57 protein-coding genes and 1 other RNA gene (2 of these 58 running past the window's edge) are annotated in these 57,671 nt (G+C 37.4%); 36 read left to right on the top strand and 22 right to left on the bottom strand.

Going from position 1 to position 57,671, the window contains the following annotated elements; translation table 11 throughout:
- The 8 genes in view from AC5YGD_RS08425 to AC5YGD_RS08390 are tightly spaced (at most 30 nt apart) and all read left to right on the top strand, a layout consistent with a single transcriptional unit that may run on beyond the window.
- Positions 1-627 carry the final stretch of a bifunctional 5-dehydro-2-deoxygluconokinase/5-dehydro-2-deoxyphosphogluconate aldolase gene (locus AC5YGD_RS08425; protein WP_496141423.1) on the top strand. 1,281 nt of this gene lie to the left of the window's left edge, so 627 of the gene's 1,908 nt are visible here — the last part of the coding sequence; the start codon falls outside the window, past its left edge; it ends in the stop codon at positions 625-627.
- Positions 628-632: 5 nt separating this feature from the next.
- Positions 633-2,489 carry a 3D-(3,5/4)-trihydroxycyclohexane-1,2-dione acylhydrolase (decyclizing) gene (gene iolD / locus AC5YGD_RS08420; protein WP_496141422.1) on the top strand — a complete coding sequence of 619 codons (1,857 nt, stop codon included), beginning with the start codon at positions 633-635 and terminating at the stop codon, positions 2,487-2,489.
- A 2-nt stretch (positions 2,490-2,491) separates the two neighbouring features.
- Positions 2,492-3,673 (top strand): phytanoyl-CoA dioxygenase family protein, encoded by a 1,182-nt coding sequence (locus tag AC5YGD_RS08415; RefSeq protein ID WP_496141421.1) that lies wholly within the window; start codon positions 2,492-2,494, stop codon positions 3,671-3,673.
- 30 nt (positions 3,674-3,703) lie between these two features.
- Positions 3,704-4,609, top strand: a complete 906-nt coding sequence (iolE, locus tag AC5YGD_RS08410; protein ID WP_496141420.1) for a myo-inosose-2 dehydratase — start codon at positions 3,704-3,706, stop codon at positions 4,607-4,609.
- Positions 4,606-5,730 carry a Gfo/Idh/MocA family protein gene (locus AC5YGD_RS08405; protein WP_416686756.1) on the top strand — a complete coding sequence of 375 codons (1,125 nt, stop codon included), beginning with the start codon at positions 4,606-4,608 and terminating at the stop codon, positions 5,728-5,730. The genes iolE and AC5YGD_RS08405 overlap by 4 nt, the downstream gene beginning before the upstream one ends.
- A 14-nt stretch (positions 5,731-5,744) precedes the next feature.
- Entirely contained in the window at positions 5,745-6,722 is a 978-nt protein-coding gene (locus AC5YGD_RS08400; protein ID WP_416686754.1) for a PfkB family carbohydrate kinase, read from the top strand.
- Between the two features lie 2 nt (positions 6,723-6,724).
- Positions 6,725-7,564 carry a 5-deoxy-glucuronate isomerase gene (locus AC5YGD_RS08395; RefSeq protein ID WP_416686752.1) on the top strand — a complete coding sequence of 280 codons (840 nt, stop codon included), beginning with the start codon at positions 6,725-6,727 and terminating at the stop codon, positions 7,562-7,564.
- A 3-nt stretch (positions 7,565-7,567) separates the two neighbouring features.
- Positions 7,568-8,398 carry a class II fructose-bisphosphate aldolase gene (locus AC5YGD_RS08390; protein WP_416686750.1) on the top strand — a complete coding sequence of 277 codons (831 nt, stop codon included), beginning with the start codon at positions 7,568-7,570 and terminating at the stop codon, positions 8,396-8,398.
- A gap of 37 nt (positions 8,399-8,435) precedes the next feature.
- Here AC5YGD_RS08390 and AC5YGD_RS08385 read toward each other — a convergent pair whose 3' ends face one another.
- The gene (locus AC5YGD_RS08385) at positions 8,436-9,479 is read right to left on the bottom strand and encodes a 3-deoxy-7-phosphoheptulonate synthase (protein WP_496141419.1); all 1,044 of its coding nucleotides are present in this window, start codon (positions 9,477-9,479) and stop codon (positions 8,436-8,438) included.
- 122 nt (positions 9,480-9,601) lie between these two features.
- Between AC5YGD_RS08385 and AC5YGD_RS08380 the strand changes: the two genes are divergently transcribed.
- Positions 9,602-10,432 (top strand): DUF6279 family lipoprotein, encoded by an 831-nt coding sequence (locus AC5YGD_RS08380; protein WP_496141418.1) that lies wholly within the window; start codon positions 9,602-9,604, stop codon positions 10,430-10,432.
- A 13-nt stretch (positions 10,433-10,445) separates the two neighbouring features.
- Here the strand turns inward: AC5YGD_RS08380 and AC5YGD_RS08375 are convergent, their stop codons facing one another.
- Together AC5YGD_RS08375 and AC5YGD_RS08370 are read right to left on the bottom strand one after the other, a co-directional pair.
- Positions 10,446-11,540: a YhgE/Pip domain-containing protein gene (locus AC5YGD_RS08375; protein WP_496141417.1), complete on the bottom strand. Its 1,095-nt coding sequence runs from the start codon at positions 11,538-11,540 to the stop codon at positions 10,446-10,448.
- Positions 11,541-11,581: 41 nt separating this feature from the next.
- Positions 11,582-13,201: a GMC family oxidoreductase N-terminal domain-containing protein gene (locus AC5YGD_RS08370; protein ID WP_496141416.1), complete on the bottom strand. Its 1,620-nt coding sequence runs from the start codon at positions 13,199-13,201 to the stop codon at positions 11,582-11,584.
- 275 nt (positions 13,202-13,476) lie between these two features.
- Between AC5YGD_RS08370 and AC5YGD_RS08365 the strand changes: the two genes are divergently transcribed.
- From AC5YGD_RS08365 to AC5YGD_RS08355, 3 genes are all read left to right on the top strand, one after another.
- Positions 13,477-14,565 (top strand): TRAP transporter substrate-binding protein, encoded by a 1,089-nt coding sequence (locus AC5YGD_RS08365; protein WP_416651715.1) that lies wholly within the window; start codon positions 13,477-13,479, stop codon positions 14,563-14,565.
- 206 nt (positions 14,566-14,771) lie between these two features.
- The gene (locus AC5YGD_RS08360) at positions 14,772-15,380 is read left to right on the top strand and encodes a TRAP transporter small permease subunit (RefSeq protein ID WP_271556712.1); all 609 of its coding nucleotides are present in this window, start codon (positions 14,772-14,774) and stop codon (positions 15,378-15,380) included.
- Positions 15,377-16,693: a TRAP transporter large permease gene (locus AC5YGD_RS08355; protein WP_271556711.1), complete on the top strand. Its 1,317-nt coding sequence runs from the start codon at positions 15,377-15,379 to the stop codon at positions 16,691-16,693. Before AC5YGD_RS08360 ends, AC5YGD_RS08355 begins: the two co-directional genes overlap by 4 nt.
- 86 nt (positions 16,694-16,779) lie before the next feature.
- Here the strand turns inward: AC5YGD_RS08355 and AC5YGD_RS08350 are convergent, their stop codons facing one another.
- The 6 genes from AC5YGD_RS08350 to AC5YGD_RS08325 are packed head-to-tail and all read right to left on the bottom strand — an operon-like array spanning position 16,780 to position 22,118.
- The gene (locus AC5YGD_RS08350) at positions 16,780-17,553 is read right to left on the bottom strand and encodes a UTRA domain-containing protein (protein ID WP_496141415.1); all 774 of its coding nucleotides are present in this window, start codon (positions 17,551-17,553) and stop codon (positions 16,780-16,782) included.
- A gap of 15 nt (positions 17,554-17,568) precedes the next feature.
- Positions 17,569-18,579, bottom strand: a complete 1,011-nt coding sequence (locus AC5YGD_RS08345) for an alcohol dehydrogenase catalytic domain-containing protein (protein WP_496141414.1) — start codon at positions 18,577-18,579, stop codon at positions 17,569-17,571.
- Positions 18,576-19,337: an SDR family oxidoreductase gene (locus AC5YGD_RS08340; RefSeq protein WP_496141413.1), complete on the bottom strand. Its 762-nt coding sequence runs from the start codon at positions 19,335-19,337 to the stop codon at positions 18,576-18,578. Before AC5YGD_RS08340 ends, AC5YGD_RS08345 begins: the two co-directional genes overlap by 4 nt.
- A gap of 4 nt (positions 19,338-19,341) precedes the next feature.
- Positions 19,342-20,646 carry a histidinol dehydrogenase gene (hisD, locus tag AC5YGD_RS08335; RefSeq protein ID WP_496141412.1) on the bottom strand — a complete coding sequence of 435 codons (1,305 nt, stop codon included), beginning with the start codon at positions 20,644-20,646 and terminating at the stop codon, positions 19,342-19,344.
- A 21-nt stretch (positions 20,647-20,667) separates the two neighbouring features.
- The gene (locus AC5YGD_RS08330) at positions 20,668-21,837 is read right to left on the bottom strand and encodes a UxaA family hydrolase (protein ID WP_271537544.1); all 1,170 of its coding nucleotides are present in this window, start codon (positions 21,835-21,837) and stop codon (positions 20,668-20,670) included.
- Complete coding sequence (locus AC5YGD_RS08325; protein ID WP_271537545.1) at positions 21,837-22,118, bottom strand: UxaA family hydrolase; 282 nt, start codon at positions 22,116-22,118, stop codon at positions 21,837-21,839. Before AC5YGD_RS08325 ends, AC5YGD_RS08330 begins: the two co-directional genes overlap by 1 nt.
- Before the next feature lie 205 nt (positions 22,119-22,323).
- Between AC5YGD_RS08325 and AC5YGD_RS08320 the strand changes: the two genes are divergently transcribed.
- From AC5YGD_RS08320 to AC5YGD_RS08305, 4 genes are all read left to right on the top strand, one after another.
- The gene (locus tag AC5YGD_RS08320; protein ID WP_496141411.1) at positions 22,324-22,713 is read left to right on the top strand and encodes a hypothetical protein; all 390 of its coding nucleotides are present in this window, start codon (positions 22,324-22,326) and stop codon (positions 22,711-22,713) included.
- Positions 22,714-22,734: 21 nt separating this feature from the next.
- Positions 22,735-23,214 carry a DUF4442 domain-containing protein gene (locus AC5YGD_RS08315; RefSeq protein WP_496141410.1) on the top strand — a complete coding sequence of 160 codons (480 nt, stop codon included), beginning with the start codon at positions 22,735-22,737 and terminating at the stop codon, positions 23,212-23,214.
- Between the two features lie 212 nt (positions 23,215-23,426).
- A complete protein-coding gene (locus AC5YGD_RS08310) occupies positions 23,427-24,968 on the top strand; it encodes a phosphoenolpyruvate carboxykinase (protein ID WP_496141409.1) in 1,542 nt (513 codons plus the stop codon).
- Positions 24,969-25,165: 197 nt separating this feature from the next.
- Positions 25,166-26,368 carry an aminotransferase class I/II-fold pyridoxal phosphate-dependent enzyme gene (locus tag AC5YGD_RS08305; RefSeq protein WP_496141408.1) on the top strand — a complete coding sequence of 401 codons (1,203 nt, stop codon included), beginning with the start codon at positions 25,166-25,168 and terminating at the stop codon, positions 26,366-26,368.
- Between the two features lie 18 nt (positions 26,369-26,386).
- Here the strand turns inward: AC5YGD_RS08305 and AC5YGD_RS08300 are convergent, their stop codons facing one another.
- A complete protein-coding gene (locus AC5YGD_RS08300; protein ID WP_496141407.1) occupies positions 26,387-27,652 on the bottom strand; it encodes an aminoacetone oxidase family FAD-binding enzyme in 1,266 nt (421 codons plus the stop codon).
- A gap of 188 nt (positions 27,653-27,840) precedes the next feature.
- Between AC5YGD_RS08300 and AC5YGD_RS08295 the strand changes: the two genes are divergently transcribed.
- Complete coding sequence (locus AC5YGD_RS08295) at positions 27,841-28,434, top strand: CIA30 family protein (protein WP_496141406.1); 594 nt, start codon at positions 27,841-27,843, stop codon at positions 28,432-28,434.
- A gap of 44 nt (positions 28,435-28,478) precedes the next feature.
- Here AC5YGD_RS08295 and AC5YGD_RS08290 read toward each other — a convergent pair whose 3' ends face one another.
- The gene (locus AC5YGD_RS08290; RefSeq protein WP_496141405.1) at positions 28,479-29,600 is read right to left on the bottom strand and encodes a hypothetical protein; all 1,122 of its coding nucleotides are present in this window, start codon (positions 29,598-29,600) and stop codon (positions 28,479-28,481) included.
- Between the two features lie 256 nt (positions 29,601-29,856).
- Here AC5YGD_RS08290 and AC5YGD_RS08285 point away from each other — a divergent pair, with 256 nt between their 5' ends.
- The 4 genes from AC5YGD_RS08285 (at position 29,857) to AC5YGD_RS08270 (ending at position 33,954) form a co-directional block, all read left to right on the top strand.
- Positions 29,857-30,843, top strand: a complete 987-nt coding sequence (locus AC5YGD_RS08285) for a phosphotransferase (RefSeq protein ID WP_496141404.1) — start codon at positions 29,857-29,859, stop codon at positions 30,841-30,843.
- Between the two features lie 3 nt (positions 30,844-30,846).
- Complete coding sequence (locus AC5YGD_RS08280) at positions 30,847-32,118, top strand: aminotransferase class III-fold pyridoxal phosphate-dependent enzyme (RefSeq protein ID WP_496141403.1); 1,272 nt, start codon at positions 30,847-30,849, stop codon at positions 32,116-32,118.
- Positions 32,119-32,126: 8 nt separating this feature from the next.
- Complete coding sequence (locus AC5YGD_RS08275) at positions 32,127-32,714, top strand: CIA30 family protein (RefSeq protein ID WP_496141402.1); 588 nt, start codon at positions 32,127-32,129, stop codon at positions 32,712-32,714.
- Between the two features lie 61 nt (positions 32,715-32,775).
- On the top strand, positions 32,776-33,954 hold the full coding sequence (locus AC5YGD_RS08270) for a hypothetical protein (RefSeq protein WP_496141401.1): 1,179 nt from the start codon (positions 32,776-32,778) through the stop codon (positions 33,952-33,954).
- A gap of 33 nt (positions 33,955-33,987) precedes the next feature.
- Here the strand turns inward: AC5YGD_RS08270 and ssrA are convergent.
- The 4 genes from ssrA to holA all read right to left on the bottom strand — a co-directional run bounded on the left by ssrA (position 33,988) and on the right by holA (position 37,833).
- Positions 33,988-34,337: a transfer-messenger RNA gene (gene ssrA / locus AC5YGD_RS08265) on the bottom strand.
- Positions 34,338-34,370: 33 nt separating this feature from the next.
- Positions 34,371-35,555, bottom strand: coding sequence for a tyrosine--tRNA ligase (gene tyrS, locus AC5YGD_RS08260; RefSeq protein ID WP_496141400.1), 1,185 nt, complete (start codon positions 35,553-35,555; stop codon positions 34,371-34,373).
- A gap of 12 nt (positions 35,556-35,567) precedes the next feature.
- Positions 35,568-36,827, bottom strand: coding sequence for a glutamate-5-semialdehyde dehydrogenase (locus AC5YGD_RS08255; protein WP_496141399.1), 1,260 nt, complete (start codon positions 36,825-36,827; stop codon positions 35,568-35,570).
- Positions 36,811-37,833 (bottom strand): DNA polymerase III subunit delta, encoded by a 1,023-nt coding sequence (gene holA, locus AC5YGD_RS08250; protein WP_496141398.1) that lies wholly within the window; start codon positions 37,831-37,833, stop codon positions 36,811-36,813. The genes AC5YGD_RS08255 and holA overlap by 17 nt, the downstream gene beginning before the upstream one ends.
- 177 nt (positions 37,834-38,010) lie before the next feature.
- On the opposite strand from holA, the gene ftsH reads away from it, so the two are divergent.
- The 4 genes from ftsH to AC5YGD_RS08230 are packed head-to-tail and all read left to right on the top strand — an operon-like array spanning position 38,011 to position 42,888.
- The gene (gene ftsH, locus AC5YGD_RS08245; protein WP_271537549.1) at positions 38,011-39,939 is read left to right on the top strand and encodes an ATP-dependent zinc metalloprotease FtsH; all 1,929 of its coding nucleotides are present in this window, start codon (positions 38,011-38,013) and stop codon (positions 39,937-39,939) included.
- Positions 39,940-39,951: 12 nt separating this feature from the next.
- Complete coding sequence (gene folP, locus AC5YGD_RS08240; RefSeq protein WP_416651680.1) at positions 39,952-40,761, top strand: dihydropteroate synthase; 810 nt, start codon at positions 39,952-39,954, stop codon at positions 40,759-40,761.
- A 2-nt stretch (positions 40,762-40,763) separates the two neighbouring features.
- The gene (glmM, locus tag AC5YGD_RS08235; RefSeq protein ID WP_496141397.1) at positions 40,764-42,101 is read left to right on the top strand and encodes a phosphoglucosamine mutase; all 1,338 of its coding nucleotides are present in this window, start codon (positions 40,764-40,766) and stop codon (positions 42,099-42,101) included.
- Positions 42,102-42,150: 49 nt separating this feature from the next.
- Entirely contained in the window at positions 42,151-42,888 is a 738-nt protein-coding gene (locus AC5YGD_RS08230; RefSeq protein ID WP_496141396.1) for a TSUP family transporter, read from the top strand.
- Positions 42,889-42,902: 14 nt separating this feature from the next.
- Here AC5YGD_RS08230 and AC5YGD_RS08225 read toward each other — a convergent pair whose 3' ends face one another.
- Positions 42,903-43,367: an Lrp/AsnC family transcriptional regulator gene (locus AC5YGD_RS08225; protein WP_271537553.1), complete on the bottom strand. Its 465-nt coding sequence runs from the start codon at positions 43,365-43,367 to the stop codon at positions 42,903-42,905.
- A 143-nt stretch (positions 43,368-43,510) separates the two neighbouring features.
- On the opposite strand from AC5YGD_RS08225, the gene AC5YGD_RS08220 reads away from it, so the two are divergent.
- From AC5YGD_RS08220 to queA, 5 genes are all read left to right on the top strand, one after another.
- On the top strand, positions 43,511-45,148 hold the full coding sequence (locus tag AC5YGD_RS08220) for a ferredoxin-like domain-containing protein (RefSeq protein WP_496141395.1): 1,638 nt from the start codon (positions 43,511-43,513) through the stop codon (positions 45,146-45,148).
- Positions 45,141-45,581 (top strand): DUF934 domain-containing protein, encoded by a 441-nt coding sequence (locus AC5YGD_RS08215; RefSeq protein WP_271537555.1) that lies wholly within the window; start codon positions 45,141-45,143, stop codon positions 45,579-45,581. Before AC5YGD_RS08220 ends, AC5YGD_RS08215 begins: the two co-directional genes overlap by 8 nt.
- Before the next feature lie 71 nt (positions 45,582-45,652).
- Positions 45,653-46,426, top strand: a complete 774-nt coding sequence (locus tag AC5YGD_RS08210) for a ferredoxin--NADP reductase (RefSeq protein ID WP_416651671.1) — start codon at positions 45,653-45,655, stop codon at positions 46,424-46,426.
- 181 nt (positions 46,427-46,607) lie between these two features.
- Entirely contained in the window at positions 46,608-47,342 is a 735-nt protein-coding gene (locus AC5YGD_RS08205; RefSeq protein WP_496141394.1) for an RnfABCDGE type electron transport complex subunit B, read from the top strand.
- Entirely contained in the window at positions 47,329-48,348 is a 1,020-nt protein-coding gene (gene queA / locus AC5YGD_RS08200) for a tRNA preQ1(34) S-adenosylmethionine ribosyltransferase-isomerase QueA (RefSeq protein WP_496141393.1), read from the top strand. The genes AC5YGD_RS08205 and queA overlap by 14 nt, the downstream gene beginning before the upstream one ends.
- Here queA and AC5YGD_RS08195 read toward each other — a convergent pair.
- Genes AC5YGD_RS08195 through sucC form a run of 3 tightly spaced genes read right to left on the bottom strand, consistent with a single transcriptional unit; the run spans position 48,340 to position 51,537 of the window.
- Positions 48,340-49,485, bottom strand: coding sequence for an MFS transporter (locus AC5YGD_RS08195; protein WP_496141392.1), 1,146 nt, complete (start codon positions 49,483-49,485; stop codon positions 48,340-48,342). The genes queA and AC5YGD_RS08195 overlap by 9 nt on opposite strands.
- A gap of 28 nt (positions 49,486-49,513) precedes the next feature.
- Positions 49,514-50,380, bottom strand: coding sequence for a succinate--CoA ligase subunit alpha (gene sucD / locus AC5YGD_RS08190; RefSeq protein ID WP_496141391.1), 867 nt, complete (start codon positions 50,378-50,380; stop codon positions 49,514-49,516).
- Positions 50,377-51,537 carry an ADP-forming succinate--CoA ligase subunit beta gene (gene sucC, locus AC5YGD_RS08185; protein ID WP_496141390.1) on the bottom strand — a complete coding sequence of 387 codons (1,161 nt, stop codon included), beginning with the start codon at positions 51,535-51,537 and terminating at the stop codon, positions 50,377-50,379. The genes sucD and sucC overlap by 4 nt, the downstream gene beginning before the upstream one ends.
- Positions 51,538-51,705: 168 nt before the next feature.
- Between sucC and efp the strand changes: the two genes are divergently transcribed.
- From efp to AC5YGD_RS08155, 6 genes are read left to right on the top strand one after another with little or no spacing between them, the layout of a single operon-like run.
- Positions 51,706-52,266: an elongation factor P gene (gene efp, locus AC5YGD_RS08180; RefSeq protein ID WP_271537562.1), complete on the top strand. Its 561-nt coding sequence runs from the start codon at positions 51,706-51,708 to the stop codon at positions 52,264-52,266.
- 11 nt (positions 52,267-52,277) lie between these two features.
- The gene (gene epmA, locus AC5YGD_RS08175) at positions 52,278-53,165 is read left to right on the top strand and encodes an EF-P lysine aminoacylase EpmA (protein ID WP_496141389.1); all 888 of its coding nucleotides are present in this window, start codon (positions 52,278-52,280) and stop codon (positions 53,163-53,165) included.
- A gap of 38 nt (positions 53,166-53,203) precedes the next feature.
- Positions 53,204-53,653, top strand: a complete 450-nt coding sequence (locus tag AC5YGD_RS08170) for a YcgN family cysteine cluster protein (RefSeq protein WP_271537564.1) — start codon at positions 53,204-53,206, stop codon at positions 53,651-53,653.
- Positions 53,654-54,046, top strand: a complete 393-nt coding sequence (locus tag AC5YGD_RS08165) for a DUF2914 domain-containing protein (protein ID WP_416651662.1) — start codon at positions 53,654-53,656, stop codon at positions 54,044-54,046.
- Positions 54,046-55,242: an argininosuccinate synthase gene (locus tag AC5YGD_RS08160; RefSeq protein WP_416695098.1), complete on the top strand. Its 1,197-nt coding sequence runs from the start codon at positions 54,046-54,048 to the stop codon at positions 55,240-55,242. The genes AC5YGD_RS08165 and AC5YGD_RS08160 overlap by 1 nt, the downstream gene beginning before the upstream one ends.
- A complete protein-coding gene (locus AC5YGD_RS08155) occupies positions 55,242-55,727 on the top strand; it encodes a metallophosphoesterase family protein (protein ID WP_271537955.1) in 486 nt (161 codons plus the stop codon). Before AC5YGD_RS08160 ends, AC5YGD_RS08155 begins: the two co-directional genes overlap by 1 nt.
- Before the next feature lie 13 nt (positions 55,728-55,740).
- Here the strand turns inward: AC5YGD_RS08155 and AC5YGD_RS08150 are convergent, their stop codons facing one another.
- The 3 genes from AC5YGD_RS08150 to aprA all read right to left on the bottom strand — a co-directional run.
- Positions 55,741-56,211 (bottom strand): FKBP-type peptidyl-prolyl cis-trans isomerase, encoded by a 471-nt coding sequence (locus AC5YGD_RS08150; protein ID WP_416695093.1) that lies wholly within the window; start codon positions 56,209-56,211, stop codon positions 55,741-55,743.
- 59 nt (positions 56,212-56,270) lie between these two features.
- Positions 56,271-56,621 carry a hypothetical protein gene (locus AC5YGD_RS08145; RefSeq protein ID WP_271537958.1) on the bottom strand — a complete coding sequence of 117 codons (351 nt, stop codon included), beginning with the start codon at positions 56,619-56,621 and terminating at the stop codon, positions 56,271-56,273.
- 103 nt (positions 56,622-56,724) lie between these two features.
- Positions 56,725-57,671, bottom strand: the 3' portion of a protein-coding gene (gene aprA, locus AC5YGD_RS08140; protein WP_416686661.1) for an adenylyl-sulfate reductase subunit alpha. It continues 889 nt past the right edge of the window; only the last 947 of its 1,836 coding nucleotides appear in the window; its start codon lies off the right edge, out of view; the stop codon is at positions 56,725-56,727.

Genomic DNA, 57,671 nt, shown 5'->3' with positions numbered 1-57,671 from the left:
AAGTCATGGTGGATTGGAAGGCCTGTGGAGCTTCCAGGCTCTTGTCCTTTAGAGTTTGAGGGAGGAGGATCGATTGGATCAAAACTCCAGTCTTGGCCACTTACGCATGTTGTAAAGTGCCTGATGTTTTATCATATCAATGATCCTATTGAATTGAGGTTAAAGCAAGAATCGAAAATTATAGAGCTCAATTCTGCTTGTATTCAAAGTGGACATCAATTGTTATTAGAGATTATTCTACCTGGAGACTTGGAAGAGGATGAATCAACTATTCCACAAATACTAAATAGGCTTTATGGTCTTGGTATCAAGCCGGATTGGTGGAAATTGCCAGCACTGAAAGACAAGTCATGGGAGCAAGTGAGCGATGTGATATTACAAAATGATGCGCATTGTGAAGGTGTGTTATTATTAGGTCAATCAGCATCTATGGATGCTGTAAAAAGTTCTTTTGAGGATGCCTCAAAACATAAAATTTGCAAAGGTTTTACTGTTGGTAGGACAATTTTTTATGAGCCAGCCAAACAGTGGATGGAAAAAAAGATAAGTGATCAAGAGTTGATTGATTTAGTGTCCAATAATTACATAGAACTAATTAAATCTTGGAAAAAATATAGAGAGGAGTAAAGACTATGAAAACAGTCAGACTAACAATGTCACAGGCTATCGTTAAATATTTATCAGCCCAATATATAGAGATTGACGATGAAATACATCCATTATTTGCTGGAGTTTTTGCTATTTTTGGACATGGCAATGTTGCTGGAATGGGTCAGGCATTGTCAGAGTGTGAAGAGTGGCTTCCTACATTTCGTGGCCATAGTGAACAAGGAATGGTTCATTCAGCAATTGCTTATGCAAAGGCTAATAATAGACAAAGAATGATGGCTTGTACAAGTTCAATTGGACCTGGCGCAACTAATATGATTACATCTGCAGCATTAGCCCATGTAAATAGACTGCCAGTGTTATTGTTGCCTGGTGATTATTTTGCAAGCCGCACTCCAGATCCTGTTCTTCAACAACTAGAAGATTTCTCAGACCCTACAGTCAGCGTTAATGATTGCTTCAGGCCAGTTAGCCGATATTTTGATCGAATTATGAGGCCTGAGCAAATAATTAATAGTTTACCTGTGGCAATTCAAACACTGCTAGACCCAGAAAATTGTGGCCCAGTAACTTTATCTTTACCTCAAGATGTGCAGGCTGAAGCATTCGATTATCCTGAAGAATTCTTTACTCAAAAAACTCACTCAATTCGCCAGATTAAACTTGATGATGCTGAATTAGACCATGCAATAGAGTTGTTAATTAAATCAAAAAAACCTTTAATAATTGCAGGTGGAGGAGTTCATTATGCTAAGGCCTGTGAGGACTTACAAAATTTTGCCAAACAACACCAAATACCAGTTGCAGAGACATCTGCTGGAAAAGGTGCCTTGGCTTGGGACCACTCTAGTTATGTTGGTGCTATTGGGGTTACCGGATCAAATGCAGCAAATAATATGGCTAAACAGGCAGATTTAGTTTTGGCAATTGGTACACGCTTAAATGATTTCAATTCTGGCTCCAGAGCGTTATTTTCAAGCACAACTATAGTGCAATTAAATGTAGCCCGTTTTGATGCAATAAAACACAATGCATTGCCATTATGGGGCGATGCAAAGCTTGGAATTCAACAATTAGATATGAAGCTATCTGATTGGAAAGTGAGTCAAGAATGGAAAGACTTAGCGAATAAAGAAAGCAGTAAATGGAATAACTATTACGATGAAATAACTTCAATAAAGAGCACATCTAAAACTATGGATTCACTGCCAACTGACGCCCAAGTTTTGGGAGAGTTAAAGCGAAATGGAAAGGCGACAGATATAGTTGTTTGTGCTGCAGGAAGTCTTCCTGGTGAACTTCACAAGCTTTGGAGGACTGAGCAAACGGGTGGCTATCATGCGGAGTATGGATTTTCTTGTATGGGCTATGAAATAGCTGGCGGTCTGGGTGTAAAAATGGCTGAGCCTGAGCGAGAAGTAATTGTTCTTGTAGGAGATGGGTCATATTTGATGCTTAATTCAGAATTAGCAACAAGCGTAATGTTAGGACAAAAAATAATTGTAGTTGTTTTAGATAATCGAGGTTTTTCTTGTATTAATCGACTGCAAAATGCAACTGGAAACCGATCATTTAATAATTTATTGAAGGATTGTGAAAGTATTGATGACGGCCATCCAAATGTCAATTTTGCGCTTCATGCGCAGTCTTTAGGAGCGAGCTCTGAACATATTGAAAATATTAATGAATTAGCTTCAGCTCTGGAACGTGCCCGTTTATCTTCAAAATCTTATCTTATTAGCTTAGTGACTGATTCTCATAAAATAAGTCCAGAAGGTGGATGCTGGTGGGAGGTTGCCGTTCCTGAGGTTTCGTCAAATAAAAATGGCGAAGAAGTCTATAACTCTTATAAGAAAGGGAAAAAACAACAGCCTTATTAAATATGAACAAAGAAGCATTAAAATCAACTAATAGCCAAGTTTTTTTCAGTGAGTCTGATATAAATTATGATGACCTAAAGAAAGTCTGCTCTCAAAAAACTTTAAAAAAGGACTACCCATTATCCGAATCAGTTATAAATAATGTGGTCGTTTATGATGCAAAAAACTTTACTTCATTTATTGGAAATAAAGAAAAAGAAAAAGAACTAAAAACTGAGTTATTTCATGCCTTAGAAAGTGGCCCAGGTGTTTTTGTTATTCGCAATCTTTATGAACATGAAGTTTTAGATCAGAGCAATAGGATTTTTGAGAAAATTACTCAAAAAGAGATTGGAACTAGCAATGATCATTTTGCTTCTGGAACAAATACAAGGATATGGAATAGTTTTCAAAAAGTTGCGTTGGAGGATCCTGATGCATTTATTAGTTACTATTCAAATGATATTTTAAAGTTAGTTGCCGAGTCCTGGTGTGGGCCAAATTCTCAAATGACTGCGCAAGTTAATATTGTAAGACCTGGCGGTGAAATGCAAAAACCACACCGTGATTATCATTTAGGGTTTCAAGAAAATAAAGTTGTTGAGCTGTTTCCTATTTCAGCTCACCGCCTTTCAAACTATTTAACTCTCCAAGGTGGGGTCGCGCACACCGACATGCCTTTAGAAACTGGGCCCACGATTGTTTTGCCCTATTCGCACCACTTCGACTTAGGTTACCTTGCATGGAGAGACGATGCATGTACTGAATTTTTTAATACGAATGCAGTTCAAAATCAAATGAATAAAGGCGATGGTATTTTTTTTAATCCTGCTTTATTGCATGGAGCTGGTTCCAACACTTCAAATGACTTTCATAGGATCGGCAACCTTTTACAAATTTCATCTCCTTTTGGTAAGACTATGGAGAGTATAAATTACATTAAAATTCTTAAGCGTATTTACCCATTCCTACTGGAGCATTCAATTAAAAAAACTCTTTCAGAAAAACTAATTGAGAATGTCCTTATTTGCGCGACAGATGGCTATGCATTTCCTACAAACCTTGACTATGATCAAAATTCAAACTCTAAGTTGCAGGGCATGAGCATGTTTGAACTTACTAAGCAATCGCTTCTAGATTTAGTTAGTCTAGAGGAATTTAATTTAAAGCTTTTGGAACTTCAGCAATTTAGACTTGCTGATTAAATAATATTAACAATAATTTGGAGAAGTAAGATGAGTGTAAAAATTGGTGTTAGTCCGATTTCATGGACTAACGATGATATGCCTGAACTGGGCAAAGATACTACAGTAGAGCATTGCTTAACAGAGGGAAAACAAGCCGGTTATCGTGGATTTGAATTAGGAGGTAAGTGGCCTAAGGATTCGGAAATACTACGACCATTATTTGATAAATATAGTATGGACGTAGTTTCTAGTTGGTTTTGTGGGGGCTTGTTAGCGGACAGTCTTGAAGATGAGATAGAAAGAATAACACCACACATGAATCTTCTTAAAGATATGGGGACGGAAGTAATTGTTTATTGTGAAATGGACTCTTGTGTTCATGGAGATATTAGTTCGCCACTCTCAAAACGCCCTATCCTTGATGATGGTCAATGGGAAGAGTGGACTGAAAAGTTGAGTCGGCTAGCTAAATATACTTTGTCGAATGGAATGAAGCTTGCTTATCATCATCACATGGGAACAGTTGTTCAAATTGAAGAAGAAATAGACAAGCTAATGTCTATGACAACTACTGATCTTGGTTTAGTATTTGATACTGGTCATTTAATTTATGCTGGTGCTGATCCTTTAGAAGTTTATAAAAAACACAACGATAGAGTTATGCATATTCACTGTAAAGATGTTCGAGGGGAAATATTAAACCACTCGCTAGATACTGATTCAAGTTTTTTAAACTCAGTTTTGAGTGGGGTTTATACAGTTCCTGGAGACGGTGATTTTAATTTTTCTGAGCTATTTAAAATGGTGGGCGAAGCCAACTTCAGTGGCTGGGTAGTTGTAGAGGCAGAGCAAGACCCGGCTAAGGCCCACCCATTAACTTATGTGACAATGGGGTATAAAAATATTAAAAGTTACTGTGAAAAATTTGGAATTCAAATAGAGGAAAGAGAATGAAAACTATTGGCGTAGGAGTTATTGGTACTGCTTTTATGGGCAAAGCCCATTCTATTGCTTATGCAGCAGCTGGGAGTGTTTTTGGTGATGGCTTACGGCCTAGTTTGGAGATGATTTGTGATTACAACTCTGAGAGAGCTGAAGTGATGCGAACTGAAATGGGATTCTCTCGTTGCACCTCTGATTGGATGGATGTGGTCAATGATCCAAAGGTCCAGTTGATTTCAGTATGTGTTCCCAATTCGCTTCATAAAGAAATTTCAGTAGCTGCCCTCAAACTTGGTAAGCATGTTTGGTGTGAAAAGCCTATGTCAACTAATTTAGCAGACTCTGAAGCTATGCTCGCAGCTGCTGAAGCTAGCAATGCACAAACTATCTTAGGCTACAACTATACTCAAAATCCTGCTGTTCAAAGTGCTAGAGAGCTCATTGAAGAAGGCGCTATAGGGCGAGTAATTGGATTTCATGGGATTTATGATGTTGATAATGAAGCTGATCCAGATAGACCTCATTCATGGCGTATGAATCGTGAAGCTTCTGGCTCTGGTGCAAATGCTGATGTTATGTGTCATTTGGTTAGTATGGCTCACTATATGACGGGTAGTTCAATAACTCGACTAGTGGGAGATTACGATACAGTCCATAAGGAGCGTTCGGATCCAGAGAATCCAGGACAAACATTGCCAGTTGATAACGATGATGTCTGTACCGCATTGGCTCACTTTGAGAGTGGAATCAAGGGAACATTGCGTGTTAGTCGAGTAGCATGGGGAAGAAAATGTGGATTAAGTTGGGAAATACATGGCTCTCAAGGCATGATTTGTCATGACCAAGAGCGTTTAAATGAAGTTAAGCTTTATACAAGAAGTGATGATCCAAGACAGGAGGGCTTTAAAACAATATTGAGTGGCCCAGCGCAACCACCATATGATGCGTTTTTACCCAATGCAGGCCACAGTCTTGGCTTTATTGATGTAAAGGTTTGTGAGCTTAAACATTTACTTGATTCAATTGAAACGGGTCAGCCAGTATGGCCAAACTTTGCCGACGGTTTAAAAATCGAAAAAGTCATGGATGCAATTGACCGTTCTGCAATGACTGGAAAGTGGCTGGATGTCTGAAATAAATCTATCACATGATGCAATATAAAGAAAATCGATTATATGATGCCTTGGTCGTGGGACGAGCCGGCCTTGATCTATATCCACAGCCTGTAGGCAGTAAAACTCGCGATGCAGAATTATTTGCTAGTGATGTGGGCGGTTCTGGGGCGAACATTGCAATAGCTATGAAGCGTGCAGGTGGTAAAGTAGGTCTTATCTCTGCCTTGTCTGACGATCCAGTTGGTGAATTTGTTCGGCTGCGTCTTGAAATTGAAGGTATTGATTTGCAGATGATGCAAACAACTTATGGTAATGAGAGGACTAGTTTAGCAATTGCTGAAGTGCGACAAGAGGACTGCGAAGTAGTAATATATCGTAATAATCCTGCTGATTTACAAATTGTCTGTAATGAAGATGTAAAACTTGCAATTACTCAAAGCCAAAATCTAATAATAACTGGCACCAGCTTAATTGAAGCTGATTCACGAAAACAAACTTTGAAAATGATGGTTCATGCTCAAAAAAATGACTGCAAAGTATGGCTAGATCTAGATTACAGGGCATGGAACTGGCCTGATCAGAAAACTACCCGTTTTGTTTATCAAGAGGCTGCAGAATTAACAAATGTATTAGTTGGCAACGAAGAAGAATTTAAAATCCTTCAAGAAGATATAAATATACAGGTTAAACAATGTGTTTCAAGCAATCAGGTAATGATTCTTAAGCGGGGCAAGAGTGGCTGTAGTCTTTTTTTTGGTAAAGATCGGCTTGATGCTGGAATTTATAATTTACCTGCGCTTAAACCATACGGTTCTGGTGATGCCTTTTTAGGTAATGTGATAATAAATTATATGTCTTTTGGAGACTGGCAACTAGCTATTGAATCTGGGAGCGCTGCTGCAGCTTTGGTAGTATCCAAACAAGGCTGTGCCAGCGCTATGCCAAAAATGGAAGAAATTGAGTTGTTACAAAAAAATACAACAATTAAACCAAAAACAATTTGGAGTTAAATATGCATATCCCTCAACATAACAACAAAAATAAGGCAATCGTAGATTGTAATAATGAAGTAGTCCCTCTATGCTATTTTAATATCATTAAGTTGAGTGCTGGAGAATCATATACTTATCAACTAACTGATTATGAGTCATGTATTGTTCCCGCTACTGGAAGCGTTGATGTGCAGGTTCAGGGCCAAGTGTTCCAAGAGGTTGGCAAGCGACATCATATTTGGGAAGGTGATCCTGAAGGTGTTTATGTCCCCGTTAACTGCGAAGCAACGTTAATTTGCATCAGTAATGAAGTGGAAGTGTTCATTTCTGGAGCAAAGCATAATCAAACCCATGAGGCTTTTGTTATAAGGCAAGAGGATATTGATAAAGTTCAGTATGGATCTGATGACACTAAGACACATCGCAAAATCAAACATATTCTAGGTAAAGAGCCGGCGGGTAAGGTCGGTAAATTGTTGGTTAGTGAGCTATTTACAGTAGGAGCAGGAGGCTGGTCAGGATTTCCACCCCATAAACATGAAGTAGACGTACTTCCTGATGAGAGTCGACACAATGAAGTTTATAATTTTCGTTTTAATCCATCTAATGGCTTTGGTGCACAGTTTTTGACCCCAGATGGGCAGGACTTTGGCCCCGTCTATCATATACGGGATGGCTCAACATTTATCTTTGATAAAGGCTACCACCCCTGCGTCGCAGCTCCTGGGTTTGAGATGTATTATTTCACAATTTTGGCTGGAGAAACTCAGCGCCCATTACATATGAATTATCAGAAAGATTATGCTTATCAGTTGGAAACTATTCCTGGTATGCAAGACATGCTTAATAAATTTAAATAAAATATGATTACTAATCTTAAAGATATTCTTTTACCAGCTCAAGATAAAAACTATGCTGTGGCCTGCTTCAATGTCTTTGGTTATGAAGATGCGCGTGCGGTTGTTGATTCTGCAGAAGCTCGTAATGCTTCTGTAATTTTATCCATTAATCTTGATATGCGTCAATTTATGACAATGGAAGAGATTGTTGGTATGTTGAGACCTATGGCTGAAAAATCCAAGGCACCTGTTTGTTTGCATCTTGATCATACCTATGAGGTTGATGCAGTTAAAGAAGCAATTGATGCTGGATTTACATCTGTAATGTTTGATGGATCTCAATTGCCAATCTCTGAAAACATCTCTTTAATACGAGATGTGGTTGACTATGCTCACCCAAAAGGAGTATCAGTAGAGGCTGAAGTAGGGTCGGTTCCTTATGCAAGTGGCCGTGATCATATTAAATCTGCATTAACTGAGGTTACTGATGCTCTTATGATGGAGCAACAGGGGCAGCCAGATGCACTTGCAATCTCAATAGGAAATGTTCACCGCTTAGAAAGTGGAACTGTAGAAATAGATTTAGAGCGCTTTAATGAGCTTGAGAAAGCGCTAAACTTGCCATTAGTAATTCATGGGACAAGTGGATTAGAAGATAAAGACATCCAAACGCTGTCTTTGCGCCAAGTTGCTAAGTTCAATGTGGGTACTGTTCTTCGAAAGAGTTTTGGCAATTCACTGCGATCCACACTTGAGTCAGATCCCGAGCTTTTTGACAGAATAGCTATTATGAAAAAAGTTATTCCAGATTTAAAGGCAACCGCTAGTAAAGTAATCAGTTTACTGGGCCAGTAATAAATTATTTTATTTTGTTGAACTTAGGATTAATTTTTTAAGATAGTTTTTTTGCTAGTTGTTTAATAATTTTATAAGTCTCTAGCCAGTCAATACATCCGTCAGTGACTGATACTCCATACTGCATTTGATCTTGGTTATCTAATATTTTTTGTTTTCCAGAGAATAAATTGCTCTCTAGCATTAAGCCAAAAATTGACTTATTTCCAGCAGATATTTGGTTAGTTATGTCTTCAATTACCTTGCCTTGATTTCTATAATCTTGATTTGAATTGTCATGTGAGCAGTCAATCATAATCCTTGCGGCAAGGCCACTTTCTTTAAGAAGATTTTCACATTCAATAACATCATCCTTATAGTAATTAGGCTTAATGCCACCCCTAAGAATAATATGAGATGATTTATTTCCTATTGCCTTAAAAGTTGAAATCTGACCTTCATCATTAATACCTAAAAAGCTTTGAGGAGATGAGCACGCTTTAATAGCATTGATTGCCATGTTAAGATTTCCATCAGTACCATTTTTAAAACCAACAGTCATAGAGAGTCCACTTGACATTTCACGATGAGTTTGAGATTCAGTTGTTCTTGCTCCAATTGCACACCAAGAAATAAGATCACCTAAATATTGAGGAGTGATTGGATTAAGCGCTTCAGTTGCAGAGGGTATGCCTTCATCAGCTAGCCATGCTAAAAATTCTCTTCCTTGACGGAGCCCTTTTTCAACGTCAAGTGAATTGTCCATATCTGGGTCACTAATTAATCCTTTCCAGCCAACCGTTGTTCTTGGTTTTTCAAAATATACCCTCATGACTAAGAAGACTGATTCTTTAACTTCCTCTTGAAGGGATTTGAGTTTAAGGGCGTACTCCTTGGCAGCTCCAATGTCATGAATCGAGCAAGGACCAACAATTACCATCAGTCTTTCATCTTTTCCTGAAAAAATGTTGTCCACAGTTTTTCTGCTAGTTAAAATGTTCTCTTTACCTTTGTCACTTACTGGAATAGTTTTCTTTAATTCAATAGGCGAGGTTATTACAGTTTCGCTTTCAATATTTTTATTGTGAATTTTATTGTTCATTTAAATTGGCGATTATTTATTGTCAAGCAGTGATTTAAGCATAGATCTATATTTTTTTTAAATAGATAGGGAAAATTAGGTTAATTATATTTTTTTGATAATTAGGAAAACTAGTTTAAATAATGAAACAGACACTTAAAAAAGCTGCATTAATTTTGGTACTCTTTTTAGGAGGGTGCAGTTCAATTACTTTTATTTATAATCAGTTCGATAATCTTTTTCCATGGTATCTACAAAGTTATGTTGATCTTGATCGTGATCAAAAAAAATACTTAGATGAGCTTTTAACGCCTTTTTTTCAGTGGCATAGAGTGGAAGAAATGCCAAAATATGCACAAATTATTGGTGACTTAGAGCTGGCTATAAATGATGAGGTAGATCTAGAGAGCATTGCCCTGATTACTCATAATGTTGAAGAGTCTTGGTTTCGTCTAGAGGATCAAATGATCATGTGGGCAACTCCTCTTGCTAGAGAGTTATCAGATGAGCAAATCACAAAATTTATTCAAGTTTTAAAAACTAAAACTACTCAGAGTGAAAAAAAATTGCTAGTTCGTAACGATCAGGTGTATCAAAGTGACAGTTACAAAAGCCTCCGTAAGAACTTAAGGCGCTTTATGGGTTCACTGACTAAAGAGCAGCTTGATTTAGTAAAAATTACAAGTAAAGAAATGAGGAGGGTTGATGCTGAGCGCATTCAGAGTCGAAAAGCATTCAATGAAAAGCTTAGCCTAATCCTTCAAAGAGAACAAGGCTGGGAAGAAAGGCTGAAAAAGATAACTCATAGCGATGACTTGGTTGCTGATAATTACCAATCGACATATGCCTTCAATACTGATTTAATTCAGCATCTATTAGTGGCAATATTAAATTCTAGAAACGATAAGCAAGACCAAAAGTTACGAACACAACTTGCAAGGTATAAGGCCGATATTAACAGTCTAACTAACTAACTGTATATAGCTATTACCAGCGCCTTCTCATTCGGCCTTTGAAGATGGCAGATCCCCAGCTGAGGACAATACCTATTAGAGCTGCACTTAATAGCCATATGAATGGCAAGCTTGCATCTGAGCCAAAAATGATAGCCCTATAGGCTGCGCCGATAGCATCAAAAGGTACCGCTGTTCCAATGCGTTCAAGCCAGTCAGGCGCTGCGCTTACGGGCGCAACTGATCCACTGAGTACAGATTGATACTGAACTAAAGGAAGAATAATTAGCAAGGCTGAAAGCCCAATAATTTCGAAGATCCCAAGAAATAGCCAAGTTAAGCAAACACCAACTAGCCATACACTTAACCATGCCATCAAGAACACTTCCCATTGAAGAGTTGTTAATGTAACAACTGTTGCTAGAGTAAAGCTGGCAAATCCCATAGTCATAACTGGAACAATAGTTCGTAAATAAGCCCTGTTAAGAAATGCCATTTGACGCGTTCCCAGAAATAAAAGAATTGCTCCGACCATTGAAGCCATCCAAGTTGTAAAGCTCATTACAAAGGGCGCTGGGAGTGAGGCTAAACTTTTTGCTTTAAACATTGTTTCTACATTTGTAGTTACTAGCATGCCTGAATTGGGTGATTGGTTATTTAGCTTTGTGGAACGCAGATTTGAAACAAAAGTTGAGAGCGCCATTTGGACCATTGATGGTAGCTGGCTGGCTATTTGCGTTTCAGCAATCGTTAAATGCTGGGAGTTTAATACTCCGATTGATAGGTTTTTATTGCTAAGAGCAAGCTGAGAAAAATTTTCAGGAAAAGTAAGCACTGAAGACACTTTACCTTTTAAAAGGGCATCTTTTGCGGCATCAAAATCTTTAAGGAGAGTCACTCTAAAAGGGAGGTTTTTAGAAAGTCCTTTAATGGCCTGTATTGAGATTAACGGGAGTGAGGGGCCAACATCTTCATTAACAATACCTAGTTCGAAGGATGATGAAATTCGAGCGGGATCTGAGGGCGCTGTCAGATTAAATATTGAAAAAACCAGCATGATTACAGTTGGAACAATAATTGCTGGTTTAAATAATTGGCTTCTTCGAAAATCGGAAAATGAGGAGGGCATTATATTGAATTTAAAATAGGGTTAACAATACACAAATACACCTACTTAGTCAAACTGACTTTGTTGTCACTAAGTATCATTTCAGCTGCTTTTTCTGCAATCATCATAGTGGGCGCGTTAGTGTTCCCTGATACAAGCTCTGGCATAATCGAAGCATCAACAACTCTTAAACCTTTAACGCCATATACTTTAAGCTGGTCATCGACTACGCTGTCTTTATCATTACCCATCTTGCATGTTCCAACTGGGTGATAAATACTCTGGCTATTGTTTTTTGCAGCCTCAAGTAAATCTTCATCAGAAACTAATGAGCCGCCAGGAACGAACTCATCAAGAATATGTTGCTTAAGTGGGCTGGCATTAGCAATTTTTCTGGCCACCTTTATTGAGTCAATTGCTATTTTTTGATCACTCTGTGTAGATAGATAATTTGGAATAATTTTAGGAAGATCTTCTGGATTCTTTGAGTTTATAGTGACCTCACCTCTGCTCTGAGGCCTAAGATTACAAATAGACATTGTAAATGCAGAAAAAGGATGAACCCCATCTCCTGGCTTATCTGCGCTTAGTGGCTGCATATGAAACTGTATATTTGGCCTTGACCCATCCAAGGATGTATTAGTAAAAATGTAAACTTGGCTCGCACTGAGCGTTAATGGCCCTGTCCTAAAAAGTGCATATTGCAGTCCGATTAAAGCTTTTTTCCACCAGGTGTTTAGTTCATCATTTAAGGTTCTAGTATTCGTTTTAAAAACCATCCTTACTTGCAAATGATCTTGAAGATTCTTACCTACTGCAGGGTTATTATGAACAACATTAACTCCAAGCTTAGTTAGGTGTTTTTCATCTCCAATTCCTGAGAGCTGTAATATTTGAGGCGAACTAATTGCCCCAGCAGATAAAATGACTTCATGGTTAGCATAAATAGTTTTATTTGGCTGACCTTTACTTTGAATACATTCGACACCTATTACTTTTTTATCAGAGAAGACCAGTTTGCTGATTTGAGTATTTGTGATGATTGTTAAATTTTCTCTAGATCTAATTTTTCTATTTAGAAAAGACCTATAGGAGCTTCTTCGAAAGCCCTTGAATGAGGTTTGCTGAAAATAGCCGACACCCTCCTGTTTCTCTCCATTGCAATCTGGATTGTAAGGTATGCCTATTTCTTCAGATGCCTTGATAAAGAGATCGGCGATTTTTCTTCTAAGTCTGAGGTTAGATACTTTTAATTCACCATCCACACCATGGTATTCATTTTCTCCATTTTCTTGGCATTCAAACTTTTTAAAGTATGAAAGCACATCATCATAGCCCCAACCTTTATTTCCTAAATCTTTCCAGTTATCGTAGTCATGCCTATCGCCACGTATGTATAGCAATCCATTTAGTGCACTAGAGCCCCCAAGCACTTTGCCTCTTGGCCAATCTATTCTTCTATTGTTTAATCCTTTGTCTTTTTCTAGTTTGTACATCCAATCAAACTTTGGATTATTCATGGTTTTAAAATAACCAACGGGCACATGAAGCCAAAGATTATCATCCTTGCGGCCAGCTTCAATCAATAAGACACTGTTATCAGGATTAGCTGAAAGCCTATTTGCTAATAGGCAGCCAGCCGAGCCAGCTCCTACAATAATGTAATCGTATTTCTCTTGCATATACTTCTAGTAGTAAATTATTTTATTAATCAAGAATAATATAGATTGAAATATTTAAATGATATACAGTGAAATTATTATTGTAAGTATATTTAGTGAATCTATTTCTTTATAGCTAAATTATATAGCTTAAAGAGTAATTTTATTTATGAAATAGATAATACATATATATCAATTGATGTATACTAAAATTTGATTAAGTGCTTTAAGTACTCTTTGAACTTATCGCTAATCAAAGTACTTTTTATATTTATTTAGATTAATTAGGAGATTTTATGTTTAGAAATAAAGTTGTTCTTTTGACATCTGTAGCATTGCTTACTGCTAGTTCAAGCGCTATGGCGGTCAATTTAAAAATTCAATCTGTATTAAACTCTACAGGTAGTGAAGTTGGTTACGTTAGAGACTTTGCAGAGGATGTTGCTGCATTAACTGATGGTAGAGTAACGATGGAAGTCCTCCCTGGAGGTTCTGTTGTACCTAACGCTGACCTTATCGATGCTGTAGACGCTGGTCTAATTGATGGCGGATTTGCATGGACTCACTACTGGTCTGGTAAGCACCCTGCAGCAATGCTGTTTGGCTCTCCAATCGCTGGAGCTGGCCTTGGTATTGATAATATTGCATGGCTTTCTTGGTTCCACAGTGCCGGTGGTAAAGAGTTATACGATCAACTATGGGACGAGATGGACCTAAATGTTGTTGGTTTGATGCTTCAACCGGTTGGTCCTGAAGCGCTAGGTTGGTTTAAAGAGCCAATCAATAGTATGGATGACTTCCGTAAATTAAGATTCCGTGCACCTCCAGGACTCCCAGGTCAAGTTTATAAAGACATTGGTGTCGCAGCTGTAGCTATGGGTGGTGGTGATATTCTTCCAGCACTTGAGAAAGGCGTAATTGACGCAGCCGAATGGTGCTGTCCAGAGCCGGACAGAGACTTTGGTTTCCAAAAAGTTCTTAAGTATTACTACTTACAAGGACTTCACCAGAACGTTGTGAATGCAGATATGTATATTAATGGCGATGTGTGGGATAAGATCTCTGCTCGTGACCAACATGCTATTCATGTTGCTGCAAGAGCAGCAAGACTTGACTCTATGTCAAATCGTATCTATGCAAACGGTATTGCAATGGCAGACTTGCTAGAGCAAGGCGTTCAGCTAATGGATACGCCTGAAGACTACTTCGTAGAGTTTATGGCTGCTGCGCAAGCACAACTTCAAAAGAATGCTGATGAAAATGCATTCTTTGCTGAAGTATGGGCATCACAGAGAGATTTTGCTGAAAAAGCTGTACCTTTCTGGTCAGGAGCTCAGTCTTCTAACGCTAAGTTAGGTTTAGCTTTTACGAAGACTTTACAGTAAAGATCTTTAGTAAAACTTAAAAACTAAGTTGCCAATAGTGAAAACTGTTGGCAACTTTTTTTTATCTAAATATATTTTTTCTAACTTCAGGTTCTCCTTTATCCTGAGGTTAGAAAAGCCATATTAATAGAAGGGTTTTATTTAATGAATCCTAAAATTTGTTACAATAGCTGTAGTGTTTTTTAGATTTATAATTGGGTACATTTATGTCAGAAAAAGAAGATATTAGTGAATTAGACATTACAGATGAAATGATAGCTGAGGGCAGATCATATACCGGGGTTATGCCGGATGATATGCCTAAGTTAATGGCAAAAATAATTCTCAGTATTGATCTCTTCAGTCTCAGAGTTGGTCAGTTAGCATGTTGGCTCACTGTTCCAGTATTCACTGCCATGTTTATTGAGGTTGTGGGAAGACACTTCTTTGGCTCCCCAACAATGTGGGCCTACGATATTAGTAGAATGGGGGCGGGGGCAATGTTTATGCTCGGCGCTGGGTATGCACTCTCAAAAGGCATTCATATACGAGCGGACTTTATGTATCGAGATTGGTCGGTCAAGACTCAAGCAATCATTGACTTAACTTTATATATATTATTTTATTTTCCTGGATTGATAGGCGCTGCGTGGGCATGCTATAAGTACGCTTATAAATCTTGGTCAATCATGGAAAGGGGTATGGACACTGCCTGGATGCCTTATATGTATCCAATTAAGTTTGCCTTATTTGTTGGATTTATTTTCCTTTTAATTCAAGGCGTTTCAGAGGTGCTTAAGTGCGTCTATGCAATCAAAAATAGGAGATGGCCATGACTCCAGAAGTACTAGGCATTGTCCTAATATTAACCATGTTGTTTGCCATATTTATTGGCTTTCCAATCTCATTTACGTTAATTTTCTTAGGAGTCTTCTTTGGCTATATAGGTTTTGGAGATCTTGTTTTTTACTTAATGACCTTTCAGTTTTCTGGGAGTATGCTTGAGCAAACCCTCGCAGCAATTCCATTGTTCACCTTTATGGGTATTCTCATGGAGAAGGCTAATCTCATGGAGAGGTTATTCACATCCGTTCAGATGGCACTTGCCAGAACCAAAGGCTCTTTATTTGTAGCCGTTCTTTTTGTTTCAGTAATTTTTGGAGCTGCAACAGGTATTGTGGGTGCATCAGTCACGATTTTAGGAATTATGTCAGCTAAGACAATGAACAGAGCGGGCTATGATGTTCAGTTGGCTGCAGGAACAATTACTGCTGGCGGTACTTTGGGAATCTTGATACCTCCAAGCATTATGTTGGTTGTTATGGGCCCTATTCTAAATGTTCCAGTAACGGATTTATTTGCTGCGGCGATTATGCCTGGATTAATGTTAGCAGTACTTTACACAGGTTATACACTTATTAGATGTCACTTAAATCCATCATTAGGCCCTGTCGTTCCTGAGGATCTTATTCCTGACTCTATGAGAGAGGTGTGGATTGAGTTTTTTAAAGGACTTGTTCCGCCCGTTCTATTGGTAGGATCATCCTTAGGTAGTATATTGGCTGGCCTAGCAACGCCTACAGAAGGTGCTGCAATGGGAGCTGTGGGAGCAATATTTTTAACACTTGCGTACCGAAAATTAAATTTTAAAGTTTTTCAAGAGTCTTTATTAAAAACCCTTGAAATTACTACATTAATTATGGTTTTAGTTTGTGCCTCAAACTTTTTTGGCTCAGTTTTTTCTAGATTGGGAACGCCGACAATGATTACTGAGGCATTAATGCTTCTAGATCTTCCACCAACAGCTATATTGTTAATAGTTATGGCATTTATTTTCTTGTTGGCCTGGCCATTAGAGTGGGTGCCAATTGTACTAATCATTATTCCAATCGTTTTGCCTCTAATTGAGCAATTAGGTTTTAACTTAACTTGGTTTGGAATCCTTGTGGCTGTTAATTTGCAAACTGCTTGGCTTTCGCCGCCTGTTGCATTGTCTGCATACTTTCTCAAGGGGGTTGCCCCAGACTGGGATTTATCAGATATCTATAAAGGTATGATGCAATTTATGGCTATTCAAGTTGTTGGATTAGCGTTAATTATTATCTTCCCGCAAATTGTTCTATGGTTGCCAGAATATCTCTATGGCTAAACAAGGCTTGGTTAACTTGAAGGAATTTTAGCTTTACATAAATCTTTGACGCAGGAAAAATCTCAGTTTTGAGTGTTGTCTAATCCTTAGAATGTATCGCCGAAAGTGCTGTTTTGGGTATTGACGTAGTCGATGTCATCGGTATGAACGAATGATGTTCTTAGCTCAATAGTCTCGTTATGATATGTTTGACCGATACGCTCTATCCGAAGAATAGGCGTATCTAATTTAACATTGAGAAGAGCGGATACTGTTTTATCTGCAGAAGTTGCTTTTAATTTCTCTGAGCAGTTTGTTATAAATATGTTGAATTTATTTTGATATAGGTTGTATATTGTATTAGCTCGGTTTTTAAAAATTTCTTCAGTTAGCGTTGGAAATTTAGCTTGTGATATGATTATCTTATCAACAATATAATTTTTTTTATTAATGCCTAGCATATTAAATATTTGATATACATTACTCCCAGGAGAAATATTTAATATTTTTGCTTCATACTTAGTGGCTTTTTTTGTTTCAAAAGAAATGAACTCTACTTCTGGGTAGGATATCTCATCAGTTCCATTTAATGCAAAATGAAAATACGCAAAATGGAAAGTGCTTTTATCATGCTGAAAGACAAAAGTTCCTAAACCCTGTTTTCGAATAAGGAAGCCTTCTTTTTCTAATGCACCTACTGCCTTTCTAACTGTTCCAATTGAAACGTTGAAGAGATCAACAAGTGTTTTCTCATTTGGAATTAGTTGGCCTGGTCTTAACTCGTCACGATAAAGGCAATTAAATAACTCATTCCTTATTTGGAGCCACATAGGAGTCTTGCTGTCCCTGTCTATGTTAAATTGGAGATCAGTAATGCTCATATAATGCGTAAGTGATTAAAAATGTGGCTTAAGGATAACCTTAGCTGAGGCCATTGTACCATTGTGAAGACTCTTAAATGCCAAATCAGTTTCAGACAGAGGCATCTCTTCTATCCATGATAAGTCACCAAAATCTCCATTTTCAATTGACTTTAAGGCAGACTTAAAGTCTTCCATGTTGTAGGTGTAACAACCAACTAGCTTCACTTCTTGAAGTGTAATTTTTCGGATGTCAATATTAGTAGTCCAGCTAAGAAGGCCTACATTAACTACTGTACCTCCTGCTTTGACTGAGGCAATAGAAAGAGCATTTGTCTTTTCACTTCCAACACAGTCAATTACAACATCGAATGTGCTGTCTTTGACTGAATCTGTTAATGGGTTAATGGCAATAACGCCAACATGGTCTTTAACGCAAGGATGCCTAGCCATATTGGTTTCAAGTACCTGCATTTTAACGCCATGGGATTTAAGTAACAGAGCTGTTAAAAGGCCAATAGCACCAGCACCTATAACTAAAACGTGGCAATCGCTTATAGGCTTGAATGAATTTTCTATGGCAAGATTTACAGCATGGACCACAGTTGCCGCGGGCTCAGTTAAGGCCACATGGTTTGAATTCATAGTGCTAGGCGCATGAACTAGGCATTGATTTGGTATGGTCATGTATTGAGCAAAAGCGCCCTGCCTACTCATTCCAATCATATCCCTATCACTGCAAAGGTTGTCTCTACCCTGAAGGCAGTATTCACATTTTCCGCAAGTAATCAAAGGATTGCCTGTTACTTTTTGACCCTTATGAATGCCCTCAACTATTTCGCCACAAAATTCATGACCCAGTATTAAGCCAGGGTTTCTTCTTGGGTCTTTGCCATGATATGCGTGCATATCAGACCCACAAATTCCAACGGACTCAATGCGCAATAAAACATCATCATCACGATCAATTTGCGTTGGCTTGTATTCACTATAAAAAGTCATTTCATTCGGCGCTGTGTATACTACCGCTTTCATTTTATTAATCATGCTGCTGAAAACCCTCCATCTAAAAATATTGTCTGACCGGTGACATATGAGTTTGCATCACTGCACAAGAAAACACTAATACCAAAAATGTCTTTTTCTTCTCCGTTGCGATCCATCATTGTTTTTGCTGCTAAATTCTTTAATTTCTCAGGATCTTGAAATAATGACTCCGTTAGGTTTGTTCTAAAAAATCCTGGAGCAATTGCATTGACTAGTACTCCATTCTTTGAATAAGCCTGAGCTAAGGCTCGAGTAAGCTGCATAATGCCACCTTTGCTTGCACCATATGGAATGCTGTTATCAAATGCCCTAAGGGATTGAAGAGAGGCAATATTTATAATTCGCCCCCAATTATTTTTAGCCATTGATTCAGCAACAAGCTTGCTTAAGTAGAAAGGGGCAGTTAAATTAATGTCAATAGTCTTCTGCCATTCTTCGAGTGTTAACTCTTCAGCAGATGTTCTAAGATTTATTCCAGCAGCATTTACTAAAATGTCAATTTTTTCAGACTCTTTAGAGATATGAGTTACCATATTTTTAAGGTCAGCAGCTGATGTGACATCCGCTTGGATGAAGGCGCCTTTAGAACCTTGATCTTGTATCTCTTGAAGGGTTTCTTCTGCATTGCTTCGACTGCTTGCAATCCAAACAAATGCGCCTGCGCGAGCAAGCGCAAGCGCCATCATTTTTCCCACCCCACTTGTACCACCAGTTATTAGTGCTACTTTATTTTCTAGTGAGAAATCTGATAAGTTCATAAAGCTATTCTAATACAGGTGCGCCTAGGTCAAACGTTTCATCTGGAAAATATTTACTTAGCCTAACATCCGAGGCTCTTGCGTGTCCTTCCATTCCCTCTAATCGGGAGATTCTAGAAGATGCTTGGGCAATTTGACGTGTAGATTCTTTGTCCATACGCTGCCAAGTTAAAACCTTTAAGAATTTATGAGCAGAAAGGCCTCCAGAATAACGACCAGCTGCCTTTGTAGGAAGAATATGGTTAGGGCCAGAAGCTTTATCTCCAAAAGTCACTGTTGTCTCTTCACCTAGAAATAGAGATCCATAACATGTTAAGTTGTCCAGCCACCAATCAAGATCTTCACACTGAACTTCAAGGTGCTCTGCTGCGTATTCATCTGATATCTTTACAACCTCTTCACGAGACTCACATAGCATAACTTCACCATAGTCTCTCCATGCACAGAATGCTGCATCTTTTGCAGTTGGTGGAAGTTTTTCAATATACTCTGGTACCAACTCCATTACTTTTTCAGCTAATTCTTTAGACGTTGTAAATAGCCAGCCAGGTGACTCGTGTCCATGTTCCATTTGACCCACAAGATCAATTGCAACAACGTCAGCATCGGCGTGCTCATCAGCAATCACTGCAACTTCTGATGGGCCAGCAAATACATCAATGCCAACTTGTCCAAAGAGCGTTCTTTTTGCCTCTGCTACAAATTTATTTCCAGGACCAACAATGATGTCAGCTTTTTTTCCAGTAAATAGTCCATGAGCCATACTTGCTATTGCTTGTACACCACCTAAAGTCATAACGTGATCAGCTCCAGCAGTCTTCATTGCATACAGAACATACGGATGAATACTTTTACCTTGATACGGCGTTGAGCATGCAATGATGCAAGGCACGCCAGCAGCTTTAGCTGTTGCAATACTCATATATGCAGAAGCAATATGTGCGTAGCGTCCGGTTGGAACATAACATCCAGCAACATTTACTGGAAGTAGTCTTTGACCAGCCTCAACGCCATTATTTTTGGTATGAAACTCTTCAATAGAGTCACGCTGAGCCTTTGCAAACTCATAAACTTGCTGACATGCAAAATCTATATCATCTTTAACATTTTGAGGAACGTCAGAGATAATATTGTCAATTTCAGAATCTGAGAGCAAAATCTCACCAGACCATCCATCTAGTTTTTCTGCGTAGTTTCTAACTGCTTGTTCCCCATCTTTATCTATATTGGAAAGCATGTCATGAACCACTTTTTGTGCTTCTAATACATTTGATGCTGCTGATTTATCAGCTTTTTTTAAGTAGATCATATTCTTCTCGTTTATTAATAGTTAGGCGCTTTCATATAAACGCGTTAATACAAACTCTTGATGCCCTAATATTTCTGCAGCAGTCATTCTTCCGTTTGAAGTGTGAATAAGGCTTTCAAGAAGCATATCACCAGCTTGATCCATATTGATATCACGCTTTAATAAACCAGTTACATCAACATCCACATGCTCTGACATCGTTCTAACTGTTCTTGGATTTGCACAAACTTTAATAACAGGGAGAATTGGATTACCAATAATATTTCCTTGTCCAGTAGGGAATAGGTGAGCTACATATCCAGAGGCTGCGCATAATGTAACCATTTCTGCAGCTGCAGAAGAAGAGTCCATAAACCATAGGCCCTTACTTGTAGGCATTTCTGCTTTATCTAAAACGCCATCAACGACACATTTTTTCCCAATCTTTTGTATGTTGCCTAATGCCTTTTCTTCGATCGTAGTTAGACCACCTTCAATATTTCCTTTAGTAGGCTGTGAATCAGATAGGTCATCTGTCTTAAAGCGCTCAATCATATCTTGATAGCGATTAAACATAAACATAAATTTTTCAGCAACAGCATCATTAGCACATCTAGCTTTAACTAAATGTTCTCCACCTGTAATTTCAGATGTTTCACCAAAAAGTAAAGTACTGTCCATTTCATATAACTTATCGAACGCATTACCAACTGTTGGGTTTGACCCAAAGCCCGAAGTAGTGTCTGATTCCCCGCATTTAGTTGATACCCAGATTTCACTTAGGTCACATGGCTCTCTTTGAAGTCCTGTTGCGAAATGAACCATATCATAAGCCGCTTTGGAAGCGTCAGCGATAGTTTGTATATCACCTTTTTTCTCAATAGAAAAACCTTGAACTGGCTTACCCGTTGCAGCAATTCCATCAACGATTTTTTGCGTCCAGTCTGGCTCAATTCCAATAACCACTACTGCGGCAACATTTGGATTTGCTCCCGTACCAATCATTGTCCTAAAATGTAGATCTAGATCTTCACCAAACTGAAGTCTACCGTAGGGATGAGGAAGTGCTATCGTGCCTTTAATATTGTTAGAAACTGCTTCACAAGCAGCATTTGAAATATCATCAACTGGCAAGATAATAACGTGGTTACGAATTCCTACTCTATTGTTTTCGCGACGATATCCATGGATTTTTTGATTTAAATTTATCATTACCACCTCTTAGTTTTTACGTTATGAACATGTAGATGATCACCTACAGCAATCTTTGAAATTGTTCTACCAATATCTACACCATACTTGATGACAGTGTCATCTTCATTTAAATCCTTAATAGCTAACTTATGCCCAATTGGAATATCTTGATTAATTTTGATATCTATCAAAACATCCTGGTCCATTATCCAACCACTTAGGGTGTCGTTTGCTTTTAATCCTTCGACGGTAACAACGCCAACGGAATCATCTTCATCATGAACTATAAACTGAATCATTCTTGCTCCTTGAAATACGTATAAAAAAAACTTTTAATTAATCTTTTAGTGAAAAAAATTAATGAGAGATATATTATATCATATATATGAATTTCTACTTTATATATTGCTTAAAAAATTATTTACTTTCGATATAAAACTAAATATACAATATCATGTTAAGGCTTGTACTCGCTAAACTCAACGCTGAAAAATTAGAGTAAAAATGAAAAAAATTATCTTGTTTGTGATTATTAATTGTTTGTCTTTTCCTGCTCTATCAGCAGCTGGTGACCTTTACTACTGTGAGATGATTCAAGCAGTTGAGTTAAAAGAGGACGGCCTTGTTAACTATATTCCTCAGAAATTTAAATTTAGAATTACTGAGAAGAGTTCTATACAATTTGGAATGGATGAAAACTATTTCAAAGGCCTTGAATTGGTTGTTACAGATTTTTCAAATAATGGTGAGCAATTTTATGGCGAAAGCTTTGAATACTCATATGGAAGTTTTTACTTTGCTGACATTATTAGATGGCCATCAAAAGGAGTGGATAAATTAACAGCTACTGCGGTAAGTGCACAATGCTCAATTGTTGATGACTACACAGTATAAATAGGAAAAGTTAATACAATTATGATTTCAAGAGCACTTAAAACAAATCGATTAATACGCTTATTTGGTATAACCAAAGTACCAATGATTTGGTATTGTCGCCCAAAGGTTATTGAGCATACGGATGAAAAGATTGAAATTAGAATCCCTTTTAAGCGAAGAACTAAAAACCACTTAGGAAGTATGTATTTTGGTGTTTTAGCAGTCGGCGCTGATATTACTGGCGGCTTTTTAGCGATGGATCCAATTCAAGAAAGTGGACGAAAAATAACTTTAATATTTAAAGATTTTAAGGCTGATTTTCTAAAGCGTCCTGAGGGCGATGTCCACTTTATATGTAGAGATGGTTTGGCAATTAAAGAGCTGGTAAAAACTGCTGCAAGTTCAGGCGAGAGGCATAATTATAAATTGAATATTGAAGCTACTGTTCCTTCGTTATCTCCTGACGTCGTTGCTAAATTTGAACTTACACTATCTTTAAAGGATAAAACACAAAGCTAGGCTGGTGTTTAAGAGTCTCAATCAGAAGGAATTAACTAGTACAAATTTCCAACATATGGATGATTATTTTTTAAGGTTAAAATCAACTATATAATGAGTTAAAAGAAGTTTCATTATGTGAAATATTTACGCAATGCTAGAATAATTTTTATGTAATAATTCATTTTTTGAATGCTATAGCAGCAATCACTATCAAATCTGGAATAAATAAAATGATTCTAAAAAACTTGTCACCGTCTGAACTGATTGAAAAATCATTATCTCTTAATGAGGGAATATTAACAGATACTGGAGCTTTGCTTATCACAACAGGCAAGCGATCTGGCCGAAGTCCAAATGATCGTTTTATTGTTGATAATTTTGCAACTTCTAATTCAGTTGACTGGGGCGATGTTAACAGGCCTTTTTCAGAAGAAAAGTTCAATAAACTATGGGGTAGAGTGAGTGATCTCTTATCTCAAAAAGATCATTTTCTCTCTAATCTGCATGTTGGAGCGCATGAATCGCATTACCTTCCAGTTGAAGTAAATACTGAAACTGCTTGGCAAGGCTTATTTGGTAGAAATATGTTTATTAAGCCCGGAACATATAATCCTAAAAATAAACCAGTTTGGACGATTTTAAATGTTGCATCTTTTGAGTGCAATCCTGAGCGTGATGGAACCAACTCAGATGGAGTTGTTATTATTAACTTTGCACAAAGAAAAGTATTATTAGCTGGCATGCGTTATGCAGGCGAAATGAAGAAAGCAATGTTTTCAGTGCAAAACTATTTGCTGCCTGAAAAGGATGTTCTGCCAATGCACTGCTCAGCAAATGTGGGAGAAAATGGCGACACAGCATTATTTTTTGGCCTCTCAGGAACTGGCAAGACAACCCTTTCTGCAGATCCCGAGCGTTACCTTATTGGTGACGATGAGCATGGCTGGGCTAAGGGCTCAGTATTTAACATTGAGGGAGGCTGTTATGCAAAAACGATCAACCTTTCTAAGAAAAATGAACCCATTATTTGGGATGCTATTCGTCATGGCGCAATAGTTGAAAACGTCAAAGTAGATGCAGGTAAACATGCAGATTATGATGATACTTCCATATCAGAAAATGGTCGCTGCTCATACCCATTAGAGCACGTTGAAAAGCGCGTTGAAAAAAATGCTGCGGGCGAGCCCAAAGTTGTTATTTTCTTAACTTGTGATGTTTCAGGTGTCCTTCCTCCAGTTTCAATCTTAACTAAAGAGTCTGCTGCCTATCACTTCTTGTCTGGTTATACAGCGCGCGTTGGCTCAACAGAGCTTGGTGCAGAGGCCGGCATTAATCCAGCATTCTCATCGTGTTTTGGGGCCCCATTTATGCCTCGAAATGCAAGCAGTTACGCCAATTTATTAATTAAACGACTTGCAGAATTTGATACACAGGTCTATTTAGTTAATACTGGATGGACGGGGGGTTCAGGGGCTCCAGGAGGCTCAGGATCAAGATTCCCTATTCCTGTAACTCGCGCAATAGTTTCTGCTTGTCAAAGCGGGGCCCTTCTTGAATCAAAAGTGACACACCTCGACTACTTAAATCTTGATATTCCTAAATCTATTCCAGGAGTTGATGAGGGTTACCTTAACCCCCGTGATACATGGGAAGATAAATCAAGTTATGATAGTGAATCTATAAAACTCGCGAATCTATTTGCAGAAAACTTTAAAAAGTTTAATGTTGATAAAGCAATCGTTGACGCCGGACCTCTAGCAGTTAGTAAATAAATAAGTACTGAACAAGTATTACGACTACGGCAACAATAATGGCAACAATTACGACTGGGGGCGTGTTCTTCATATAGCAAATTATAAGGTTTGTTTGGCTACTATTTTAGTGAAGTATTAAAAAATATTATCTTTAAGACGAGGATTTTGTATATTATTTGATTTCTTATTTAATATTCAAATGGCTACTACCAATAATGACTTCAAAAGTATTTTCAAGGCCCTTCACTCAACAAGAACCTATTAGTCAAGAGGCGATTGATGCTGCTGTGGAGGTTCTAAAGTCGGGAAGGCTTCATCGATACAACTCAATTGGTGAAGAGTTTTCTGAGGTTTCACTATTAGAGCAAGACTTCGCTAATTTTCAAGGAAGTCGTTACTGTCTTGCCTGCGCATCTGGTGGCTATGCGATGAGCGTCTCTCTTAAGGCTGCTGGACTTGAGGCTGGTGAAAAAGTTTTGACTAATATGTATACCCTTGCGCCAGTTCCAGGCTCAATTTCTAACGCAGGTGGTGAACCTATTTTCATAGAAATCAATGAAAATCTTGTTCTTGATTTAGAGGACCTTTCAAGGAAAGCCATATCAAGTAAGGCTCGCTTTTTACTCATATCTCATATGAGGGGACATCTAGTTGATATGAATAAATTGATGCAAATTGTCGAAGATAATGGCTTGATTTTAATTGAAGATTGTGCCCATACAATGGGGGCCAAATGGGGTGATAAAAGGAGTGGTAATTTTGGACTTGCTGGCTGTTTTAGTACCCAAACTTATAAGCATTTAAATTCAGGTGAAGGGGGTTTGCTGACTTCGAATGATGCAGAATTCATGGCACGTGCTATTATTCTTTCAGGGTCTTATATGCTCTATGAGAGGCATGGTGCTGCACCTGATAAAGAAGTATTTGCAGATATTCGATTGCAGACTCCAAACTATTCAGGCCGTATGGATAATCTAAGGGCTTCTATTCTTAGGCCACAATTAAAATCTCTTGAAGGAAATATTAAGCGCTGGAATGAGCGTTACCAGTTAGTTGAGGGAAGCCTCAAAAAGATCAAAGGAGTTGAGCTCCCTGAGCGCCCTATTGAGGAGAGCTATGTGGGGAGTTCAATTCAGTTTAGGCTGCCTGGCATCTCTGAGGTCGATGCCGCCAGATTCCTGGTAATAAATAAGGAGCGTGGGGTTGAGATAAAATGGTTTGGCAGTGACAATCCAAATGGATTTACAAGTAATCATAAGAGTTGGAAATATTTGAAACAACAGAGTCTAGAACGCTCTGATGAGATCCTTTCTGGCCTTTTTGATCTCCGATTGCCACTAACATTTTCACTGGAAGATTGCTCACTTCTCTCAGAGATTATTGGTGATTGTGCGGAAGCCTTTGTATCAAAAAAATAAGATATAGATATTAAAGGATCAATCTTTACTCTTGGTTTGAGCCATATGATTCCCAGCGATCCATCCTGAAGTCCACGCACTTTGAAAGTTAAAGCCACCAGTTATGCCATCAATATCCATAACTTCTCCAGAAAAATAAAGACCAGGGCAGATTTTACTTTCCATGGTTTTAAAGTTAATTTCTTTTAGGTTTATCCCGCCACACTCAACAAACTCTTCTTTAAAGCGGCTTTTTCCGAGAACATTGAGCTCACAGTTAAATAAATTATTCAGAATAAGATTTAATTCTTTCTTACTGATTTCTGACCAGTTTTTTTCTTTTGAAATTTCACACTTAATCAGAAGTTGAAGCCAAAACCGCTTCGTTAGATCGTTTGGGTAAGCGTTACCTACTGAAGTCTTTGTATTATTACTCTTAATAGTGCTAAGGAGTCTTTCAGCATCATTTTGATGGCCAATACCGAGCCAGTTGACAATTAGCTTTGCTTTGTAGTTGGTATGCATCATTTCACGGGCGGCCCATGCTGAAAGTTTTAGCAGGGCAGGACCGCTAAGGCCCCAGTGAGTAATTAAAAGTGGGCCACTTTGTTCAAAAGGTTTTACGCCATCAATTTTAAGAGATAAAGAGGCTTGAGGAAAGGAGGTTCCTGATAAGTCTTTGAGGATCTCATCTTCAATCTTAAAAGTAAAAAGTGAAGGCGCAATTTCTGTAGTTGAATGACCAAGATTTTGCGCTAGCCGGTAACCACCAGACATACTGCCAGTTGCAATTAATACTGAATCAGCAATAAAAGACTCATCCTCATTGATGAATAAGGATATTTTTCCATTGTCTAGTTTTTTCAGACTTTTGACATTCATCTTATTCAATAATTTAATTCCATGTTTGTTGGCTTCTTGCATAAAGCAGTCAATAATAGTTTCAGAGTTATCTGTCACTGGAAACATACGGCCATCAGATTCATATTTAAGTTCAACACCTCTTTTTTCAAACCAATCAACTGTATCCGATGCTTGAAAATTTTGGAAAGGCGAGAGTAGCTCTTTACGACCACGTGGATAGTTTAAACAGAAATCGTTAACCTCAAATATATGGTGAGTCACATTGCAACGACCTCCTCCAGAAATTCGAACTTTTTTTAGAAGTTTGGAGGAGCATTCAAATACATGAATGTCAACATTAATTTTTTCTGCTTTTGCAACTTCTGCGCATCGAAGCGAAGCAAAAATTCCGCTTGCGCCGCCACCAATGATTGCAATACTTTGTTTTTTGACTATCTTCATCAGTGATGCATAAAATCTTTAGAGGTTATATAAATTTATTGTTATATTTTAGACAACATAAAAGATTACTACTGGATAACTCTCTAGTACATCAAAAGAAGTTTGAATTTTCCTAGTATCATAAATATTAATTAAAAAAAACTCCCAATCTTCACCTGTTCTTTATATCCATTATTTATAATTAAGTTATGAAAAAACTACTACTTCTAATGTTGTTTACTTTTACAACAATAGCCCTTGCTAATGAGGAGATCCTTAGCTTTCCATTCACTCCAGACAACGTAAACGACTGGAGATATTTTAGTGACCAAGTAATGGGAGGAGTCTCCGAGGGTCAGGTCTCACTTGAGCAAGATGCAGACAAGGTTTTTATAAGGCTCTCTGGGAATGTTCGCACTGATAACAATGGTGGCTTTATTCAATTACGTACCACAACATCACTGTCCAATAAACCATTGATGTTCAAACTACTTCATAATTCAAATAAAGAAGAAAAAAAACTTAAAGGCATCCGTCTAAAAGTTAAAGGTAATGGAGAAAAATATCATATTTTTATTCAGACTACTATCTTTTATAGGCTTCCTACTAGCTATAAAATTGCAACATTTGATACAAGCCCAAACTGGGAAACAGTTGATATACCTTTTAATAAATTTAAGAAGCTCAAAGATAATATAGACTCAAACATAAGAGCTAAAGATATAAAGACCATTGGTATTGTGGCTTATGGCCGTGACTTCAAATCTGATTTATCAGTTTCATCAGTTGAGTTTTATTATTAATATATTCTAGCTAGGCCAAATGCAATAGTCCATTTACTGGCAGTTTATTTTTCCTTTAGTTTATTATCTCTGTCCAATTCTAGCTTTGTAATAGCCTTGTCAATTAAGTCAGATTCTGCTGAAAAAGGATTCTTTTCAGCATAGTTCGTTGTTTCAGTGTTCTCGTTATATTGTTTTCTTAAAGGTTTTGGAGAGCTATATTCAATATACTTTTCAATACTAGTAAAGTGGTGTTTTGACGGAATAAGGTCAGCGTTTAAAAGTTCATTAGCAAGGTAGTGAAGCGAGGATTCTGACAAACCATCTTCTCGCTCCCACATATATTCAAACTTACCTTTAATATATCCAATGTTTATTAACTCTTGATAAAGTTTAAGTGCAAAATCCTCTCCCCAAGGGCTATCGCTAATGTTTCTAATCTTGAAAACTCTTTCCATTAGATATCCATATTCATATGCCCATTTAAGAAATTTCTCAGAGCGAATAAAGTCTGAAAAGTTTGAAGGCTGACCTCGTGTTGCTAATCTTTCAAGTAAGACATATTCCTCCTTCTGTCTGAGACGCCATTCGATGTGTCCAAAACCATTATTGGCATATATTCTGGTGTTGATATTAAGGTTGTTACCTTTGTAGTCTTGATATTTGATATCTTTTATTTCAAATAACCTCTCTCCAAAACTAAACTTTTCAAATCCTGTCTTACCAATAATAGATGGACTCAGCCCTAGAATGGCTAATAGACATTCATTAATTGTCGTGTCGGTCAGTTCTTCAATTCTGCGAATATCAAACCTCTCACTTTCTAGTTTGGCTATTCTGAACTTCCATCTCTCGTGGTACTGATACCATTTCTTCCAGATATTTAGATATGATTTATCCAGTTCATAGGCCGCCCAATCATCAGAATTAGTTACACCTTTTGGGTTACAAAAACATCTGTATTCTGGTACTTCTAGCCAACTATTCTTAATATAGATATCTCTCCACTCTGCATAAGAAAGATTGCCATCTTTAATCTCACCAAACGCCCTGTTCTTAAACATACCGAACCAATAATCTACAGAATGTTTAACTGTCTCTAGTTCGTTTTTTAGTTCTACTATTGTGCTGTGAGTGATTGCCTTAGAAGTGATGAATCTCATCTCCTTGTTATATTTTTTAATCATTTCAGCTCACTCCATTTTGCAATTAGTTCAGAGTCACAATAAGAGCAGAAACCTTTGACTCTTTTAGTTGCTTCAATACGTTCATTATTTAAAAGTGCAAATCTCATATTAGAATTATATTACACAAAATAATCTTTAGAATATTGACTCTATTTTTATGCACTATAAAAAAATAAAGCCCATGGCTAGAGTTTGATACAATTGTCAGCTTTTATTCAGCTTTACTGGGTTTACTTTTTTTGGTAACTTAATACTTATGTCTGTTATATCCTCCCCCCCATCAAGATTTAGCCCATCTGAAGCCCACCAAATAGCAAAAACTTTATACGGTTTTGAAGTCTCAGTTAAAGTCTTGGATAGTGAGCGAGATCAGAATTTTTATTTGAAACGTGAAGATGGCAAGGAGTTTGTATTAAAGATTTCAAATCCGGCGGAGGATGTTGAGCTCATTAAGTTACAGGTCGCTAGTTTGAAGCATATCGCCAACTCTGATTCATCCATACAAGTACCAAGTACGATTCAGACTCTAAGCGGTAAATTTATTAGTCGGCATAATGGCTGTTTTATTCGCTTACAATCTTTTTTAGCAGGACACTTTATAAAGGACATTGAGAGTCCTGAGTCTTTCTTATTGGAAGAATTTGGCGCCTTTATGGGTAAGTTAGACGTTGCTTTTCGAGAGTTTGGTTATCCCGATTTAAAGCGTAAATGGATATGGGATGTTAGAAATATTGACTTTTTGAAAAGTCATTTAGACTATATTGAGAGTGAGTCTGATAAAGCTGTAGTGCGTCATTTTATTGAAAATTATCAGTTAAACATTGTGCCGAATGAAAAATATTTACGCACCCAGTATATTCATAATGATGGCAATGATCACAATGTACTTCTAAATGACAATGGCCACATATCTGGCGTTATTGATTTTGGCGATATGGCGCATACTTTTTTAGCAAGCGAATTAGCGGTTGCCATCACTTATCTTATTCTAGAAGAAGCAGAGCCTGAGACAAAGATCAAATCAGTTGTAGAGGGATTTCAATCAGTTTATCCATTAAGAGACGAAGAAATTGAGTCACTCATTCATCTTGTTTGTGTTCGCGCATGTTTTACTGTAGTAACAGCGAACTACCGAAAAAAACTATTTCCTGAAAACAAGTATATTTCTGTTACTGAGCCATACGCATGGACATTTTTGAAAAATTTTGCTGACAAAGAATTAAGTAATTTTAAAATATATTAAAAAGTGAAATCCAAAAAAAATACATTGAAGTTAAGAAAAAAACACCTGGGTCCATCACTCTCTCTGGCTTATTCAGAGCCACTAAAAATACTCAGGGGGAAGGGTCAATATTTGTATGATGAAAAAGGCAAGGAGTATTTAGATTGTGTTAATAATATCAGTCATGTTGGGCATTGCCATCCAGCAGTTATCCAGGCGGCTCACCAGCAGAATCAACTATTAAATACCAACACTCGCTACCTTCATGATAATATTGTTGAGTTGGCTGAGAAGCTTTGCAGTAATTTACCCAAACCCTTGTCCATTTGTTATTTTGTAAATTCGGGTAGTGAGGCGAACGAGCTGGCTTTGAGAATGGCCAGAGCATATACCGGCAGTGATAGCGCAATTGTCCTAGATAACGCCTACCATGGAAACACCGACTCTCTAATCAATATCAGTCCTTATAAATTTAATAGTAAGGGTGGGCAGGGAAAGCCAAAACATGTTGAAGTTGTTCCGATGCCAGACTTATACAGGGGTGAATTTAATAACCCAAAAACGGCGGGAAAACAATATGCCCATGAGGTTCAGGAGGCAATTAATAAGCAGGGTGAGGGTTCAACCTTTATCGCTGAATCGATATTAGGTTGTGGTGGGCAAATTCCTTTACCAAATGATTTTTTAGCAGAGTCGTATAAATGGATTAGGGAATCCTCTGGAGTTTGTATCAGTGATGAAGTTCAGGTGGGTTTGGGCAGAGTGGGCTCTGCCTATTGGGGGTTTGAGACACAAGAAGTCATCCCGGACATCGTCACAATTGGCAAACCACTGGGTAACGGGCACCCTATAGCAGCTGTTGTAACCACAGCTGAAATAGCAAGCGTCTTTAATAATGGCATGGAGTATTTCAATTCTTTTGGTGGCAATCCAGTTTCTTGTGCAATTGGACTCTCTGTTCTCAATGTAATTGAACAGGAGGGGTTGCAGCAGAATGCCCTAAATGTAGGAAATTATTTGTTCTCAGAGTTGTCTTTATTAAAAGATAAATTTTCATTGATTGGTGATGTTCGAGGCGCTGGATTATTTATTGGAATCGAATTGGTTGAAGACAGAAAAACGCTGAAGCCTGCAACAGAAAAGGCAAAGTTGATTACTGATAAAATGAAAGAGCTTGGTATACTTCTCAGTACTGATGGGCCACATAATAATGTTATTAAAATTAAGCCTCCTTTGGTTTTTACTCAGGACAATGCAAAGTTGTTGGTGGATTCATTGTCAAAGTTATTAGTCTAGGATTTGATATGTTTAAAAATTCGTTAAAAATTTCAAAAATAAGTTATTTTTTTTCCTTAATAGTTATGATTACTATTAACTCAAAAGCGATCGCTGTTGAAGACCTTTCATATCCATTCAATGCCGATAGCGGAAGATACTGGCAGTACATTAGTGATCAAGTGATGGGTGGTGTTTCTGTTGGTAAAGTTACTCTTGAGCAAGACGGAGAAATGTATTATGCAAGACTTACAGGTAATGTAAGCACAAGGAATTATGGCGGCGTTATTCAATTACGTACAGGAATTTCATTTGCAAATTCTGAAAAAGATGGCAAAAATCTTCAGGGCGTTCGTCTCAATGTAAGAGGTAATGGTGAAACTTATGATATCCATATAATCACTAATGATATGGCTTATTATGGAGACTTTTATTCTGCCACCTTTCAAGCTGATTCTGATTGGAAAATGATTGACTTGCCTTTTAATACATTCGAACGTAAGCGTTACAATACTTCAACGTTAGATGCTAAAAATATAAGAAGCTTTGCTATTGCAGCATATGGCCGTAATTTCACATCTGATGTTTCAGTCTCAACAATAGAGTTTTACTATTAGAGAATAAATGAAAACAAAAGCGAAGTTTCGACTTTAGTCCAAGTTGATATAGAATCTTAGTATGAAAAAACTACTCTTACTTTTTTTACTGTCTTTTAGTCTTATTGGCCTAGTCTATGCTGATAATGAGTTGCTTCCATCAAAAAAACAGTGCAATGATCTTTTTAAAAACCAAAAAATTATCAATGCTTTAGATTACATTGACATGATTACTGATGCTCAGAATGATGTTTATGATAATAGGCTCTACTCATATGTTTCCAAATCAGGAAGCGTTGCAAAAAATGGCCCCTTTGGAAAGTGGCTTTATGACGAAGTAGATAAGATTACTAGTGCATATCGACCTGAGAAGTTTAGTAAGTTTAGAGACGTTACTTGGCAAGATTATATAAAACTTGAAGAAGCCGTATGTAAAGTCAATTATAAGGCTGGAATACTTAGGGAGGTTGTAATTGCAGCTCAAGTTGTTGGTGGAAGAGCGAATGAATGGTCTGGGCATGCTGCTAATTGGGAGAGTTTTCCTTATGTCGAAACAGGCAGAAAGGTAATCAAGTCGCCAAGTCCTAAAGGGTTAAGTCACTATAAGAAATATATAGCAGCTGGAGGTGTCATTATTGTAGGTGGTAGTAATATCCCTGATGGAGCTTTTTATTCTTCATATGATGCTGTTATGTATATGACTTCAGAGTGGCCTGGGGTAAGAGAAAAATTAAAACAGAATGAGGCACGTATTTCTCTTTTTTATGGTCCTAATACATCTGAGTTGCCTGAGTACTCAAATGAAGAAGAGCCTGGAGGTTTTGCAATGGGTCTGACCGATACCTCAATGACTGCGAATGCAAGCTGGCTTTGTTTTCCAGGAAATTGGGATGTTGGTGGAAACCCAGTCATTCATGAGTTAGTTCACTCTCTGAACCATATTGTATTTGAAACAACAAATGAAACTTACTTCTATGAAAGGGTTTATGATTTAGCACTTTCAGCAATTGAGAGAGGTATTTATGGAGACTTTAAGCAACACCTTCAAGATGGTGAAGAGCAGGATATTTCTCACTTAGTTGGAGAGTATTGGGCGATTTCAGTAGAGGGTTATATTATGAATCGAGGGCCAAGATTTAAAAGCTCTCACTATTCAAGAGAATGGATAAAGGAAAATGATCCTGGTGTTTATGAATTAATAAGGCGTTACTATCCTAAGGCGGATTGGACTTATTGTCCAGGCGTTGAAAATCATATGTAATTTAACCTGCTTTAATAAGAAACAAAGATATCTTGGTGGAGATGGGGGGAATTGAACCCCCGTCCGAAAACTTTCAGTCAAGAAGTCTACATGCTTAGTAAAGGCCTATTGAGTTAACTTTTTACCACCCGACCAACAGGGATGTAGAAAGCGATTTTAGATTAGGTTTTAACCCTATTATCCTAAAATAATAATAGTGGCGAGTCTGTAAGCGACCGTTATCCCAAAAGTACAGACGACTCTCAAGTAACGGTTAGCATTATGCTGCTAAAGCGTAGTTGTTTTCGTTTGCAACTATTATTTAAAGAACGTTTTTACGAGCAATCTTTGTCCTCGACATGCATCCTTGAAATCCAACTCCTCGTCGAAGCCATGTCATCCCCAGATAGCTCTATTATACTCTTGATTAATGTAAATTAGCTAATTGTAACTCTCGCAAACTTTCTTTTACCTACTTGGTAGATTGATGTCCCAGCGACGGGCGTTAAATCCTTGTCAATTATCTTCTCACCATCCATTTTTGCAGCGCCCTGCTTAATCATTCGAAATGCTTCGGATGTTGAGGATACAAGGTTAGAGTCTTTAAGCAGGTTTGCAATCTTAGTTCCTTGTGAAAAAGTGAACTCATCCATCTCATCTGGAATTTGATTCTTCGCAAATCGGTCGATAAAGTTTTGCTGTGCTTTTTTAGCTTGATCACTATCGTGAAAACGCGTAATAATTTCTTGAGCAAGGCGAAACTTAATGTTTCTTGGATTTTCTCCATCCACAACTTCTTGTTTCCAGGATTCGATTGTTTCCATTGATTCAAAGCTTAAAAGCTCGAGGTATTTCCACATAAGCTCATCTGAAATCGACATCAATTTGCCAAACATGCTGTCTGCAGGTTCATCAATACCAATATAGTTGTCAAGTGACTTGCTCATCTTTTGAACGCCGTCAAGCCCCTCTAGTATTGGCATAGTAAGAATAACCTGAGGCTCCATATTTGCTTGCTTTTGAAGGTCTCTACCAACTAGTAGATTAAATTTTTGATCAGAGCCCCCAAGCTCAATGTCAGCCTGAAGTGCAACAGAATCAAATCCTTGAACAAGCGGATATAAAAACTCATGTATTGAAATTGGTTGACCTGATTTATAACGTTTGGAAAAGTCATCACGCTCAAGCATCCTTGCAACAGTATGTTTTGATGCAAGAGAAATCATTTCTGATGAACTCATCTTACCCATCCACTCAGAATTAAACGCTATCTTTGTTTTGTCCTTGTCAAGAATCTTAAAAACTTGATCTTCATAGCTTTTAGCATTTTCTAAAACTTCACTTTTAGTTAGTGCCTTCCGAGTGACATTTTTTCCAGTTGGATCTCCAATCATGCCAGTAAAGTCACCAATTAAGAAAATAATTTCATGACCAAGATCTTGTAGTTGTTTCATCTTGTTAATGACAACTGTGTGCCCAAGATGAAGATCTGGAGCTGTTGGGTCCATTCCTAGTTTAACTCTTAATGGTTTATTTTTTTCAAGTTTTTTCTTTAGCTCATCTAAGGGCAGAATTTCTTCAGTTCCTCGTTGAATAATTGCTAGCGTCTCTTTGATTGTCATTGCATATACTCTCTATGGCCTTATTTGTCCGTCACCTATGACGATATATTTTTGTGATGTCAGGCCCTCAAGTCCGACTGGACCTCTGACATGAAACTTACCAGTACTTATTCCAATTTCTGCGCCTAGTCCATATTCAAAACCATCAGCAAAACCAGTTGATGCATTCACCATGACAGAGGATGAGTCAACTTCAGAGAGGAATTTTTTTGAATTTGCGTCATTGTCAGTTACGATCGCATCGGTATGAGCTGAGCCATATTTGTTGATGTGAGAAATAGCCTCATCAACCGATTCAACAATTTTCATTGAGAGGATTGGGCCAAGATATTCCTCATACCAGTCATCTTCCGACGCTTTTTTGATAATACTGGAGAGTTTTTGTGATTTTTCACATCCACGTATTTCAACTTCTTTTTCGTTATAAAGCTCTATGAGTTTTGATAGTGCTTTTGTATCAAATCCCTCATGCACAAGAAGTGTCTCAGTTGCATTGCAAACTCCATACCGACGAGTTTTGCCATTGAATGCAATGTCAATTCCTTTTTGTGGGTTAGCATCGATATCTAGATAGGTATGACAAACGCCATCAAGGTGCTTAATAACTGGGACTCTAGCATTACTACTGACATTTTTTATAAGTCCCTTGCCGCCCCTTGGAATAATAGCATCAACATAGTCACTGGCTTTAACAAGCTCAGTAACTGCCTCACGATCAGTGACTTCGATGAGCTGCACAGAGTGTGGGTTGAGGCCAGCTTGCTTTAGTCCTTGTTTAATGCAATTGTAAAAAGCCATGTTCGAGTTGATTGCCTCAGAGCCACCTCTTAGAATGACCGCATTTCCAGATTTAATACAAAGAGCGGCTGCATCAATAGTGACGTTAGGGCGTGACTCATAGATCATCCCTATAACGCCAAGTGGCACCATCATCTTTCCAATTTTAATTCCGCTAGGCCTAGTCTTTAAATCAGAAACCTCGCCAATAGGATCGTTCAATAAGACGATTTGATTGAGACCTTCCACAACGCTTTCAAGCCTATCATCGTTAAGCATTAACCTATCCAAAAGTGCAGAGTCAATATTATTTTTTTTGGCAATTTCTATATCTAAAGAATTTGCATCAAGAATAGTTTGCTTATTCTCTTGAATCGCAGCAGCAATATTAAGTAATGCATTATTTTTTTTATCTGTGTTGGCGATGCGCAGAGTGTTGGAAGCAATTAGGGCTTTTTGACCTATGTTAGATATTAATTCAACTATTGAGCCCACTATTTTTCCCCGATAAAGTGATGACTACGGATTGTAGTTCATCGTAAACGTTAAGATTATCCATGCCTTTGACAGAACGGTCAATACGCCCGAGTGCTAAAAGAAGTTTTTGTAGCTGCTGATAACTATGTTTTTTAAGGGCAATTGATATCAATGGCTTTCTTTTCTGCCAGACCCTATGATTATTAAGAATTGTATCGATTGTTTGATTGGTTTTAAGTTCGATTGACATTGTAACTAAGCTTTTTATTTCACGATAGAGCGATGAAATTAAAATGACTGGTGGCGTTGAATCATCAACCAGTGAGCTGAAAATTTTATTTACTTTTTCCGTGTCACCTTTGAGTGCTGCATCAATCATTCCGAAAACTGTGTACTGAGATTGCTGATCAATTTGACTTAAATATTCATCTAGATTTATATTTCCATCTGGATATGCAATTTGAAGCTTTTGTATCTCCTGCATAGTAGCAAGAAGATTTCCTTCAGTGCAGTAAGCTATCGCATTTGCAATTTCATTGCTTGAGCTAAGGCCAAGCTGGGACATATGCTTAACAATCCAGCCAAGAAGTTGGTCACTTTGAACCTCCCAATGCTGAATAATAACCCCTTTTTTATCCAGAGCTTTAAACCATTTACTTTTTTGCTGCGCCAAATCTAGTTTTCCAGAAGAGATGATTAGCATAATATCTTCTGGAAGGTTATCGGTAAGTTCAGAAAGTGCTTTAGAGCCTTTGACTCCAATCTTTCCTGTTGTAAGTCGACACTCGATGATCCGCTTGTCTGCAAAAAGTGAAGGGCTAGAAATCAAATTAAAGATAGTATCCCAAGCGAAATTACCGTCAATATCAAATCTAAAGCGCTCATTAAATCCCCGCTCTTTAGCATTATTTTTTATAGTCGTTAGAGATTGCTCAACCAGAAGTATTTCAGCACCAAAAGCAAAATAAAGCGATGAAGGCTGGTTTGAGAGATGATTTTGGAGTTGTTCGGGTTTAATGTTCATGCTTTTTAAGAAAACAGGGTAAGAAATAATGCAACTAATTAATTTTTAACCTTCAGATTGTCATTATGTCATAGTTATAAAATATATTGATTAAACCTTGAAAAATGCTATCAAAACCTATATATATAAAATCAATAGGGTATATTTACATTTCTAATTCAGGTTAAAGTTAATAATATGTATAAAAATATTTTACTATGGTTGGTCCTAGGCAGTGTACTTGCCTCTCTTTTTGGTCAGTTTAATGTTGCGGATGAAACAAACGAGATAAGCTATTCTCAATTTATCCAAAATGTGAAGCAAGGTAACGTTTCTAGTGTCAAGATAGCTGGTAGCAATATTAGTGGTGTTACAGCAATTGGCGAAAAATTTGAAACATACAGTCCAGGGGACCTTGGGCTAATGGGCGACCTTCTAAATAATGGCGTTTCAGTTCAAGCTACGCCTCCTGCAAGAGAAAGTTTTATAAAGCAGCTACTCATTTCACTCGCACCAATACTATTACTAATTGGTGTCATTATGTACACAATGAAAGGCGCAGGTGGTGCAATGGGTGGAAAAAATAATCCAATGTCATTTGGAAAGTCTAAAGCGCGCCTAATTACAAAAGATGAATCGCACGTCACCTTTGAGGATGTTGCTGGCGTTGAAGAGGCTAAAGAAGAAGTGAGCGAACTTGTTGACTTTCTTTCTGATCCTGGAAAATTTACTAAAGTTGGCGGAAGAATCCCGAAAGGTGTTCTTATGGTTGGCCCTCCAGGAACCGGTAAAACATTATTAGCTAAAGCCGTTGCTGGTGAGGCAGATGTTCCTTTCTTTTTCATTTCTGGTTCTGACTTTGTGGAGATGTTCGTTGGTGTTGGAGCCTCTAGAGTCCGAGATATGTTTGAACAAGCTAAAAAAAATGCACCTTGTATTATCTTTATTGATGAGATTGATGCTGTAGGTCGTCAGCGTGGTGCGGGAATGGGCGGCGGACACGATGAACGTGAGCAAACGCTTAACCAAATGTTGGTTGAAATGGATGGTTTTGAGGGATCAGAAGGTATTATTGTTGTTGCGGCAACTAATAGGCCTGATGTTTTAGATCCAGCTTTATTAAGGCCCGGAAGGTTTGACAGAACAGTGACTGTTGGATTACCTGACATTAATGGTCGTGATGCTATTTTAAAAGTACACATGAGAAAATTACCAATTGCAAAAAATGTTAAATCAATTGACATTGCAAGAGGTACACCTGGATTTTCAGGCGCTGATTTAGCTAATTTGACAAATGAAGCTGCACTAATTACGGCAGGCCTGAGTAAAGAATTAGTAGGAATGGGTGAGTTTGAAAAAGCGAAAGATAAAATTATGATGGGTTCAGAGCGCAAAGGAATGGTTATGGATGCTTCTGAAAAGGAAATGACAGCTTTTCATGAGGCTGGGCACGCGATTGTTGGAAGGCTAGTTCCTGAGCATGATCCAGTTTATAAAGTAAGTATTATTCCTAGAGGTAGGGCTCTAGGTGTAACTATGTTCCTACCTAAAAAAGATAGTTATAGTATTTCAAAAAGAAAGCTTAATTGCCAAGTTGCATCATTGTTTGGTGGTCGTATTGCAGAAGAGATAGTATTTGGAGAAGATGCGGTAACTACTGGAGCTAGTAATGATATTGAGCGTGCAACAGATATTGCTCATAAAATGGTAAAGTTATGGGGCATGTCAAGCGTCATGGGACCAATGTCTTATGGAGAAGAGGAGGGTGAAGTATTTTTGGGGCGCCAAGTCACAAAACATAAGCATATTTCAGATGAAACTTTTACTAAGGTAGATAGTGAGATACGAAAAATAATAGATACTAATTACTCTTTAGCCTACAAAATTCTTGAAGATAACAGAGATATACTGGATGCAATGGCTGCAGCCCTTGTTGAATTTGAGACAATTGACACGAATCAGATTGATGACTTAATGGCGAGAATTCCAATGCGAGAGCCCGCCGAAGTTATAGATTCAGAGGAGGCCTCATCTGAGCTTGGAACTGGAAGTGGAGAAACTGAGAGCGCAAAACCATCTACAGATAAGAAGCCAGAAGCCGACGGAAGTACTGAGCAGTTTGCATAATTGAAGGATGTGATGATGGTAAATCAACCAATCATCATGGGCGTTTTGAATATTACACCGGACTCCTTTTCTGATGGAGGCTTGTTCTTAGATTCAGTTAGTGCAGTTACTCAGGCCCAATTAATGGTTGAAGAAGGCGCAGGAATTATTGACATTGGTGGTGAGTCAACGAGACCAGGCGCGCCTGCAGTTTCCTCTGAAGATGAATTAAAGCGGGTTATGCCTGTAATTGAAGCTTTGAGCGGCAGTATAGATGTGCCAATATCAATTGATACCTCAAAACCTATTGTTATGAAGGAGGCCTTTTCTGCAGGAGCAAGCATCATTAATGATGTTAATGCATTGAGAGCAGATGGCGCACTCGAGATGGCAGCTGAGTTGCGAGCTGATGTCTGTCTAATGCATATGCAGGGAACTCCTAGGACTATGCAAACCAACCCATCGTATGACAATGTTGTCGATGATGTTAAAAAATTCTTTCACGAGCGAATCGCGGCATGTGAGAACGCTGGAATTCAGCTAGGTTCTATCACCATTGATCCAGGGTTTGGCTTTGGTAAGAACTTAGGTCATAATATAGCCTTACTAAAGAATCTTTCTGAGTTTCATGATTTTGGAGTTTCAATTCTAGCTGGACTCTCAAGGAAATCAATGATTGGAGCCTTATTAGGAGATAAAGATGTTGACTCGCGACTCATTGGAAGTGTCACTGCTGCGTTAATTGCAGCTGAGAATGGTGCGGATATTATTAGAGTTCATGATGTTTCAGAGACAAAGGATGCGCTCACAGTCTGGGAACAAATACAAAATTTTAGGGAGTAGTTTTGAATAATTTTTTTGGTACTGATGGAATTCGAGGAGAGGTTGGAGTAGCCCCTATAACTGCAGATTTTTTGTTAAAAGTTGGCTGGGCTGTAGGCTCGGTTTTGCGTGAAACTGAAGGCGGTACTGCAAGTGTAATTATTGGAAAAGATACAAGGGTTTCAGGATATTTATTTGAATCTGCGCTTGAAGCTGGGTTTTTATCAGCAGGAGTCAATGTGGGCATGCTTGGACCTATGCCTTCTCCAGCAATTGCATACCTGACTCAGGCGTTTGGAGCGTCCGCAGGCGTTGTCATAAGTGCATCACATAATCCATACCAAGATAATGGCGTTAAATTCTTTTCAAGTAAAGGCGTAAAGTTCAGTAACAAAGTGCAAAAAGCAATAGAAGATAAAATTGCGAAACCCATGGTTAGTGTGGATTCTGCATCAATTGGGAAAGCAAAGAGATACGGACAAGCACTAGGTAGATATATTGAGTTTTGTAAATCAACATTTGATAAAAAATGTGATCTATCAAATTTAAAAATTATAATTGATTGTGCCAACGGCGCAACTTATCATATTGCCGAAGATGTTTTTAAAGAATTAGGCGTTACAACCATAATGATTAATAACAATCCAGATGGTTACAACATCAATCGAAATTGTGGAGCAACAGATACAAAACAGCTCCAACAAGAAGTTTTAAAGCAAGACGCTAATCTTGGGATTGCTTTTGATGGTGATGGCGACAGGCTAATAATGGTTGATCACTTAGGAGAGAAGGTTGATGGTGATGAACTTGTTTATATCATTGCAAATGCCTGGAAAAACAATGGTGAACTAAAATCTGGTACAGTTGTTGGTACAAAGATGACTAATTTAGGTATGAGGAAAGCTCTTGGAGAGCTGGGACTCACTTTTATTGAGGCAGATGTTGGTGACAGGCATGTCATGGACGAGTTAATAAACAATAATGCTATTCTTGGTGGTGAGGGCTCTGGGCATATTATTTGTTTAAATAAATCAACTTCAGGTGATGCAATAATAGCAGCTTTACAGGTATTAGAGGTTATCTCCAAGTCACAAAAAACCCTTTATGATCTCAAGACTATGATGACGAAGTATCCTCAAGTTCTTGTAAATATTAAAATTGAAAATGATATAAATTTAAAAAACAATTCTAATCTAGTTGATGCAATTAACCTGACTGAGTCTAAGTTATCAGATAAGGGGCGAATTCTTATCAGAAAATCAGGGACAGAGGCGTTAGTTCGAGTGATGGTTGAGTGCAATGATTTAGAGTTAGCAACTGAATCTGCAAATTACTTAGCAGACGTAATTAAATCTATGTAACTACTTTGTAATTACAATTATTTTCTTCTATTAACTCCTACTTAAATTAATGATCTTTTCACCCTTAGAGTTATTAATGATTGCCATAATATTTACTTGGATTGGGTTTGTTAGGACTGGACTTGGTTTTGGAGGTGCTGTTCTAGGTCTCCCAATTTTAATGCTCATTGGAGGCTCTCCAATAGATTGGCTGCCAATAATTGGGATTCATTTATTATTTTTTTCTAGCATCACTCTTTCAAATTCCTTAAGACAGGTTGACTGGCAATACCTGAAGAAATCTCTGCCATGGATACTTCCAGCAAAAATTATTGGTGTGATAGGTCTTTTAAGTCTTCCACCAAATGTAATGACTGTAATTGTGTATTTAATTACAATTCTTTATTCATTAACTTGGATAAATAATAGTCAAATAATTTCTAAAAAGACTTGGATAAATAATTTACTTTTATTTTTTGGTGGTTATTTATCAGGCACTTCCTTAATGGGAGGAGTCCTTCTAGTTGCAGTTTATATGAACCATATAGATTTGAAGAAACTAAGAAATACCTTGTTTGTTTTATGGTTTTTTCTAGTTTCAATAAAGATGGTGGCCTTCATGGCTGTTGGCGTATATATAGATTGGCGCTTTTCTTTAATGCTAATTCCAGTAGCTGCTCTAGGTCATTTTATTGGACTTAGAATGCATGAAAGAATGATTAAAAGTGATGCAAAATTTAAACGCTGGATGGGCGGTGTGCTTATAATAGTTTGTATGGTTGGACTGCTGAAAGTTATAGTCCTTTAATAAATTTTTTTTGGTTACTGTCCAAGTTTAGTTAATGGTATTTCAGTAGTGCTTTTAATTTCTTCGATTGCAAAATTTGAAGTAACTTTAAGAAATTGAACTTTTTCAATTAAATTTTTATAGAAAGCGTCATAACTCTCAATGTCGCTTACCACAACTTTAAGAAGATAATCTGTCTCACCACTCATACGATAGCACTCAATAACTTCAGGAATATCTTGAATGGTTTTGGAGAAAATACTAATTCTTTCTTGATTGTGATTGTTGACTTTGATAGAAACCATTGCAGTTACGTTGGCGCCAACTCTTTTTCGATCTACCAGTGAGACTGTTTTATTAATGTAACCATTATTTTTTAATTGATTAATTCTTTTCCAGCATGGAGTGGTTGATAAGTGAACTTCCTTTGAAAGCTCCTGAATAGTTAGTTCTGCATTATGCTGGAGAAGCTCTAGTAATTTGATGTCAATAGTATCCATAATTTTATCTGTTATTCATATTATTTAAAATAATATACTATATTTATAATTATATTTATAATAATATTCTTTTTTGTATATTAATTCTTAAGAATATAGAATATTTTACTATAATACCCACCATATTTTAAAGAAATAGTTTAATGTACCAATATAGCACCGAAGACAGTAAATTTCTAGTTGAGCGAGTTGATCAATTTGAGAAACAATTAAAGCGCCATTTAGCTGGTGACTTGGATGATGCTAAGTTTAGAAGTCTTAGGCTTAGGAATGGACTTTATATGGAGCTTCATGCTCATATGCTTAGAGTCGCTATACCATATGGCACTCTTAGTTCTGAGCAGCTTAGGTCTCTTGCCAATGTGGCAGACAAATACGATAGAGGTTTTGGACACTTCACAACCCGACAAAATATTCAATTCAATTGGATAGAGCTTCCTGAAATTGCTAATTTACTTCGCGAGCTTTCAGATGCTGGCCTTCATGCAATCCAAACAAGTGGAAAAGCTACAAGGAATATAACGGCTGACCCCTTATCTGGCTTAACAGAGGGTGAAATTGAGGACGCAAGACCTTACTGTGAATTAATACGACGCTGGTTTAATCTTCATCCAGAGTTTTCATGGCTACCTGGGAAATTTAAAATTGCTATAAATGGAGCAAAACTAGATGAAACTGCATTAAGAATTCATGATCTTGGTTTAAGGCTCGTTAGAAACGGCAAAGACCAATTGGGCTTTAGTGTTTTTGTTGGTGGCGGGCTTGGAGCGGCGGCTATGATTGCAGCAGAGACTGCATCATTTATTGAGGTTGAAGATATTCTTAGTTATCTTGAATCTACCATGAGAATTTACAATTTAAAAGGTCGCCGTGATCATCAAAAAAAGTTGCGAATCAAGTTTTTAGTTCGTGAGCTTGGAGCGGAGGAGTTTTCTCGGTTAGTTGATGAAGACTGGCAGCAAACTAGAAATGATTCAAAGTTAAAATTAAATCTAGTTGAATTAGAGCAACTAAAAAAAGACTTTGCTTTGCCAATTAGGCCGATAGGTTTAGACGGCTTTAAAGAAAAAGTTGATTTTAATTACAGTATTTGGAAGAAAAATAATGTTCGCAGGCATAAAGTTGATGGTTTCAGTATTGTTAATATATCGCTTACAAAGTTAGGTGCAGCTCCTGGTGATGCAACCTCTGAGCAGATGAGGCAGCTTGCAGACTTAGCTGAGAGGTACAGCTCAGGTGAACTTAGAACGACCAAAAGGCAAACAATCGTTTTTCCTTATGTCAGAAAAGATCAGGTTTATAACTTATGGCGGTCTCTTGAAAAATATGGTTTAGCTAGTCCGCATCAAGGCACCCTAGCCCAGATAGTAGCATGCCCTGGCAGAGACTATTGTGATTTAGCTAAGGCTGTTTCTATCCCGATAGCTACTAGAGTGCAGGAGCGTTTTAATGATATGAAAAAGCTACTCGACATTGGCGATTTAAATATTAATATCTCTGGATGTGAAAACTCCTGTGCCCATCACCATATAGCGGATATAGGCTTATTGGGTATGCAAAAAAATGGTGAAGAGTATTATCAAATAACTTTAGCAGGAGAGACGCTGCATGAAACTGTTATTGGAAAGAAGCTAGGACCATCAGTAAGTGGTGAAAATATTGTTGATGCTATAGAAACTATTGTTAATGTATTCCTAAAACATCGACAAAATCAGGAGAGATTTACTGACGTCTTTAAAAGAATAGGTATTGCTCCATTTAAGGAGAAGGTATATGGGTGAAGCTTGTCAAATAGAGCGCATACTAAACAAAGATTATGAAAGTGTTGACCTTGTTTCTTTTCAAGAATGGATTGAAAATATTGAGAAGTTATCAAAACTCTCTGTAGGGGTTATTATTGCGCCTTCAGACGATGTTTTTTTAATCAAAGATTACCTTGATTCTTTAGAGTTAATAGTTCTTGATTTTAATAATTTTGATGATGGTAGAGGCTATTCTCAGGCTTATTTATTAAGAAAGAGATGGCAATTTTTAGGTGAAGTTATTGGTATTAATGCCCACCTAGATCAATTGCAATTTATGATTAGATCTGGAGTTACAAGTTATGTATTGCTTGACTCTTATATAGGATTGAATGAAGAAGATTACGCCAATGGGTTTAGTATTTGTTATCAAGAGGCTGCAAACAATTCAGGGCTTCAGCAAAAATACTAGATTAATAGTATAATTTACCCAAATTTTATATACAAAAAAGCTATGCAATTAATAAGCCAAAGAGGAAATGTATGTCGACATTGATAACTGAAAGAGTGACTCATGTCCATCACTGGAATGACACATTATTTAGCTTTCGTACTACTCGTGACCCAGGCTATCGTTTTAAGAATGGCCACTTTACTATGATTGGTCTTCCTTCTGATGGTAAGCCATTGATGCGCGCCTATAGTATAGCTAGTGCTAACTATGAGAATGAGCTTGAGTTCTATAGTATTAAAGTACAAGATGGCGCTCTTACCTCCAAGCTGCAAAACCTTGCTGTAGGAGATGAAGTTCTAGTGGGCAAGAAGTCCACAGGAACCTTAATTCCAGACAATATGCTTCCTGGACGCTACCTATACTTGCTTTGTACTGGAACAGGTTTGGCGCCATTTATGAGCATCATTAAAGATCCAGAAATCTATGACCAATTCGACAGGGTTATCTTGGCTCATGGTGTGCGTGAAGTTTCTGAGCTGGCCTACTCTGATTACATTGAAAATGTTTTGCCAAATGATGAATATATTGGGGAAATAGTAAGGGAGAAACTGGTCTACTATCCTACAGTAACCCGTGAGCCCTTTAAAAATAATGGCCGCCTAACTACCCTGATGAGTTGTGGTAAGTTGTTTTTAGATTTGAAGCAGCCTCAGCCCAATTTAGTAGACGATCGATTTATGATTTGTGGAAGCCCTAGCATGCTTAAGGAGTTAGTAGATATGCTTGAATCTAAGGGCTTTATTGAGGCTCGTAATGTGGAGCCAGGCCACTTCGTTATTGAGCGTGCTTTTGTTGAATCTTGAGTCCACGCTTTATTAGGCCTAATATGAATGACAGTCTTTAAGTAAAAACTTTACCTTCCAGGTTCTGTTAAGAAAGCAAAAAATATATACTGCGTAAGTCTTTGAAGTTTCCTTTTTTCAAGCGTAACTTTCATAGTCAGTAAAGACTATAAACTATATTTAGTTTAAAATTACCAGCTATATGAACGAGAATTTTTTAATCAATATTGGCTTAGGATATACTGCTAAGATCAAAGGGAGCTCGTTAGTTGATCAAATAGATGCTATCTTGCCTCAAACCCAATGTACACAGTGTGATTTTGAAGGTTGCAGGCCATACGCTGAGGCAATAGCAAATGGTGATGCTGAAATTAACCAATGTCCTCCAGGAGGACAGGAAGGGATTGATGCTTTAGCCGAGCTTCTAGGTGTTGAAGCTCTTCTTTTAAATGAAGCACATGGTGAAACAAAGCCAAAGCAAATTGCCTTGGTTGATGAAAAAGTCTGCATTGGATGCACTTTGTGTATTAAAGCCTGTCCAGTGGATGCTTTTATAGGCTCATCAAAAGTTATGACGCAAGTTGTTGCTGAAGAGTGTACAGGCTGTGATTTATGCCTACCAGTTTGCCCAGTAGATTGTATTGATATGATTGATATTAAGCCAAATTTTGAAATTCCTTTTGTTAATTATTATCAATTCTATAATGAGTTGTATAAAAAACAAAGCCAAGAGAGTGACCAAAGAGAAAAGGCTAGAAGGAGATTTGAGTTCCGTGAAGTACGTTTAGAAAGAAACAAACAGGAAAGGTCTGATCTACTGGAGGCAAAGATGATTACTCTGAAGGAGAAAATGGCAAAAGACAAGATTCAGAAAGAAAAAATTGAGGCAGCAATGAGTCGAGTTAATGCCTCAAAGGTAGACAATGAAGCTAAGTGATTTTGATTTTGACCTACCAAAGTCTTTAATTGCTCAATACCCTAGTTCAAGTAGGACTGATTCACGGTTACTAGTGCTAAGAGATATAATTGATGACTCTACTTTTTCTCAATTGGGTAATTTTCTCAAACCAAATGACTTACTAGTTCTTAATGATACAAAAGTTATAGCGGCTCGATTATTTGGACATAAAGATTCTGGAGGTAAGGTTGAAGTTCTAGTTGAGCGATTGATTAATGATCATGAAGCGTTAGTAATGATTAAGTCAAGTAGATCTCCAAAAATTGGTACTTATGTAGTCCTTGAAAATAAAAGCCGCATCAAGATATGTGATAAAAACGATGGTATTTATAAGGTTAACTTTGAGTCAGATTCTATTCTAAATGTACTTAATGAAATTGGGCATATCCCTTTGCCACCATATATTAATAGAGAGGACTCTAAAGAAGACCAGAGTAGGTATCAGACAGTATATGCTAAAAATGATGGTGCAGTTGCAGCTCCTACTGCAGGACTTCATTTTGATGAGATGTTGTTATCTAGCCTTGAACATCAAGGCATTAATCATACATTTTTAACTTTACATGTTGGGGCAGGAACTTTTCAGCCTGTTAAAGTTGAGGATATTGAGAGTCATAAAATGCACAGTGAGTATTATGAAATTTCTACTGAAACAATAGATAAGATAGAGCAAGCAAAGGCGCTTGGTGGGAGAATAATTGCGGTTGGCACCACAGCTGTAAGAGCCTTAGAGTCAGCTTCAGTTAATGGAAGCCTAAAGTACCAAAAGGGAGATACAGATATTTTTATTTACCCAGGATTTAAGTTTCAAATAGTAGATGCTATGATTACAAATTTTCATTTACCAAAATCTTCACTCTTAATGTTAGTGAGTGCTTTTATAGGTTTTGAGGAAATGTTTGAGACTTATAGCCATGCTATTAAAGAAAAATATCGTTTTTTTAGCTATGGTGATGCAATGCTTTTGGAGAAAAAATCACAGTGATTTAATAGAGAGATGTTTTGAAAGCAGAAAAATTAAGAAGGCTAGGATGGGTAACAGCATAAAGCCAGTTTTAATTGAAGTTACCTCAGCAATAAGGCCTACAAGTAATGGACCAAGTAGCATGCCTCCATATCCTAGGGTTGCAATGCTAGCAATGGCAGCTCCTTGTGAAATTCCTTTATCTTTACCAGCACGAGAAAACGCTAGAGGGATAATGACAGCTATACCAAGTCCTATAAGGCTAAAGCCAATCATTAATGGTATGAGTGACTCAAAGGTTAATATAACTAAAGAGCCTGCTAGAGCAACTAATCCAGAATAACGCGCTGTTTTAGAGGCGCCAAATTTTAAAGCTAGTTTGTCTCCCATAAGCCTCATTACAAACATGCAAATTGAGAAAACAGTAAACCCTAAAGCCGCACTTCCATTAGGCAACTCTGAAATACTTCTAAGAAAAATAGCACTCCAATCTGCAACCATTCCTTCTGCTAATGAGGCAAAGAAAGTTATAAAGGCAACAGGAAGTAATGCTCCTTTTGGAATGGAAATAAATGAAGCTGTACTATCTTTTTCCTTCTTTTGGGATTTAAAGGGGATGGTTACAACACTAAGCACAACTAAAAAAATTATAATTGAAGTAATTGAAAAATGCATTGGCACCTCAATTTTATTGTAAGTAGCTAATACGCCTGAGCCTGCTCCAATAGCAGATCCTAAACTCCACATTCCATGAAAAGACGACATTAATGGACGATTATCTTTTCGCTCAACTTCCACAGCCCAGGCATTCATCGCCACGTCAACTCCTCCATGAATTGCTCCAAAGAAAATCAAAGCTGGAATAAGCATCCATATTGAGTTAGCAAAAGCTATAAAGATAAGAGTAAGTGGTATTAATAGCGAGGTGGTTCTTTTTGTTAAAGTTGATGCTCCATAATGATCTGCAGCTCTTCCAAAGACTGAGAAGGCAATGACAGCTGAAAAACCCATTAGAAATATTAATAAACCTAAAGCAGCAGGTGATAGGTTATGGAAATCTGAAATTTCAGGAATGCGTGACGCCCATGTTCCAAAAACAACACCGTTAACAGTAAAAATTACTGAAACTGCGAATCTACTATTCCTAATCACTCTCATTTATTTACTATAAGAGAGTACATTGTTTTTAAAGAATTTCAAGCAGGGTTTGACCCATTAATGCTGGTGTAGGCGCAACACTTACTCCTGCATTCTCTAATGCTTGAATTTTACTTTTGGCATCACCAGACCCACCACTTATTACTGCGCCTGCATGGCCCATTCTTTTTCCTTTAGGAGCGGTAAGTCCAGCAATATATGAAATAACAGGTTTAGAAATATTTGACTTAATATACTCCGCAGCCTCTTCTTCAGCATTGCCACCAATCTCACCAACCATTACTATTGAATGCGTATCATCATCTTTTTCAAACAATTTAAGGCAGTCAATAAAATTCATTCCTTGAACGGGGTCACCACCAATACCAATACAAGTGCTTTGACCAAGTCCTGCTAGAGTAGTTTGGTGAACTGCTTCATAGGTTAATGTTCCTGAACGAGAGACAATTCCAACTGAGCCGCTCTTGTGGATATTACCCGGCATAATGCCAAGTTTACATTCATCTGGAGTAATTAATCCTGGACAGTTTGGTCCAATTAATTTTGACTTACTGCCTGTGATAATGGCTTTAATTTTAATCATATCTTGCACAGGAATGCCTTCAGTTATGCATGCAATTACTGGAATCTCAGCTTCAATCGCCTCGACTATAGAAGCAAATGCAAACCTTGGCGGCACATAAATCATTGTGGCATTAGCTCCTGTTTCAGCCATAGCCTGTGCAACAGAATTGAAGACTGGTTTATCCAAGTGAGTTTGTCCACCTTTGCCAGGAGTTACGCCGCCGACAAATTTTGTACCATATGCAATGGATTGTTCAGAATGAAACGTACCTTGCTTGCCAGTAAAACCTTGACAGATTACTTTGGTTTCTTTGTTGATTAAGACACTCATTTGGCCATCTCCACAGCTTGTTTAGCAGCCTTAGTTAAGTCAGCCTCAGTAATAATATTAAAGTTACTTTTATTAAGAATTTGAAGGCCTTCTTGTGCATTTGTTCCTTCGAGTCTTACAATGATTGGAAGCGTTAATCCTACTTTCTCTATTGCTTGTAAAATACCATTTGCAATAAGATCACAGCGCACTATGCCACCAAAAATGTTTACTAAAATAGATTTAACATTTTCTTCACTTTGAATTATTTCAAAAGCTATTGCTACTCTATCAGCAGTTGTGCCTCCACCTACATCTAAAAAGTTAGCTGGTGATCCACCATGATATTCTATCAAATCCATTGTCGCCATTGCTAATCCAGCACCATTTACCATGCAGCCCACAGAGCCATCTAGAGAGATATAATTTAATTGATGTTCGCTAGCGCTTCTTTCTTTTTCATCTTCTTGTGCAATATCTCTTAGATTAGCAATTGATTCATTTCTATAGAGCGCATTATCATCAAAATCAATTTTACCATCAAGAGCCATGATTTCATTTTGACCAGTAATAATAAGTGGGTTTATTTCAATAAGGTTGGCATCATGCTCAGTAAAAATAGCATAAAGTCCAAGAAGTGTCGAAGCAAACTCATCGTGAAGTGATAAATCTAGCCCAAGTTTTTTAGCAACATTGACACATTCTTCGACTGATAATTTACCTAGAGGATTAATTTTTTGTTTAATAATTTTATCAGGCGTTTCTGAGGCAACTTTTTCGATATCCATTCCACCTTCTGTTGAAGTGAGAATTGTGATATTTTCTGTAGCACGATCAACAAGAAGTCCCAAGTACAACTCTTTAGAAATATCTTGACCAGCCTCAATAATGACTTCATTGATAGGTTGACCATTTGCATCAGTCTGCGGAGTAATTAAATTAGTACCTATTAATTTTTTACTGGCATCAACTGCATCCTGCACTTTATTGCATACAATAACACCTCCACCTTTTCCCCTGCCTCCAGCATGAACTTGAGCTTTAACAACCCAAATTGAGCCACCAAGTTTCTCACAAGCAGATTGAGTTTCATTACTATTTGAAACAACAATAAATTCAGGAACTTTAATATTATGTTTCTTAAATAAGCCTTTTGCCTGGTGTTCATGTATATGCATATAATTAAAACATTAGGGTTAAAATATGTGGAAGGGTATTTTAACATTCTTCGTTTGTTGTCTTTATTTCAAATTTTTAAATTATGAATATATTTCTTTTATAACTTATTAAAATATTCATTTGTAAATTTATGCCTTTTCCCTTAAAACTTTAGGATTAAAAAAAATATGAATTACAGTACTAGCCAGTTTAAAAACGGTTTGAAATTGATTCTCGATGGTAATCCATGTTCAATTGTCAATAATGAAATTGTAAAGCCTGGAAAAGGACAGGCCTTTAATCGAGTTAAATTTAAAGATCTTATTACAGGTAAAACCCTTGAGAAGACATATAAATCAGGTGAGTCACTTGAGGGCGCCGATGTTATGGAGTTAGAAATGCAGTACCTTTATAGTGATGGTGAAAAATGGCATTTTATGGAGCCTGAATCATTTGAGCAATATGACTTGAGTGAAGAGTCAATGGGAAGTGCTGTAGACTATTTAGTGGAGCAAGATATTTGTACTGTGACCTTGTGGAATAATAATCCAATTACAGTCGTTCCTCCAATTCAAGTTATATTAGAAGTGATCGATACAGACCCTGGCCTTAAAGGAGATACAGCTGGAACTGGTGGTAAACCAGCAACCTTAAATACCGGTGTGGTCGTTCAGGTTCCTTTGTTTGTTGGTATTGGAGATAAGGTCAAAGTTGATACTAGAACAAATGAGTATTCAGGTCGCGCCTAATATAGGCTGACATGTCCAAAGTAAAAAAAAATCTAGTTCATTATCAAGATTTAATCATAAAAATTAGGGAATTTTTTTATTCTCGTAAGGTCACTGAAGTAAAAACTCCTTCCCTTTTGTTCTCTCCTTCAACCGATGTCTATATTGATAGCATTGAAGTGAAAGTTAATCGTGATATCTCTAGGCCAACTGATCTATATTTACATACATCTCCTGAGTTAGAAATGAAGCGACTTTTATCCAAAGGAAGCGGAGATATATTTCAAATTTGCCAAGTATATAGAGATAATGAATATGGGAGTAATAACTCTAACGAATTTACAATGCTGGAGTTCTACCGTATTGATTTCGATATGCATTCTTTGGTTGACGAAATTATAGATTTACTAAAAATTCTTGGGAAGACTGATGCTGCAATTAAAATATCATACGCACAAGCTTTTTTTGAGTATGGCAATATTGATATATTAAATGCTGATCTGGAAGACCTAAAGAAAATTGCAAATTCATTAGGTTTAAATTCAGATTATGACTGGATTGAGGATCTTCAAACCCTTCTTTTTGTGCATCTCATTGAGCCAAAGATAAGTCAAATCCCTATTTGCTTTATTTATGATTACCCTAAAGAGCAGTCAGCACTTGCAAAAATTGATGGCCCTATCGCCCATCGCTTTGAATTGTATATAAATGGTATTGAAATTGCTAATGGTTATGAAGAAATACAATCTGCTGATGAATATAGAGATCGATTTAATAACGAGTTATATAAAAGAAAAATGATTGAAAAGAAAAAGTTATTAGTTGATGAGGAGTTTTTGAGAGATATAAAAGTTGGCCTTCCACATTGTTCTGGCGTAGCTATTGGAATTGAAAGATTATTTTCTTCAATAAGTTTATAATTATTGTATCGACTAGCAATGGTAATTGATAAAAAACTTTGGAAAATTTAGATAAACCTTTCTGGAAAAATAAAACTTTATCTCAGATGAGTTCTAAGGAGTGGGAGTCGCTCTGTGATGGCTGTGGAAGATGCTGCTTACATAAGCTGGAAGATGAGGATTCTGGAAAGATCTACTTTACAGATGTCGCCTGTCATTATTTAGATGAAGAGGAGTGCTCTTGTCCACACTACGACAACCGTCAGAAATATGTTCCAGACTGCTTAAGTATTAAGCCAGATTGGGGAAAAAAGTTTAATTGGCTTCCAAGTACATGTGCATATCGACTACTATACGAAGGGAAAGAGTTACCTATGTGGCACCCACTAATAAGTGGGGATAAGAATAGTGTTCATTTGGCAGGTATTTCTGTAAGAGGAAGAACGTATAGAGATAATGAAGTTTCAAAAGATCTTTTATTTGAACATATTATAAATTGGGTGGATTAAATGAAAAAATTAACCGTATTAATGCTCAGTGTATTTTTATTTTCTAATGTATTTGCAAATGAATGGCCACATCAAAATATTTCTAATGCAGAATTTGCGACAGAGATTGTAGACAGAGAGCCCTTTAATATTGTTGGAGAGCTTGACAATTCTTTGGGTAAAATCTACTTTTTTACAAACATTCGTAATCTTCAAGGTACAAGTGTTAAGCATCGCTGGATATATAATAATAAAGTGATGGCCGATGTTATTTTTGATATTAAAGGTCCTCGTTGGAGGGTTTGGTCATCAAAAAATCTTTGGCATACCTGGACAGGAAAATGGATAGTCGAAGTCGTTACTTCTGAAAATGAAGTGCTTTATAAAAAAGAATTTAACTACATAGAAAAATAATGAATAAAGTCGTATTAGCATACTCGGGTGGATTAGATACTAGCATTATTGCTAAATGGTTACATGAAACATATGACTGTGAAGTAGTAACCTTTACAGCAGATATTGGTCAGGGTGAAGAAGTTGAACCAGCTCGTCTTAAAGCTAAAGCCATGGGGATAAAGGAAATTTATATCGAAGATTTACGTGAAGAGTTTGCACGTGATTTTGTTTTTCCAATGTTTCGAGCAAATGCTATTTATGAAGGGGAGTATCTTTTAGGCACGTCTATTGCACGACCTTTAATCTCTAAACGGCTGGTTGAAATTGCCAAAGAGGTTGGTGCAGATGCAATCTCTCATGGAGCAACAGGAAAAGGCAATGATCAAGTAAGGTTTGAGCTAAGTGCATATGCTATGAATGCAGAAATTAAGATTATTGCACCTTGGCGTGAATGGGATCTATCTTCTCGTGAGAGCTTAATGAAATATGCTGAAGAGCATAATATTGAAGTAGACTATAAAAAACAATCAAAGAAATCACCATACTCAATGGACGCTAATCTACTTCATATTTCTTATGAGGGTGACCTGCTTGAGGATCCATGGCAGGAAGCAGAAGATGAAATGTGGCGCTGGACAGTCTCCCCTGAAGAGGCTCCAGATCGTGCTGAATATATTGAGTTAACTTATGAAAAAGGTGACATCATTGCTATAAATGGCGAATCAATGTCGCCAGCTCAAGTCATGGAAGAACTCAACAAACTAGGTGGTGCGCATGGGATTGGTAGGCTTGATATTGTAGAGAATCGTTTTGTTGGCATGAAGTCTCGTGGATGTTATGAAACACCTGCTGGTACGATTATGTTAAGAGCTCATCGTGCTATTGAATCACTTACTTTAGATAGAGAAGCTGCACATCTTAAAGATGAGTTAATGCCAAAGTATGCCAAGCTTATCTATAATGGTTTTTGGTTTGCACCAGAGCGTGAAATGCTGCAAGCAGCAATTGATGCCTCGCAAGAAAATGTTAGTGGAGTAGTTAGGCTGAAACTATATAAAGGCAATACCTCAGTAGTTGGTCGTAAATCAGATAATAGCTTATTTAGTGAAAAAATTGCAACCTTTGAAGATGATGGTGGAGCATACGATCAGAAAGATGCTGAGGGCTTCATCAAACTTAATGCACTTCGATTGAGACTAAAGTCACTCCAATAGTGATAAAAATTGGCATCCTGTCAGATACTCATGGAACAATTCATCCAGGAGTAATAGACCTTATGAATGATTGTGACTTTGTCATTCATGCAGGGGATATCATAGAGGAAAGTTCTTTGTCTGCATTAAATCCAAAGCAAAAAATGATTGCCGTAAAGGGTAACAATGATCAGCATATATCTTCTTTTAGTGAGGTTGAGTTAGTAGAGTTTCCTGGAGGCAGCATAGCAATAGAACATGGCCATTTACATGGACATGTTCAGCCAAGTCATGATTCTTTGAGGGCTACTTACCCAGATTCAAGGGTCATCATATATGGGCATACTCATAAACAAGTTATTGATAATCAGCAAACACCTTGGGTTATAAATCCAGGCTCTGCTGGAAAGATCCGAAATTATGGGGCTGCGAGATGTCTAACGCTGACTATTGAAAGTCAAAAAGAATGGAATATTGAGCAACACATCTATGACGATATTTTTTAAAAATTAACTATATTTAATCTAACTTTCCACCCTCAATGATTTCATCAGCAGTTGCTTCACGAATTGATAAAATTTCTACATAAAAAATAATATCTTTGCCCGCAAGGGGATGATTGCCATCAATTGTGAGCTTCCCATCTTCAATACTTGAAACTATGAAATCTTTAGTACCACCTTTATCATTTTGCATAGTAACAGATGCTCCAATAAATCTATATTCCATTGGAACATTATTGATATCATCTGTAAAAATTAGTTCATCAGCCTTTTTTCCAAAGGCATCTTCTGCTTTCAGTAAAATCTCTACTTCATCACCAACACACTTACCTTCAAGCTCTTTGGTTACCTGATTGAACAATAATGAATTATCTCCCTGAACATACCCTAATGGCTCTTCGACCTGCTCAATAACTTCACCATTAGATTGATCTATGATTCTGTAAGTTAGTTCAACAAATTTGTTTATGGAGATTGTTTCGCTCATATTTCTAATAGTGTAATAGATTGAGTATTCAGATTCGAATTCAATAATTTAAAGAAGTATTAAAAAATAGTTGCACCAAATATTTTGACTTCAGAGTCCTGAATACCCAGAACAAGTCGACCTAAAAATTCTCCAGGAACCTCATCACTAGTTTGCTTATATAGAATTGAAACATGATCACCTCTTCTAAGGCATCCTAAGAACTCTCTTTCAACAGATAAGCTTGATAACATTTTATTTTTTGTCCACTGCTTTCCCATTTCAATCTCATTTGCACCCATCAACATTTCTTTTGAAAAGTGTTTAATAAAGCCTAGGTAATCTCGTTTATTTGATGATGCAACTAACTCATCCATCAATGGGTCTGCAATTTCAAGTATTTCTTCGTTAGTTTTCTCAAGAAGATTCATTTAGTTCACCTAGTAGTTTTTAAGTTTGGATTGTATGATAATCTAATAGCATTATTATTGGGGCCTCAAATTGAGACCCCAGTTCTAGATACTTTAAATCTGATTAATCAACTATATGATAAAGGGGCGCTTTTTCCATAGTCCATTTAGCAGTTTTTGGATCACGTCTAGAAACAGTTAGGCAATGCCAATTCTCATCATCTAATTTCATGTGATCGCCTCTATAGTAATAACCTGGCCAGCGCGTTTCTTCACGAAATAATGTATGCTGTGCAACACATTCTGAAGTAATTGTGCGATGTCTTAATTCCCAACCACGCATAAGCTGATGAAGATCTTCAGCGCCTATATGCTCAAGATCTTCTTGCAATATTTCTAAGAGCTCAATACATTTTGTAAGTAGGTTTCCATTCGTCATATAGTTAACACCAATACCACCACAATATTCATCCATAATTTTCTCAAGGCGTTGGAGCCCTTGAATAGGTAATATATAGCTTGGCGACACTGTACCAGCAGTAATTTCATTACGACCTACTGTATAGTTTTCTAATGGCTTATAAATAATCTCTTTTAGATCATCACACTGTTTATTACTAACTTGAATCTTATCATCACCCATATCTTGGATATATTTAACGGCTGCTTTTGCAGCTATCCTTCCTTCAGTAAACGAGCCTGAAGAAAATTTATGTGCAGTTCCACCAACAGTATCACCAGCACCAAAGAGACCTTCAACAGTCAGCATTCGGTTGTATCCCCAGAAATACTCAGGCGGGGAAATGTCTTCAGGACCACTGACCCATGCACCAGAACAAGTAGCATGAGAGCCCATTACGTAGGGTTCAGATGTAGTTAATTCAGGATTAGTATATTTAGGATCAATATTTTGAGAGGCCCAAACAACTGCTTGACCGACAGTCATTCCTAGGAAGTTTTCCCATCCAATTACTTCTAGATGCGGATCTTGAAAAGCTTCCATGGTGACCATGTGAATTGGTCCTCTACCAGCTTTAACTTCTTCTATAAACGCATGGTTACGTAAACATG

This window comes from Candidatus Pseudothioglobus sp. uisw_070 (genome assembly GCF_059512545.2).
Note: the sequence above shows the minus strand (reverse complement) of the source record. Positions and strands in the feature narration are given on the sequence as shown.

Bases quoted from the DNA above. Each gene is read 5' to 3' on its own strand.
- iolD (WP_496141422.1), top strand. From the start codon at position 633: ATGAAAACAGTCAGACTAACAATGTCACAGGCTATCGTTAAATATTTA.
- AC5YGD_RS08415 (WP_496141421.1), top strand. From the start codon at position 2,492: ATGAACAAAGAAGCATTAAAATCAACTAATAGCCAAGTTTTTTTCAGT.
- iolE (WP_496141420.1), top strand. From the start codon at position 3,704: ATGAGTGTAAAAATTGGTGTTAGTCCGATTTCATGGACTAACGATGAT.
- AC5YGD_RS08405 (WP_416686756.1), top strand. From the start codon at position 4,606: ATGAAAACTATTGGCGTAGGAGTTATTGGTACTGCTTTTATGGGCAAA.
- AC5YGD_RS08400 (WP_416686754.1), top strand. From the start codon at position 5,745: ATGATGCAATATAAAGAAAATCGATTATATGATGCCTTGGTCGTGGGA.
- AC5YGD_RS08395 (WP_416686752.1), top strand. From the start codon at position 6,725: ATGCATATCCCTCAACATAACAACAAAAATAAGGCAATCGTAGATTGT.
- AC5YGD_RS08390 (WP_416686750.1), top strand. From the start codon at position 7,568: ATGATTACTAATCTTAAAGATATTCTTTTACCAGCTCAAGATAAAAAC.
- AC5YGD_RS08385 (WP_496141419.1), bottom strand. From the start codon at position 9,479: ATGAACAATAAAATTCACAATAAAAATATTGAAAGCGAAACTGTAATA.
- AC5YGD_RS08380 (WP_496141418.1), top strand. From the start codon at position 9,602: ATGAAACAGACACTTAAAAAAGCTGCATTAATTTTGGTACTCTTTTTA.
- AC5YGD_RS08375 (WP_496141417.1), bottom strand. From the start codon at position 11,540: ATGCCCTCCTCATTTTCCGATTTTCGAAGAAGCCAATTATTTAAACCA.
- AC5YGD_RS08370 (WP_496141416.1), bottom strand. From the start codon at position 13,201: ATGCAAGAGAAATACGATTACATTATTGTAGGAGCTGGCTCGGCTGGC.
- AC5YGD_RS08365 (WP_416651715.1), top strand. From the start codon at position 13,477: ATGTTTAGAAATAAAGTTGTTCTTTTGACATCTGTAGCATTGCTTACT.
- AC5YGD_RS08360 (WP_271556712.1), top strand. From the start codon at position 14,772: ATGTCAGAAAAAGAAGATATTAGTGAATTAGACATTACAGATGAAATG.
- AC5YGD_RS08355 (WP_271556711.1), top strand. From the start codon at position 15,377: ATGACTCCAGAAGTACTAGGCATTGTCCTAATATTAACCATGTTGTTT.
- AC5YGD_RS08350 (WP_496141415.1), bottom strand. From the start codon at position 17,553: ATGAGCATTACTGATCTCCAATTTAACATAGACAGGGACAGCAAGACT.
- AC5YGD_RS08345 (WP_496141414.1), bottom strand. From the start codon at position 18,579: ATGATTAATAAAATGAAAGCGGTAGTATACACAGCGCCGAATGAAATG.
- AC5YGD_RS08340 (WP_496141413.1), bottom strand. From the start codon at position 19,337: ATGAACTTATCAGATTTCTCACTAGAAAATAAAGTAGCACTAATAACT.
- hisD (WP_496141412.1), bottom strand. From the start codon at position 20,646: ATGATCTACTTAAAAAAAGCTGATAAATCAGCAGCATCAAATGTATTA.
- AC5YGD_RS08330 (WP_271537544.1), bottom strand. From the start codon at position 21,837: ATGATAAATTTAAATCAAAAAATCCATGGATATCGTCGCGAAAACAAT.
- AC5YGD_RS08325 (WP_271537545.1), bottom strand. From the start codon at position 22,118: ATGATTCAGTTTATAGTTCATGATGAAGATGATTCCGTTGGCGTTGTT.
- AC5YGD_RS08320 (WP_496141411.1), top strand. From the start codon at position 22,324: ATGAAAAAAATTATCTTGTTTGTGATTATTAATTGTTTGTCTTTTCCT.
- AC5YGD_RS08315 (WP_496141410.1), top strand. From the start codon at position 22,735: ATGATTTCAAGAGCACTTAAAACAAATCGATTAATACGCTTATTTGGT.
- AC5YGD_RS08310 (WP_496141409.1), top strand. From the start codon at position 23,427: ATGATTCTAAAAAACTTGTCACCGTCTGAACTGATTGAAAAATCATTA.
- AC5YGD_RS08305 (WP_496141408.1), top strand. From the start codon at position 25,166: ATGACTTCAAAAGTATTTTCAAGGCCCTTCACTCAACAAGAACCTATT.
- AC5YGD_RS08300 (WP_496141407.1), bottom strand. From the start codon at position 27,652: ATGAAGATAGTCAAAAAACAAAGTATTGCAATCATTGGTGGCGGCGCA.
- AC5YGD_RS08295 (WP_496141406.1), top strand. From the start codon at position 27,841: ATGAAAAAACTACTACTTCTAATGTTGTTTACTTTTACAACAATAGCC.
- AC5YGD_RS08290 (WP_496141405.1), bottom strand. From the start codon at position 29,600: ATGATTAAAAAATATAACAAGGAGATGAGATTCATCACTTCTAAGGCA.
- AC5YGD_RS08285 (WP_496141404.1), top strand. From the start codon at position 29,857: ATGTCTGTTATATCCTCCCCCCCATCAAGATTTAGCCCATCTGAAGCC.
- AC5YGD_RS08275 (WP_496141402.1), top strand. From the start codon at position 32,127: ATGTTTAAAAATTCGTTAAAAATTTCAAAAATAAGTTATTTTTTTTCC.
- AC5YGD_RS08270 (WP_496141401.1), top strand. From the start codon at position 32,776: ATGAAAAAACTACTCTTACTTTTTTTACTGTCTTTTAGTCTTATTGGC.
- tyrS (WP_496141400.1), bottom strand. From the start codon at position 35,555: ATGACAATCAAAGAGACGCTAGCAATTATTCAACGAGGAACTGAAGAA.
- holA (WP_496141398.1), bottom strand. From the start codon at position 37,833: ATGAACATTAAACCCGAACAACTCCAAAATCATCTCTCAAACCAGCCT.
- ftsH (WP_271537549.1), top strand. From the start codon at position 38,011: ATGTATAAAAATATTTTACTATGGTTGGTCCTAGGCAGTGTACTTGCC.
- folP (WP_416651680.1), top strand. From the start codon at position 39,952: ATGATGGTAAATCAACCAATCATCATGGGCGTTTTGAATATTACACCG.
- AC5YGD_RS08230 (WP_496141396.1), top strand. From the start codon at position 42,151: ATGATCTTTTCACCCTTAGAGTTATTAATGATTGCCATAATATTTACT.
- AC5YGD_RS08225 (WP_271537553.1), bottom strand. From the start codon at position 43,367: ATGGATACTATTGACATCAAATTACTAGAGCTTCTCCAGCATAATGCA.
- AC5YGD_RS08220 (WP_496141395.1), top strand. From the start codon at position 43,511: ATGTACCAATATAGCACCGAAGACAGTAAATTTCTAGTTGAGCGAGTT.
- AC5YGD_RS08215 (WP_271537555.1), top strand. From the start codon at position 45,141: ATGGGTGAAGCTTGTCAAATAGAGCGCATACTAAACAAAGATTATGAA.
- AC5YGD_RS08210 (WP_416651671.1), top strand. From the start codon at position 45,653: ATGTCGACATTGATAACTGAAAGAGTGACTCATGTCCATCACTGGAAT.
- AC5YGD_RS08205 (WP_496141394.1), top strand. From the start codon at position 46,608: ATGAACGAGAATTTTTTAATCAATATTGGCTTAGGATATACTGCTAAG.
- queA (WP_496141393.1), top strand. From the start codon at position 47,329: ATGAAGCTAAGTGATTTTGATTTTGACCTACCAAAGTCTTTAATTGCT.
- AC5YGD_RS08195 (WP_496141392.1), bottom strand. From the start codon at position 49,485: ATGAGAGTGATTAGGAATAGTAGATTCGCAGTTTCAGTAATTTTTACT.
- sucD (WP_496141391.1), bottom strand. From the start codon at position 50,380: ATGAGTGTCTTAATCAACAAAGAAACCAAAGTAATCTGTCAAGGTTTT.
- sucC (WP_496141390.1), bottom strand. From the start codon at position 51,537: ATGCATATACATGAACACCAGGCAAAAGGCTTATTTAAGAAACATAAT.
- efp (WP_271537562.1), top strand. From the start codon at position 51,706: ATGAATTACAGTACTAGCCAGTTTAAAAACGGTTTGAAATTGATTCTC.
- epmA (WP_496141389.1), top strand. From the start codon at position 52,278: ATGTCCAAAGTAAAAAAAAATCTAGTTCATTATCAAGATTTAATCATA.
- AC5YGD_RS08165 (WP_416651662.1), top strand. From the start codon at position 53,654: ATGAAAAAATTAACCGTATTAATGCTCAGTGTATTTTTATTTTCTAAT.
- AC5YGD_RS08160 (WP_416695098.1), top strand. From the start codon at position 54,046: ATGAATAAAGTCGTATTAGCATACTCGGGTGGATTAGATACTAGCATT.
- AC5YGD_RS08150 (WP_416695093.1), bottom strand. From the start codon at position 56,211: ATGAGCGAAACAATCTCCATAAACAAATTTGTTGAACTAACTTACAGA.
- AC5YGD_RS08145 (WP_271537958.1), bottom strand. From the start codon at position 56,621: ATGAATCTTCTTGAGAAAACTAACGAAGAAATACTTGAAATTGCAGAC.